The 57,671-nt window shown below is 46.2% G+C and carries 56 protein-coding genes (2 of these 56 only partly in view); 5 read left to right on the top strand and 51 right to left on the bottom strand.

Going from position 1 to position 57,671, the window contains the following annotated elements; translation table 11 throughout:
* On the bottom strand, nt 1-590 hold the beginning of the coding sequence (locus MKY44_RS18065) for an AraC family transcriptional regulator (RefSeq protein WP_341008065.1). It extends 1,372 nt beyond the left edge of the window; 590 of the gene's 1,962 nt are visible here — the first part of the coding sequence; its start codon is at nt 588-590; its stop codon lies off the left edge, out of view.
* Between the two features lie 206 nt (nt 591-796).
* On the opposite strand from MKY44_RS18065, the gene MKY44_RS18070 reads away from it, so the two are divergent.
* Nucleotides 797-1,609, top strand: a complete 813-nt coding sequence (locus tag MKY44_RS18070; RefSeq protein ID WP_341008066.1) for a hypothetical protein — start codon at nt 797-799, stop codon at nt 1,607-1,609.
* A gap of 265 nt (nt 1,610-1,874) precedes the next feature.
* On the opposite strand, the gene MKY44_RS18075 is transcribed toward MKY44_RS18070, so the two are convergent.
* The 26 genes from MKY44_RS18075 to spoIIIAA form a co-directional block, all read right to left on the bottom strand.
* Nucleotides 1,875-2,831 (bottom strand): GGDEF domain-containing protein, encoded by a 957-nt coding sequence (locus MKY44_RS18075; protein ID WP_341008067.1) that lies wholly within the window; start codon nt 2,829-2,831, stop codon nt 1,875-1,877.
* A gap of 425 nt (nt 2,832-3,256) precedes the next feature.
* Entirely contained in the window at nt 3,257-4,063 is an 807-nt protein-coding gene (gene spo0A, locus MKY44_RS18080) for a sporulation transcription factor Spo0A (RefSeq protein WP_091018123.1), read from the bottom strand.
* Between the two features lie 195 nt (nt 4,064-4,258).
* Nucleotides 4,259-5,587, bottom strand: a complete 1,329-nt coding sequence (gene spoIVB, locus MKY44_RS18085) for a SpoIVB peptidase (RefSeq protein ID WP_340017847.1) — start codon at nt 5,585-5,587, stop codon at nt 4,259-4,261.
* A gap of 120 nt (nt 5,588-5,707) precedes the next feature.
* Entirely contained in the window at nt 5,708-7,426 is a 1,719-nt protein-coding gene (gene recN / locus MKY44_RS18090) for a DNA repair protein RecN (RefSeq protein ID WP_341008068.1), read from the bottom strand.
* 55 nt (nt 7,427-7,481) lie between these two features.
* Nucleotides 7,482-7,931, bottom strand: a complete 450-nt coding sequence (gene ahrC / locus MKY44_RS18095) for a transcriptional regulator AhrC/ArgR (protein WP_017687604.1) — start codon at nt 7,929-7,931, stop codon at nt 7,482-7,484.
* 84 nt (nt 7,932-8,015) lie between these two features.
* Nucleotides 8,016-8,501: a hypothetical protein gene (locus MKY44_RS18100; protein ID WP_341008069.1), complete on the bottom strand. Its 486-nt coding sequence runs from the start codon at nt 8,499-8,501 to the stop codon at nt 8,016-8,018.
* Nucleotides 8,502-8,585: 84 nt separating this feature from the next.
* Nucleotides 8,586-9,431, bottom strand: coding sequence for a TlyA family RNA methyltransferase (locus MKY44_RS18105; protein WP_341008070.1), 846 nt, complete (start codon nt 9,429-9,431; stop codon nt 8,586-8,588).
* A 22-nt stretch (nt 9,432-9,453) separates the two neighbouring features.
* Nucleotides 9,454-11,361, bottom strand: coding sequence for a 1-deoxy-D-xylulose-5-phosphate synthase (dxs, locus tag MKY44_RS18110; RefSeq protein ID WP_133385416.1), 1,908 nt, complete (start codon nt 11,359-11,361; stop codon nt 9,454-9,456).
* Nucleotides 11,362-11,644: 283 nt separating this feature from the next.
* On the bottom strand, nt 11,645-12,550 hold the full coding sequence (locus tag MKY44_RS18115) for a polyprenyl synthetase family protein (protein WP_373865046.1): 906 nt from the start codon (nt 12,548-12,550) through the stop codon (nt 11,645-11,647).
* Nucleotides 12,543-12,800, bottom strand: a complete 258-nt coding sequence (gene xseB, locus MKY44_RS18120) for an exodeoxyribonuclease VII small subunit (protein ID WP_017687599.1) — start codon at nt 12,798-12,800, stop codon at nt 12,543-12,545. The genes MKY44_RS18115 and xseB overlap by 8 nt, the downstream gene beginning before the upstream one ends.
* Nucleotides 12,790-14,154, bottom strand: a complete 1,365-nt coding sequence (xseA, locus tag MKY44_RS18125) for an exodeoxyribonuclease VII large subunit (RefSeq protein ID WP_341008071.1) — start codon at nt 14,152-14,154, stop codon at nt 12,790-12,792. Before xseA ends, xseB begins: the two co-directional genes overlap by 11 nt.
* Nucleotides 14,155-14,164: 10 nt before the next feature.
* Nucleotides 14,165-15,022 (bottom strand): bifunctional methylenetetrahydrofolate dehydrogenase/methenyltetrahydrofolate cyclohydrolase FolD, encoded by an 858-nt coding sequence (folD, locus tag MKY44_RS18130; protein WP_341008072.1) that lies wholly within the window; start codon nt 15,020-15,022, stop codon nt 14,165-14,167.
* Nucleotides 15,023-15,139: 117 nt separating this feature from the next.
* Complete coding sequence (nusB, locus tag MKY44_RS18135) at nt 15,140-15,592, bottom strand: transcription antitermination factor NusB (RefSeq protein ID WP_341008073.1); 453 nt, start codon at nt 15,590-15,592, stop codon at nt 15,140-15,142.
* 221 nt (nt 15,593-15,813) lie between these two features.
* Nucleotides 15,814-16,047, bottom strand: a complete 234-nt coding sequence (locus MKY44_RS18140; protein WP_017687595.1) for a DUF2273 domain-containing protein — start codon at nt 16,045-16,047, stop codon at nt 15,814-15,816.
* A gap of 14 nt (nt 16,048-16,061) precedes the next feature.
* Nucleotides 16,062-16,601 (bottom strand): alkaline shock response membrane anchor protein AmaP, encoded by a 540-nt coding sequence (amaP, locus tag MKY44_RS18145; protein ID WP_017687594.1) that lies wholly within the window; start codon nt 16,599-16,601, stop codon nt 16,062-16,064.
* A 146-nt stretch (nt 16,602-16,747) separates the two neighbouring features.
* Nucleotides 16,748-17,158 carry an Asp23/Gls24 family envelope stress response protein gene (locus MKY44_RS18150; RefSeq protein ID WP_017687593.1) on the bottom strand — a complete coding sequence of 137 codons (411 nt, stop codon included), beginning with the start codon at nt 17,156-17,158 and terminating at the stop codon, nt 16,748-16,750.
* Between the two features lie 217 nt (nt 17,159-17,375).
* Nucleotides 17,376-18,719 carry an acetyl-CoA carboxylase biotin carboxylase subunit gene (gene accC / locus MKY44_RS18155; protein WP_036614375.1) on the bottom strand — a complete coding sequence of 448 codons (1,344 nt, stop codon included), beginning with the start codon at nt 18,717-18,719 and terminating at the stop codon, nt 17,376-17,378.
* Nucleotides 18,720-18,774: 55 nt separating this feature from the next.
* Nucleotides 18,775-19,239: an acetyl-CoA carboxylase biotin carboxyl carrier protein gene (gene accB, locus MKY44_RS18160; protein ID WP_036614903.1), complete on the bottom strand. Its 465-nt coding sequence runs from the start codon at nt 19,237-19,239 to the stop codon at nt 18,775-18,777.
* A 139-nt stretch (nt 19,240-19,378) separates the two neighbouring features.
* Nucleotides 19,379-20,197: a SpoIIIAH-like family protein gene (locus MKY44_RS18165; protein ID WP_341008074.1), complete on the bottom strand. Its 819-nt coding sequence runs from the start codon at nt 20,195-20,197 to the stop codon at nt 19,379-19,381.
* 66 nt (nt 20,198-20,263) lie between these two features.
* The gene (gene spoIIIAG, locus MKY44_RS18170) at nt 20,264-20,902 is read right to left on the bottom strand and encodes a stage III sporulation protein AG (RefSeq protein WP_036614381.1); all 639 of its coding nucleotides are present in this window, start codon (nt 20,900-20,902) and stop codon (nt 20,264-20,266) included.
* A gap of 15 nt (nt 20,903-20,917) precedes the next feature.
* Nucleotides 20,918-21,748 (bottom strand): stage III sporulation protein AF, encoded by an 831-nt coding sequence (spoIIIAF, locus tag MKY44_RS18175; protein ID WP_341008075.1) that lies wholly within the window; start codon nt 21,746-21,748, stop codon nt 20,918-20,920.
* Nucleotides 21,749-21,779: 31 nt separating this feature from the next.
* Complete coding sequence (spoIIIAE, locus tag MKY44_RS18180) at nt 21,780-22,922, bottom strand: stage III sporulation protein AE (RefSeq protein ID WP_397376270.1); 1,143 nt, start codon at nt 22,920-22,922, stop codon at nt 21,780-21,782.
* A 68-nt stretch (nt 22,923-22,990) separates the two neighbouring features.
* A complete protein-coding gene (gene spoIIIAD, locus MKY44_RS18185; protein WP_017687586.1) occupies nt 22,991-23,380 on the bottom strand; it encodes a stage III sporulation protein AD in 390 nt (129 codons plus the stop codon).
* A 32-nt stretch (nt 23,381-23,412) separates the two neighbouring features.
* Entirely contained in the window at nt 23,413-23,616 is a 204-nt protein-coding gene (gene spoIIIAC, locus MKY44_RS18190) for a stage III sporulation protein AC (RefSeq protein WP_017687585.1), read from the bottom strand.
* A gap of 29 nt (nt 23,617-23,645) precedes the next feature.
* Nucleotides 23,646-24,164 carry a stage III sporulation protein SpoIIIAB gene (gene spoIIIAB, locus MKY44_RS18195; RefSeq protein WP_036614389.1) on the bottom strand — a complete coding sequence of 173 codons (519 nt, stop codon included), beginning with the start codon at nt 24,162-24,164 and terminating at the stop codon, nt 23,646-23,648.
* Nucleotides 24,157-25,161: a stage III sporulation protein AA gene (gene spoIIIAA, locus MKY44_RS18200; RefSeq protein ID WP_036674989.1), complete on the bottom strand. Its 1,005-nt coding sequence runs from the start codon at nt 25,159-25,161 to the stop codon at nt 24,157-24,159. The genes spoIIIAB and spoIIIAA overlap by 8 nt, the downstream gene beginning before the upstream one ends.
* A 263-nt stretch (nt 25,162-25,424) precedes the next feature.
* On the opposite strand from spoIIIAA, the gene MKY44_RS18205 reads away from it, so the two are divergent.
* Nucleotides 25,425-26,174: a 2-phosphosulfolactate phosphatase gene (locus tag MKY44_RS18205; RefSeq protein WP_341008076.1), complete on the top strand. Its 750-nt coding sequence runs from the start codon at nt 25,425-25,427 to the stop codon at nt 26,172-26,174.
* 84 nt (nt 26,175-26,258) lie between these two features.
* Here the strand turns inward: MKY44_RS18205 and MKY44_RS18210 are convergent, their stop codons facing one another.
* The 5 genes from MKY44_RS18210 to MKY44_RS18230 all read right to left on the bottom strand — a co-directional run bounded on the left by MKY44_RS18210 (nt 26,259) and on the right by MKY44_RS18230 (nt 30,762).
* On the bottom strand, nt 26,259-27,512 hold the full coding sequence (locus tag MKY44_RS18210; protein WP_047843625.1) for an aspartate kinase: 1,254 nt from the start codon (nt 27,510-27,512) through the stop codon (nt 26,259-26,261).
* Between the two features lie 190 nt (nt 27,513-27,702).
* On the bottom strand, nt 27,703-28,260 hold the full coding sequence (gene efp / locus MKY44_RS18215) for an elongation factor P (protein ID WP_017687580.1): 558 nt from the start codon (nt 28,258-28,260) through the stop codon (nt 27,703-27,705).
* 290 nt (nt 28,261-28,550) lie between these two features.
* Nucleotides 28,551-29,624, bottom strand: coding sequence for a M24 family metallopeptidase (locus tag MKY44_RS18220; RefSeq protein ID WP_341008077.1), 1,074 nt, complete (start codon nt 29,622-29,624; stop codon nt 28,551-28,553).
* A 39-nt stretch (nt 29,625-29,663) separates the two neighbouring features.
* The gene (gene aroQ / locus MKY44_RS18225; protein ID WP_036614400.1) at nt 29,664-30,107 is read right to left on the bottom strand and encodes a type II 3-dehydroquinate dehydratase; all 444 of its coding nucleotides are present in this window, start codon (nt 30,105-30,107) and stop codon (nt 29,664-29,666) included.
* 76 nt (nt 30,108-30,183) lie between these two features.
* A complete protein-coding gene (locus MKY44_RS18230; RefSeq protein WP_017687577.1) occupies nt 30,184-30,762 on the bottom strand; it encodes a YqhR family membrane protein in 579 nt (192 codons plus the stop codon).
* A 213-nt stretch (nt 30,763-30,975) separates the two neighbouring features.
* Here MKY44_RS18230 and MKY44_RS18235 point away from each other — a divergent pair, with 213 nt between their 5' ends.
* On the top strand, nt 30,976-31,968 hold the full coding sequence (locus MKY44_RS18235) for a DUF1385 domain-containing protein (RefSeq protein WP_062835280.1): 993 nt from the start codon (nt 30,976-30,978) through the stop codon (nt 31,966-31,968).
* A gap of 5 nt (nt 31,969-31,973) precedes the next feature.
* Nucleotides 31,974-32,306 (top strand): hypothetical protein, encoded by a 333-nt coding sequence (locus tag MKY44_RS18240; RefSeq protein WP_017687575.1) that lies wholly within the window; start codon nt 31,974-31,976, stop codon nt 32,304-32,306.
* A gap of 61 nt (nt 32,307-32,367) precedes the next feature.
* On the opposite strand, the gene MKY44_RS18245 is transcribed toward MKY44_RS18240, so the two are convergent.
* From MKY44_RS18245 to mntR, 3 genes are all read right to left on the bottom strand, one after another.
* The gene (locus MKY44_RS18245) at nt 32,368-33,369 is read right to left on the bottom strand and encodes a patatin-like phospholipase family protein (RefSeq protein WP_074095701.1); all 1,002 of its coding nucleotides are present in this window, start codon (nt 33,367-33,369) and stop codon (nt 32,368-32,370) included.
* 91 nt (nt 33,370-33,460) lie between these two features.
* A complete protein-coding gene (locus MKY44_RS18250) occupies nt 33,461-35,071 on the bottom strand; it encodes a family 10 glycosylhydrolase (RefSeq protein WP_341008078.1) in 1,611 nt (536 codons plus the stop codon).
* Nucleotides 35,072-35,280: 209 nt separating this feature from the next.
* On the bottom strand, nt 35,281-35,709 hold the full coding sequence (gene mntR / locus MKY44_RS18255) for a transcriptional regulator MntR (RefSeq protein WP_036614415.1): 429 nt from the start codon (nt 35,707-35,709) through the stop codon (nt 35,281-35,283).
* Nucleotides 35,710-35,901: 192 nt separating this feature from the next.
* Between mntR and splB the strand changes: the two genes are divergently transcribed.
* Nucleotides 35,902-36,972, top strand: coding sequence for a spore photoproduct lyase (splB, locus tag MKY44_RS18260; protein ID WP_145148917.1), 1,071 nt, complete (start codon nt 35,902-35,904; stop codon nt 36,970-36,972).
* Between the two features lie 147 nt (nt 36,973-37,119).
* On the opposite strand, the gene MKY44_RS18265 is transcribed toward splB, so the two are convergent.
* The 16 genes from MKY44_RS18265 to pflB form a co-directional block, all read right to left on the bottom strand.
* Entirely contained in the window at nt 37,120-37,833 is a 714-nt protein-coding gene (locus MKY44_RS18265; protein WP_076251009.1) for a cytochrome c biogenesis CcdA family protein, read from the bottom strand.
* Between the two features lie 49 nt (nt 37,834-37,882).
* Nucleotides 37,883-38,686, bottom strand: coding sequence for a metal ABC transporter permease (locus tag MKY44_RS18270; RefSeq protein WP_017687569.1), 804 nt, complete (start codon nt 38,684-38,686; stop codon nt 37,883-37,885).
* 52 nt (nt 38,687-38,738) lie between these two features.
* Nucleotides 38,739-39,497, bottom strand: a complete 759-nt coding sequence (locus MKY44_RS18275; protein WP_074096964.1) for a metal ABC transporter ATP-binding protein — start codon at nt 39,495-39,497, stop codon at nt 38,739-38,741.
* A 99-nt stretch (nt 39,498-39,596) separates the two neighbouring features.
* The gene (locus tag MKY44_RS18280) at nt 39,597-40,655 is read right to left on the bottom strand and encodes a metal ABC transporter solute-binding protein, Zn/Mn family (protein ID WP_445670654.1); all 1,059 of its coding nucleotides are present in this window, start codon (nt 40,653-40,655) and stop codon (nt 39,597-39,599) included.
* A 237-nt stretch (nt 40,656-40,892) separates the two neighbouring features.
* Nucleotides 40,893-42,917 carry a methionine--tRNA ligase gene (metG, locus tag MKY44_RS18285; protein WP_445670655.1) on the bottom strand — a complete coding sequence of 675 codons (2,025 nt, stop codon included), beginning with the start codon at nt 42,915-42,917 and terminating at the stop codon, nt 40,893-40,895.
* Between the two features lie 637 nt (nt 42,918-43,554).
* Complete coding sequence (yidD, locus tag MKY44_RS18290) at nt 43,555-43,806, bottom strand: membrane protein insertion efficiency factor YidD (RefSeq protein ID WP_076215726.1); 252 nt, start codon at nt 43,804-43,806, stop codon at nt 43,555-43,557.
* 2 nt (nt 43,807-43,808) lie between these two features.
* Nucleotides 43,809-44,273 carry a Fur family transcriptional regulator gene (locus tag MKY44_RS18295; RefSeq protein ID WP_017687564.1) on the bottom strand — a complete coding sequence of 155 codons (465 nt, stop codon included), beginning with the start codon at nt 44,271-44,273 and terminating at the stop codon, nt 43,809-43,811.
* 338 nt (nt 44,274-44,611) lie between these two features.
* Entirely contained in the window at nt 44,612-46,864 is a 2,253-nt protein-coding gene (locus MKY44_RS18300; RefSeq protein ID WP_341008080.1) for a stalk domain-containing protein, read from the bottom strand.
* A gap of 275 nt (nt 46,865-47,139) precedes the next feature.
* A complete protein-coding gene (nagZ, locus tag MKY44_RS18305) occupies nt 47,140-48,795 on the bottom strand; it encodes a beta-N-acetylhexosaminidase (protein ID WP_341008081.1) in 1,656 nt (551 codons plus the stop codon).
* 28 nt (nt 48,796-48,823) lie between these two features.
* On the bottom strand, nt 48,824-50,455 hold the full coding sequence (locus tag MKY44_RS18310) for a response regulator transcription factor (protein ID WP_341008082.1): 1,632 nt from the start codon (nt 50,453-50,455) through the stop codon (nt 48,824-48,826).
* Nucleotides 50,452-52,287: a cache domain-containing sensor histidine kinase gene (locus tag MKY44_RS18315; RefSeq protein ID WP_341008083.1), complete on the bottom strand. Its 1,836-nt coding sequence runs from the start codon at nt 52,285-52,287 to the stop codon at nt 50,452-50,454. The genes MKY44_RS18310 and MKY44_RS18315 overlap by 4 nt, the downstream gene beginning before the upstream one ends.
* Before the next feature lie 32 nt (nt 52,288-52,319).
* Nucleotides 52,320-53,150 carry a carbohydrate ABC transporter permease gene (locus MKY44_RS18320; protein WP_341008084.1) on the bottom strand — a complete coding sequence of 277 codons (831 nt, stop codon included), beginning with the start codon at nt 53,148-53,150 and terminating at the stop codon, nt 52,320-52,322.
* The gene (locus MKY44_RS18325) at nt 53,150-54,034 is read right to left on the bottom strand and encodes a carbohydrate ABC transporter permease (protein ID WP_076250991.1); all 885 of its coding nucleotides are present in this window, start codon (nt 54,032-54,034) and stop codon (nt 53,150-53,152) included. The genes MKY44_RS18320 and MKY44_RS18325 overlap by 1 nt, the downstream gene beginning before the upstream one ends.
* A gap of 51 nt (nt 54,035-54,085) precedes the next feature.
* On the bottom strand, nt 54,086-55,453 hold the full coding sequence (locus MKY44_RS18330) for an ABC transporter substrate-binding protein (RefSeq protein ID WP_341008085.1): 1,368 nt from the start codon (nt 55,451-55,453) through the stop codon (nt 54,086-54,088).
* A gap of 412 nt (nt 55,454-55,865) precedes the next feature.
* Nucleotides 55,866-56,618, bottom strand: a complete 753-nt coding sequence (gene pflA, locus MKY44_RS18335; protein WP_076250986.1) for a pyruvate formate-lyase-activating protein — start codon at nt 56,616-56,618, stop codon at nt 55,866-55,868.
* 89 nt (nt 56,619-56,707) lie between these two features.
* Nucleotides 56,708-57,671: the end of a formate C-acetyltransferase gene (gene pflB / locus MKY44_RS18340; RefSeq protein WP_341008086.1), read on the bottom strand. 1,295 nt of this gene lie beyond the right edge of the window; only the last 964 of its 2,259 coding nucleotides appear in the window; its start codon lies beyond the right edge, outside the window; it ends in the stop codon at nt 56,708-56,710.

The raw sequence follows: 57,671 nt of genomic DNA on the forward strand, positions 1-57,671 counted from the left end.
TCTGCCAAAACATGAAGTGTAAGTGGCTGGGTGTACGAAGACTCTACAATTTCAATGACTTTGCTGACCTGATCCATAATACTTGGATAACGATTGGATATACGAGGAATCTGTGATGAGATCTGCTCCACAAATGCATAGAACAAACTCTTGGCCTGAAAGTGCTGAATAGGGTTCTTTTGATCCCACAAAAAGTGCATCTGTTTCAATTGCTCATATAGAATGGTTGGCATATCGGGAGTAAAGCCATAGTTCATTTGGAACGGATTGATACGCTCCATTAACCTTCCCAGATCGTTTCTCCCTCCACTAGGCAGGTTTGCTTTGTACATCAAGTAATATAGGCGCAATCCGGATTCGCCTGCTTGAATCACCAACTTACTCCCTTTTCCCCCATGGATAATATAAAAGCGACTCACTTCATATGTTTGATTGTCAATCGTCACTCCAGCATCACCTTGAATGGTGAGTACAAAGGTACTTGTCGGAAATTTGTATTTCATCTCTTCATATGCCTCTAATTCCATGTAACGGATATCTGTTATACTCACCGCAGCATAGTTCCAGAGGATATAATAATCATTCCACATTTTGCTAACCCATCTCCGTCTACATAGATTGTGTCTGAACTTCCACTCACTTATTGATAACCATTATCAATTATTATGATGAAGTACGCAATACAACCGATCTCAATGAATCCATTCAGAAGAAAAAAGAGCTATTCAAATCCTTCTCTTAACATCCGATATATGTAAATAGAACCATGATAAAGCGGAGAAGGAGAACAGAGGATATGAATTCAATCTCATCTGCAACCAAAAGCAGTTTCACTCCCGGGAATCAAGTCTCCAATCGGGATAAAGAAATTCAGGGACTCATGCAGCAGAAGATCCGGCTCAATGAAGAAATGCAAGGTGTAAAAACCAATGACGAGTTGGATACCAAAACCAAAGCTCAGCGAATTAAATCCCTAACAAGCTCCATTTCCCAGATCGACAGCCAGATTGCCCAAATTAAAGCTGAAGAATTGCAAGAAAAGAACAAATTAAGACAGCCCGAAAAGGCTCAACAGCAACAACCCAAACCAACCGACGAGGCACAAGCCCCTTCACTCGATCACCTGATCAAGCATAGTCAGACTTATGATCAATTGGGTAAGCTGGTCGGTTTGCGTGATCGCATGCAGGGCTCCATTCAGACCACCGAAGGAGAAACCCGCTTTGACCGACTTGTTCTGGAGATAAATCCTCCCGCAAATGATCTCGATCTTGGCAAATCAATGATGCTGGAAAATTCAGAACGCACCGTCTTTCAGGCAAAGCGAGAGACCGTCCAGGACATCAACTCCCAGTTAAATAAGGTCAATCAGAAGATTGGGGAACTGGTGGAAGAGATCCATCAGCCCACACCTAAAAATGGAGTACAACCACCTATCTCTGCAACATCTGGAGAAGAAGATCAGGAAGTAAACGAAGGAAAGAAAACGGGAAGTAAGGAGCACCCATCAGATGGCGGAACCACAGATCAGGAATCAGGAAATGGTCCGCAAACTACGGCTTCTACATCTCCTGCTGCTTCATATCCATCCGTCGATATTCGAATCTGAGTACGCATTGATCAAACATACTTATATGTATACATAATGGGTTTAAAGATTAAAGTGGCTCGTTTGCTACACAACCTTTGACTCGCATCCAATGATAGAACCGCTATTACAGGTGACTAACTCCTGATAAGTAGCGGTTTTTCTGTATTTTAACGTTATGGGTATAGAGGCGAAGCCTCAGCTTCCGAAGAAGCTTTCTTACAGAAAGCTTTTAGACAAACATCTTCAGGTCCTCTCTGTCCTCTACGTTCTCGAAATTTTATTTCTAGCACGGAGTAGTGGCGGTATCATTTGCACAGATGATACTTCCAGCAATCGCTTTACAACCTTTTTTGATGCGTGTGGCCTCATCAATTATCTGATCTATGTTTTCATATTTTCGCTTGCTATTGGTTACAACGGCGATGGATACCGACACAAGAGGAATGGGCCGATTTAGCCCGGAACGTCCTTCCCCCAGAACATATTGATGATGCCAATCATGTTCGTTGTAAAACGTCCTTTTCATTTCCTCAAAACCTGAGATGACTTCCTCACTAATATATTTGTAATCATGGTGATTCAGGATTGTAATAAAATCATCACCACCGATATGTCCAAGAAAGGCTTCAGGGGGAACAAATAGCTTGCGAAGCAAGTTAGCTGTCGCCTGAATAAGCTGATCCCCCATTTTGAAGCCGTAGCTATCATTGTAGGATTTGAATTGATCGAGATCAACGTACAGTACGCTAAATTGGTCAATCTGAAGAGCCTGAGACAGCCTTTCATCTATAATATGATTACCAGGAAGACCAGTCAGCGGGTTCATAAAAATCGCCATTTCAGCCCGTACATCAGCAACAGCGAGTAGCAAACGCCGAATACTCACAGCGCCAAAGAAACTTTCTCCTGACGTGACCAACACAAGATCATATATTTCCCCTTCATCTCGGTCCATGGCAAGAACACTGACATCTGTAATCTGTTCCGAATAATCCACAACTAGTGCCTGCGTGTTCATTACCAGTTCTACAGGACGTCCCATGTACAGATTATAGCCATACTGGGTACCAATCTGCTGAAAGAATCGGGGCCGCATCATTAATGACACACCCTTCTCCCCCATAACAGCTATACCTTCCAGACTAGGATTGGACTTGAAAAGATGATAGACGATATCACATTTTGTATCAGATTGTACTACAGGAATTGGTTCAGCAATCTCCCCTATTTGCGTAAACATACTATTCTACTCCTCTGTTCGTAGCATCTATCCGGACTTTTCAAATATATATGTAGGTCTTTGTCAATGGTCACATCGTACCACTTTCTACTTGAAAAAGCGTTAACTTAAAGTAAAAGTTTATGAAATATTTCCTTTATCTGAACTTTGCTATAGGGAGCTTACTTTAATACTTGATCTCAAAATTCAGAAACAATCATGCAATACTAAATTTCATCATCATGTTCTATGTTATTTCTTTATACAAAAATACCGTCATTTACTGGATATCTTTAATCCAATAAATGACGGTATTCGTTGGCATAATTCACAGAAGTTTATCGGCATGAAATGAACGAATTCAGATATAAACCGCCAAAAATCCATTTGACTAGAATCTAATCTGAATCCAAACTATACTTGCCAGCTCACTACTCCTGACCCTTTCAGCTTACCTTATGCTCAATTCTCAGCTTGTCAGCAACCATCGCGATGAATTCCGAATTTGTCGGCTTCGACTTGCTGATGTTGATTGTATAACCAAACAAGTGGCTGATGCTGTCGATGTTACCACGAGTCCATGCCACTTCAATGGCATGACGGATGGCACGTTCGACGCGGGACGGCGTGGTTTTGAATTTTTCGGCAATCGCCGGATACAGTGTTTTGGTGATGGCTCCCAAAATTTCGATATTGTTATACACCATCGTAATGGCTTCCCGCAAATACTGATATCCTTTAATATGCGCAGGAACACCGATTTCATGTATGATGGACGTAATGCTTGCATCGAGATTTTTGTGTTTGCCCATTGGCACAACATTGGATTTCATGAACATGGATGATCCGTTGCTCGTGGACATCGCGGTCTGTGTTCCCACCAGTTGACGCACACGATTCGCAAGCACTTCCATGTCAAACGGCTTGAGAATATAATAAGAAGCTCCGAGTTGCACGGCACGCTGTGTGATATTCTCTTGTCCGAATGCCGTAAGCATAATGACTTTAGGCTGTGGAGACAGGTTCAGGTTGCGCAAGCGCTCAAGCACACCCAGACCGTCCAGATGCGGCATGATAATATCCAGAATCAATACATCCGGCACATCCCGAGTTTGCTCCAGCAATTGCAGTACTTCTTCTCCATTGTATGCAATACCGGTTACTTCCATATCTTCCTGCTCAGATATATATTCGGCAAGCAAATTCGTAAATTCACGATTATCATCGGCCAGCAATACCTCAATTTTTTGCAAAACGGTATCCTCCTTTAAATTAAACATCGTTTCGTACATTTCCTTACAGGTTAAATTTTCGACACAGCAAGTTAAATTCCTCCTGTCGAAAATTATTTTTCTTTATTTTTTTTTCTTGATCCTATATAATAAATAATTTATTTCATTATCCGATATATTATGTTTGCTTTCGACAAAAAAGAACCTCAGGGCTGTTTAACCAGCCTTGAGGTTCTTTTCGTTTTCCTTTTTCATCATAACGCCAGCATCTTGTAACATCCATTCAATGAAGCAACCGTAACCCGATTTTGGATCATTCACGAATACATGAGTAACTGCACCGATCAACTTACCGTTTTGCACGATGGGACTGCCACTCATCCCTTGAACGATACCTCCGGTCTTATCCAGCAGTTTCGGGTCCGTAATTCGAAGTACCAGACCTTTTGTTGCTGGTTCAGTTTGATCTGCCACATGAACAATGTCAATCGAGAAGCGTTCAACTTGTTGACCGTCAACCACGGTAAGTATTTCGGCCGGTCCTTCTTTGACTTCATGAGAAAAAGCGACGGGAATACCTTTCGAATACAGACTGTGCTCAGGATTTCCGGACATTTTACCAAAGATGCCAAAAGCCGTATTACGTTCAATATTGCCCAAAATTTTGCTTTCCTTGAGGAAATGAGCACGTTTTTCACCCGGATCACCGGTCTCACTTTTAGAAATGGACGTCACATTAGACTGAACGATCTGACCACTACCCACAACAATAGATGTTTGTGTGTTCATATCTGTAATGACATGGCCCAGTGCGCCGTATACGCCCTGATCTGGAGCATAGAAGGTAAGTGTGCCAACACCAGCTGCAGAATCACGAATGTACAATCCAAGCCTCCACGCTTGATCCTCGGAGTCATACGCCGGAGTTAATCGTGTCTTCACCGTTTCCTTACCACGTTTTAACACAACATCAATACCTTTTTTACTTTTCCCTGCAAGTTCAACGGCTTCAGAGACACCTGCTACGCCATCCAGACGTTTTCCATCCATATGCGTAATCAGATCTCCCAGCTTAATGCCCGCTGTTTCTCCGGGCGATACACGCTCATCCTGACCGGAACGGACCAGATGATGTCCAACCACCAGAATGCCTGCCGATTTAACCTTAACGCCAATGGTTTGTCCCCCGGGTACAACACGCAAATCCGGTATCACATTCACATGGACTGTTTTGACCGGAATTTTACCCCACAACTTCAACGTTAATTTGGCATGTCCCGTCTGTTGAGGGTGAAGATGCAAAGGTTGTTGCCTGGTAACATGCATCGCTGCCTGATCATCCAAACCAACGATATCAGGACGATCTACAACGGCGCTTGAAACAGCAGGTACAGCGAGCCGGACATCCGCTTGCCTGCCAGCAAACACCTGCAATTCATCCGGCAGTGAAGCATAACTTTGCACAGGCTGAATGGCCTGGCTAATCACACAAAGAAAGAAGGCAAATAAAAGACCTAGCAATTTCTTCCTGAGGGGGGAATTCAATGGCTGTCACACTCCCTTTGCTTCTTTCGCTTGACGAAAGGTGGTCGCCAATTGCGTACCTATAAGATAACCTCGCCCCCAGGCTTTTATTACTGTCAATCATTACGCCAGCCGTCCGTTTCACCCTTTTTTGGCTTCCGCCAAATTCAGCATTTCCTGTGCGTGATGCAGCGTTTTTTCTGTAATTTCCACGCCGCCCAGCATACGTGCCAATTCCTTCACTCTGCCTTCGTCTGACAGCGATTCCACCTGCGTCATCGTCCGTCCATCGTAGACATGTTTCTCAATGAGATACTGATGATCTGCCATACAAGCCACTTGTGGTAAGTGAGTTATTGAGAAAACCTGGCAAGTCGAAGACAAGCGGAACAGTTTTTCCGCAATGGATTGAGCTGCTCTACCGCTAACTCCAGTATCAACTTCATCAAAAATCAACACAGGTATCCGGTCATGTCGCGCAAAGATACTCTTCATCGCCAGCATCATTCTCGACAACTCACCACCTGAAGCAATTTTGCCAAGTGGTCGTAATGGCTCACCCGGGTTCGGTGAGATCAGGAATTCCGCGTTGTCCGCACCATGACGATTCAGACGAATACGGCGTCCATTCCATTCAATGCCCTTCGGATCTTCAAAAGGAGTAATCTGAACACGCAGTGTAGTCCGCTCCATTTGCAGATCCTTGAGCTCGCTTTCCACCTGTGCAGCAAGTTCCTCGGCGCATTGTTTGCGAACCTTGCTGAGCTCTTCAGCAGACTCCATCACAAGGTTAAGCATTTTATCACGTTCAGTTCGCAATTTCTCCAGCCGTTCGTCCTTGTTCTCCAGTTGGTCGGTTTCATGGCTAATCTGATCATAATAGCTCAGAATAAGTTCAACACTGTCCCCGTATTTCCGTCTGAGGCCAGAAATCAGATTCAGCCTTTGCTCCACTTCTTCCAGCCTTGCCGGATTAAATTCAATCTTCTCACGGTAATCCCTTAACTGAAATGTTGCATCTTCCAATTGATAAAATGCGGATTGCAGCTGTTCTACGATTGGTTGCAGTCCTTTGTTATCATATCCAGAAATGTCTTCAATTCTCGAAAGAGCAATGCTCACAGCTTCAAGTCCACGTTGACCACTGAGGAGATCATATGCACCAGCAACACTGTCCATCATTTTCTCACTATGGGATAGTTTGACCCGTTCTTCCCCGAGTAATTCATCCTCGCCTTGTGTAAGGCTTGCTGCTGCGATCTCCTCAAGCTGAAAGCGATACATGTCCAAGAGTTGATATGCCCGCTGACTGGACTCCTGAAGCGCACGCAGTTCTTTTTCCGCCGTGATAAACTTGCTGTAACGCTCCTGGTACTTCGCTTTGATCGGTCCGATGACTTCCGATCCATAAGTATCGAGAAGCCCCAGATGGCTCTCTGCACGCAGCAAACTCTGATGTTCATGTTGTCCATGAATATTGATCAGCTTCTCGCCTACTTCCCGCAGCATGGTCAGATTGACCAATTGCCCATTAATGCGGGACGTACTTTTTCCCTGAGTATTCAACTCACGTCGAATGACCAAATGCTCTTCAGGCTCACAATGGATACCCAGCTTCTCTAATGTCTGCCATACCGGATGACTCTGCTCCATCTCGAACAAGGCTTCCATCTCTGCCTTCTCACATCCGTACCGGATCAGATCAGCTGAACTTCGTCCACCTGCAATTAAGCCAAGTGCATCTATAATAATCGACTTCCCTGCACCCGTTTCCCCTGAAAGTACATGGAATCCCGGGTGGAATACAACGTCCACTTCTTCCACCACAGCCAGATTACGAATCGATAACGTAACTAACATCTGCAAAAACACCTCCGGATGACTAACTCAGATATTATGTTTTTGAACCATTACTTTAAGCAATGTAACCCATGATCCGCTCAATAACGGTCACACTGTTACCTTCAGTCCGGCAGATAATCAGAATGGTATCATCTCCACAGATCGTGCCCATGACTTCATTCCACTCAATATTATCAAGCAAAGCTGCAATGGAGTTGGCTGTTCCTGGCAAACATTTCATCACAACCAGATTGTTTGTGTGATCAATGTGCAAGAAGTTGTCAACGAGTGCACGCTTCAACTTTTGAATCGGATTATATCGTTGATCTGTCGGTAAAGAGTACTTGTATCTTCCATCATCCATCGGAATCTTGATTAACAGAAGTTCCTTGATATCCCGGGATACCGTCGCTTGAGTCACCTGAAAACCTGATTTGCGCAGTGCTTCAACCAGATCATCCTGGGTCTCAATTTCATTTTGACTAATGATTTCACGAATCTTGATGTGCCTTTGTCCTTTCATACATGCCTCCAGTTAGATGTATTGCAATAAAGCAGCAATTGTAATTCGCCGCAGACTTTGCCCTGCAATGTTCATTCTTTTATATTAGTCCAGATCATCCCCATCATACACATCTTCCTGATAGTCCATGAGCCTGATTAACTTAATATCGGAATCCTCCACGTCAACATACAGCAATCCTTCACAGCCAGGATATAACAACAGATAATTGAGGAAGCGATCCCTTAGCGCAGGGCCGGTCATTTCAATTGGCTGTCTGCGACGAGACGTTTTCACGAGGTATCTGAGATCCTCACGTTCTGCAACATAATCAATGAATAATCTGCTGTAATAAACGGATTCATTGGCCTCAAAAGCCAGAGGGACTTTCATTTTGCCACCGATGACTTCGTAACCCTGTGCTTCAAGCAAATCCAAGGCCGGGGAATCTTGAATCTTCACGTTCAGTTGCATTCCAGACAAGCTTACCGGCATCGGTCGGTTCACCCAATTACGCAAGCCAAAGAACAGCCACAAGATCAAACAGAATGCAAGTACAACTATAACGATTGTGTCATATTGACCATCCATTATCGCTCACCTCGAAGACATATTCGAGGTTCAGTAACGATTTCCCTTTACATCAATCACCTTTCCAGCGAAAAGAAACCCATCTTATGATGAGTTTCCCGTAAATGTATGAGCTGCTTCCTTTGCAACTTGCTCCGCAAGTGCGTCAAGTGAAGCTGGATTGATCTCTGGTTGTGTTGCCTCTGGTGCTTCCAGACGCCAATGTGCAAGAAATTCTATATTACCTTCTCCACCGGTTATCGGTGAAAAAGTTAAACTCTGCAGATGCAAACCAAGTTGACTGGCAAAATGAAGCATCGTCTGCAATACATCCTTGTGTACCTTCGTATCACGTACCACACCGGACTTGCCTACTTTTTCACGCCCTGCCTCAAATTGAGGTTTAATCAATGCAACGATATCTGCAGGTTGTTTCAAAAGAGCCAGAAGTGGCGGCAATATGATTCGCAGTGAAATGAACGACACATCGATACTCGCAAAGTTCGGCACGGGTCCCGCCAGATCTTCGGGAGTCACATAGCGGAAATTAGTTCGTTCCATAACAGTAACCCGCTCATCATTACGCAAAGACCAGTCGAGCTGATTATAGCCCACATCAATAGCGTAGACGTGAGATGCGCCATGCTGAAGTGCACAATCCGTAAAACCGCCGGTGGATGAACCAATGTCGAGCATGACAAGTCCATTCATATCAAGACCGAAATGACGGATCGCTTTTTCGAGCTTCAATCCGCCTCTGCCGACATAGGGATGTACCGAGCCTTTAACTTTCAGCTCGGCTTCCCTTGGAATTTTCATGCCCGCCTTTTCGATCGGCTCATTATTGGCATATACCAGTCCAGCCATGATTGCAGCTTTTGCCTTCTCACGACTTTCATAATAGCCCTGCTCAACCAGCAGAACATCAATTCGTTCTTTCGGGAGTGACATGTCTGTCTCCTATCATGTAAATTTACGAAGGAAAACGTGTTTTGGGTATGCCGTAAGATGATTGAACAGCCATCTTGCGCAGTTCAGCACATACATTTTCAACGGTAAGACCCACTTCCTCACGTTGTTCCTTAATACTGCCATGCTCGATGAAGCGATCCGGAATCCCCATCAATTGTACATGAACATCATGCAGTCCCTGTTCTGCATAAAACTCCAGAACTGCGCTACCCATGCTGCCTGCTTGGGATGTTTCTTCAAGTACAATCAATTTGGTGCCTCGAACAGCTAAATCACGCAACATTTGCTCGTCAAGAGGTTTCAAGAAGCGAGCGTTGATTACGCCTGCTGTGATCCCTTCCCGCTTCACCATCTCTGCTGCTTCTTCTGCAAGCTGCACCATTGAACCTGAAGCGATGACAGCATATCCCTCTGATGGACGCAGTTGCTCCCATGATCCGATTGGAATCGGAACAAGTACATCATCCAGAGGTACACCCACCACATTGTTTCGTGGATAACGGTAAGCAATTGGACCTTCATTATAATCAAGCGCCGTTTTCATCATGTGACGCAATTCATTTTCGTCTTTTGGCATCATCAGAACGATATTTGGAATATGGCGCATAAATGCCACATCGTATACCCCTTGATGTGTTTCCCCATCCGGACCAACAAACCCGGCACGGTCAATAGCAAACATCACGTTAGCGTTATGACGGCAAATATCATGTACAATCTGATCATATGCACGTTGCATAAATGTGGAATACACTGCGAAGACCGGCTTCAAGCCTTCCATAGCCAGTGCAGCACACATGGTCGCCGCATGCTGTTCTGCGATCCCTACGTCAATCATGCGGTCAGGAAATTCCTTACTGAACGGAATAAGACCTGATCCTGTAGGCATTGCTGGCGTTACCGCTACGATCCGCTTATCCTGCTTCGCAAGATCAATTAACGTTTGACCAAACACTTCCGTGTACATCGGTTTTCCGACTGCCTTCAGCACTTGACCGGATTCAATTTTGTACGGAGAAATCCCGTGCCACTTGTGCGAATCGGCTTCTGCTGGCTGATAACCTTTGCCTTTGGTCGTGAGCACGTGAACGAGTACAGGACCATCAACGTTATCTGCCTGTTTGAAGGTTTCGATCAATTTGGGAATATCGTGCCCATCAATCGGTCCCAAATACGTGAAGCCCAGTTCTTCGAAAAGAACACCTGGTACCATCATATATTTGACACTATCTTTGATCCAGCTTGCCGATTTGGCCAAACGATCCCCAATAGCTGGAATTTTTTTAAGCATTCCCTCGACATCATCTTTTGCTTTCAGATAATGACGATCCGAACGAATCTTGCTCAAATATTTATGCATGGCCCCAACGTTTGGAGCAATGGACATTTCATTATCATTCAGAATAACCATCAGTTTTCTCTGCTCATGACCGATATGATTAAGGGCCTCAAAAGCCATACCACCTGTAAGGGCTCCATCACCAATCATCGCGATAACTTGGTTGTCCTCACCCTTCAGATCACGTGCAAGGGCCATCCCCATCGCAGCGGACAATGAAGTACTGCTGTGTCCAGCTTCCCATACATCATGTTCACTTTCGTTGCGTTTGACAAATCCGCACAGGCCGTTATGTTGACGCAATGTATCAAAGCGATCCATACGCCCTGTCAGGACTTTATGCACATAAGCCTGATGCCCTACATCAAAAATCATTTTGTCTGCTGGACTGTTATAGCAGTAATGCAGGGCTACCGTGAGCTCAACCACGCCTAAGTTGGGTGCGAGATGCCCACCTGTAACAGACAGTTTCTCAATCAGAAACTGCCGGATCTCTGCCGACAAAAGGGCAAGATCATCCTGAGACATCGACTTTAGATCACTGGGTTGTTTAATTTGTGGAAGCAGCACGAGAATCTCCCCGCTTTCCTAGATTGTTTAGTTATTGTTGTAAATCGATATATACATTATGAATCAAATGACATTAAATCATTATAACATAAAAGAACAAGAATCATAATTTACTGCACTATACTCCCGATAACGAGCATTCTCGCCAGCAAGTTATTTAAAATTCTTCTCCATATGTATTCACGCATCCACTCGGGACAGACTTTTTCCATCCACTCGGAAAAAGGACATTACATTCATTACACGGTTAAACAGGTTTTGAAACAGCGCGTTTTATTCAAATCTAATGGTCTCGACTCATCAGATAATCTGCAATTTCCAGCAATCTGGATGCATCAGGTAACTCCGCTCTTTCGAGTGCGTCTTTTGCAGATTGGGTAAGGGATTTCACTTCATCTACAGAAGCCTCCATGCCAATAAAATAAGGATATGTTACCTTCTGCTGATTCACATCGCTCTGTGTTTTCTTGCCCATCTTCTGCTCGTCACCCGTCAGGTCGAGAATATCATCCTGAATCTGGAACGCCAGCCCCAGATCACGGCCAAACACACGTAAGGCTTCCAATTGTCCTTCCGTTGCTCCACCAATTCGTGCTCCAGCAATGAGTGAGAAAACAATCAGGTCACCTGTTTTGTGCAAATGAATATATTGGAGCTGTGAAAGATCAGTCATGCCTTGTTCGCCTTCCATATCCGCAACTTGGCCGCCGACCATACCTCTTGCTCCAGCAAGTTCGGACATGTCCTCTACGATGGACAGCAACGCATCTGCCGCCACACCACTACGGCGTCCAGCTTGAACAATGCTATAAAAAGCATGGGTTAACAGCGCATCACCTGCCAATATGGCTGTTGCTTCACCATATACCTTATGATTCGTTAATTTTCCCCTGCGGTAATCATCATTATCCATAGCAGGCAGGTCGTCGTGGATCAGTGAATACGTATGAACCATCTCCACGGCGCAGGCTACCGGCATTGCAGCTGTACGCTGTGCACCGAAGGCTTCCGCCGCAGCAACGACCAGAAGAGGACGAAGGCGTTTGCCTCCGGCCATGAGTGAGTACTGCATCGCATCCGTCAACGATTGGGGTACATCCCAGTGATCGGGAAGCGTGTGTTTCAACGCTTCTGTCACCTCCGCTGTGACCTCTTCGAGGTATGCTTGAAACGAAGGACGATTACTCATGGACTTCACCGCTCTCATCGTCAGCAGTTCCGAAAGGCTTCTTGCGAAGCTCTCCATCTTCTTCTACGATCATCTCGATCTTGCGTTCCACTTGTTCCAGCTTCAGACCGCAAAGTTGCGAAAGTTTCATCCCGCGTTGAAACAGATCGATGGCCTGTTCCAACGGAACATCACCATGTTCCAGCTGACCTACGATGTCTTCCAATGCCGCCATTGCCTCTTCAAAATTCAATTCCGGTTCATTCGCCATGGGTATTGTCGTCCTCCTTCATTCCCCAAACCTGACAGTCCAGCTGTCCGTCTGTTAATTTAATCTTAATTGAATCTCCAGGCTGTACATCCTTCGTCGACTTGATCAATCGCTGTTCTTGCTCATCATAGACAAGGCTGTATCCCCGTGACATGACTTTAAGCGGGCTAAGCGCATCCAGATGCCGCACAGATGATTTCCACTGTTGCTGCTTCGATCTGGTTATAGACCTGATCGCAAGTTCCAGTTGTCTGCGTGCTGCCGCATTCTCACGGCGTGCTGCATTGACCTGCTCACGAGGATTGAATCGTTGCAGTGCTGCCCGCAGACGCTCCTGCTTCTCTCCTGTCCATTTCATACGCGTATCCACTGTTCTCAAAAGACGTTGGTGCATCATATCCAGTCGTTCCGTGTGCTGCATCAAGGTACGTCTTGGATGAACCAGCACTGGCGAACGCTGTAATCTTGCGAGCCGTTCACGATTATGTACAGCACGCTGACGTAAGCTGTGCTGTAACTGGCGCTGACGTTGTCCGATCTGATCAAGCAACTCAGCTCGATTAGGTACAGCTAATTCAGCAGCTGCTGTAGGTGTAGCCGCACGCAAATCGGCTGCAAAATCAGCAATAGTGAAGTCCGTTTCGTGCCCAACCGCAGAAATGACAGGAATATCCGAAGCGACTATTGCTCTTGCCACAATCTCCTCATTAAAGGCCCACAACTCCTCCAGTGAACCGCCTCCGCGTCCAACGATAAGTACATCGGCTTCTCCCATCCGGTTCAGGTTGCCAATCGCTTTGACAATGGAAGGTGCTGCACCCTTCCCTTGAACCAGAACCGGATATAAAACAACCTTGGCAGAAGGGTATCTGCGCTGGAGTGTGATCATAATGTCTCGCACCGCCGCTCCCGTCGGTGAAGTTACAACCCCGATGGTCTGTGGATAACGAGGGATCTGTCTTTTTTGCGAAGGTGAAAATAACCCTTCATCCTCAAGCTTTTTCTTCAGCTGTTCGTAAGCCAGATACAGACTTCCAATTCCGTCCGGTTGCATATGGGTAGCGTAGAATTGATACTGCCCATCCCGTTCATACACCGAGACATTACCACGGGCAATAACCCTTGCACCCTCCTTCGGTACAAAGGGTAATCGCTGGTTATGGGACGCAAACATAATGGACTTGATCCGGCTGTCCTTGTCCTTCAATGTAAAATACATATGGCCGCTGGAGTGATGTGTGAAATTCGAAATCTCCCCGCGCAGCCAGACGTCCGACAGGACCTGATCCGATTCCAGTTTCATCCGGATGTATCGGTTCAGGTCTTTGATGGAGTAGATCTTTTGATCTGCCACAGACAAAACCCTAGGCCAATCCGTGAGCGCGCTTGGCAGCGATCAATGTATTTTGCATTAGCATTGTGATTGTCATCGGACCAACACCACCTGGAACGGGTGTAATTGGACCAGAAACTTCTTTCACACTCTCGAAATCAACGTCTCCTGCCAGTTTGCCATTCTCCAAACGGTTCATGCCGACATCGATAACAACAGCACCTGGTTTCACAAAATCAGCATCCACAAAATTAGCACGGCCGATGGCTACAACTAAAATGTCAGCCTGACGTGTAATTTCTTTCATGTTGGCTGTGCGGGAATGACACATCGTTACCGTTGCATTCTCACGTTGCAGCAACAGCGATACCGGTTTACCAACGATGTTGCTTCGTCCAATGACTACCGCATGTTTACCGGACATTTCCAACCCAGTACGTTTGATCAGTTCAATTACACCCGCTGGGGTACATGGAAGCAGACTATCGTCTCCTATAACAAGATTACCAACATTGACTGGATGGAACCCGTCTACGTCTTTATCCACGGCAATTGCGTCAATGACCGCTTTCTCTTCGATATGCTTCGGTAGTGGAAGTTGAACCAAAATTCCGTTAATGGATTCTTGATTGTTCAGCTTGTCCACCAGCGCAAGCAGATCTTCTTGGGACGTATCTGCATCCAAGCGATGCACTTCGGAGTAGAAACCGAGGTCGTGACATGCTTTTTCTTTATTACGCACATAGACTTGGGATGCCGGATCTTCCCCGACGAGCACAACAGCCAGACCAGGTACTACCCCCTGTTCGCTAAGCTGTTTTACTTCTGTTGTCATGCTTGCGCGGATCTCTTGGGATACTTCTTTACCGTTAATAATAGATGCTGTCATTGTACTCTCTCTCCCTTATGTGAATATAAATTTAGAGGTTGTTCAAAAAGCCCGCTTTTGATTTCGAAGGATACTGAAAACCGGTCTTTTTGAACACACACTATAATTAATCATAACTTAAGATAATTTTGCTTTAATGGCGTCAACTTCCTGAATCATGCGTCCAAGTACACCATTGACGAACTTACCGGATTCTTCTGTACCAAAATATTTGGACAGTTCAATCGCTTCATTGACCGATACCTTTGCCGGAATGTCATCACGAAACACCATTTCATACGTGGACAGTCGTAGAATCTGGCGATCTACACGTGACAGACGGCTAATCTGCCAACCTTTCAAATAATCCACGAGCAGACCGTCAATGGCTTCCTTATTGTTCCAGGCTCCTTGTACAATGTCAGTAACATAAGTACGCATTACATCTTCATCGCGAATAACTACTTCGGTTTCATTATCTTCAGCAGCTTCATTGATTAACATGTTTACAGCTTCTGCTGCACCTACCTCATTCATTTCCATCTGATACAGACTTTGTACTGCAATTTCCCTTGCCAAACGTCTTTTCATGTCCTGCCTCCTGCAGCGCTCCGTCTGGAGCGTCATCATGCTTATTTTAAAATCATGCAACCATCACATCTTATCCAGTATCGGTTAGATCGATGGCTTACACGGTATTGTTATTGTTATCCCTTTTCACAAAAAAACCTGCAATACGTTTCCTCCAAAAAACGGGCAACCTAAACTACAGCTCTATTTTCGGAAGAAACATATTGCAGGGTTCAGGTAGGTCACTTAAACGGACGCCAGCGATCGCCCAGCCATTGTCCCCACTCCCTCCAGGGAATGGACGAACCCAGCTTCGAATCGCTTCGTCTGCCTAATGTATAACCGATGAACACCAAGAGTGCAAAGAACAACATATCCCAAAAACCGATCCATACATAAAGAAATCCAAAAAAGATGCCGCCGATAATACCGGTAATTCGGCCTCTGTGACTATCCCAAATCTCTTTCCACAGCATCAGTGAAACTCACCTCATTCCACTCGACTCTTGTAGTTAGGCGACTGGGTTACATTAGCGATATACACCGTGACAAAAGAAACCGGGATGCCCGTAATCTCTTGTACATGATCATGTATCGCCTTTTGCAGATCAGAAGTCAGCGCAGGAATAGGTGTCTCACCATCCACTACCGCACGGATCATAATCTCCAGTCCTGACTCAACCACACGTATGCGTGCCTTGACATCACGTACTCCCCGGAAACGGGAAGTTGCCTTCAAACAGAGATTCTCAATCGTCTCCATCGAAATCTGTACATCACCAAACTCAGTACGTTGATCTACAGACGGCAACGATGCACGCTCACGCCGAACCGAGATGTAGAAAAATCGCAAACTCAGGATAAACAAAATCGCTGCTGCAATAACCGACGCAACAATAACGTTTTGTTCCTGCTGGTAATTCAATTCGTAAGGCAGCACACCGCTAATCAGAAGAATGACGGCTGCCGATATTGCTCCAACGCTTATGCTGTATATAAACAACAGAAGCCGATCCAGTATTTTAGCCACGAACTGCACAGCCTCCCTTGCTCACTAACATGACTTAACCTGTTCACTAGCAAAAAATCAGATCCTCATCTAGCTTTCGCTATAATGAAGACCTGTCCAAGACGGGATAACCCCCGGCAGATGATGCCGGGGGAACCTGTCTTCTTTTATTTTACGCGCTGACTGTTCAGGTCGATCTCTTCCACTTTTTCGGTGCTCTTGAACTGAACGTCATGAATGTGCACATTCACTTCATTCACATTCAATCCTGTCATGTTCTCGATGGAACGTTTCACGTTCTGTTGAATCTCCGTAGCTACTTGTGGCAGACGGTATCCGTACTCGATAATTACGGAAACATCAACTGCAGCTTCACGTTGGCCCACTTCAACTTTAACGCCTTTGGAAAGGTTTTTGCGACCAAGCAATTCAGCAAATCCGCCAGCGAATCCGCCACTCATGCCTGCAACACCTTTCACTTCAAGGGTCGCCAATCCAGCAATCACTTCAATAACTTCAGGTGCGATCTGGATTTCACCGATATCCGTTCGTTCAAATTCAGTCGGTAGTGTACTCATAACTGTTCAACACACCTTTCGCGAGATAAGTTTGCGGCCATCCGTCAGGGCGCTGGACTCAGGTTAATCAACCTTCAGAACCCTTCCGGTCCGGCTTTACCGGAACTCCTGCAAACATCCGCGAGGTGCGGGCTTATCCTTTGCAGGAGACATGCGCTCTTATTATTCATACTATATCATTTGGGCTACATTATGACAAACAAGCCCAATATACCTTTTAAATCTCGTTTTCCTCAAGAAATTTGATATCAAAGTCACCACGAATGAACGTTGGGTGCTCCAGCAATTTCTGATGGAAAGGAATAGTTGTAGATATGCCTTCAATTGCAAATTCCCCAAGCGCACGTTTCATCTTGGCAATCGCCTCTTCACGATTCGCTCCCCACACAATCAATTTTGCAATCATGGAGTCATAGAAAGGTGAAATGGTATAACCCGGATAAGCAGCACTATCTACACGAACGCCAGGTCCTCCCGGTGCAAGGTAGAATCCGATTTTGCCTGGTGATGGCATAAAGTTACGGTCAGGATCTTCTGCATTAATACGACATTCAATGGACCAGCCATTGATAACCACGTCTTCCTGACGGAATGAGAGTGGGTTGCCTTCAGCTACCGAGATCATCTCACGGATCAGATCCACGCCAGTAACCATCTCAGTTACCGGGTGCTCTACCTGAATACGCGTATTCATCTCCATGAAATAGAACTCGCCATTCGGGCTGAGCAGGAACTCCAATGTACCCGCTCCCGAGTAATCTACAGCAAGGGCAGCCCGTACCGCAGCTTCACCCATCAGTGTACGCACATCTTCGGAGAGAATCGGACACGGAGCTTCTTCTACCAATTTCTGGCGACGACGCTGAACCGAACAATCACGCTCTCCCAAATGTGCTGCATTTCCGTGTTTATCCGCAATGATCTGAATTTCCACGTGTTTCATACCTGTCAGGAATTTCTCCAGATATACACCTGCATTGCCAAATGCCTTTTGTGCTTCCTGCTGAGCAGCGGTAATCTGCTTAATCAGCGTTTCTTCATCTTCGGCAATACGAATTCCCTTACCTCCGCCACCAGCAGTAGCTTTGATAATGATAGGATATCCGATATCTCTAGCAATCATGATGGCTTCATCCATATTTTCAACAAGGCCGTCTGATCCAGGAATAACAGGTACTCCTGCATCTTTCATCGTCTGTTTGGCAACAGCCTTGTCACCCATTTTGGTGATGGCTTCAGGAGAAGGTCCAATAAACGTAATATTGCAAGACTCACAAATTTCCGCAAAATCAGCATTCTCCGCCAGAAAACCATAACCAGGGTGGATTGCATCACATTCCGTCAGTGTGGCTACACTCATCAGGTTTGTGAAGTTGAGGTAACTGTCCTTAGACAGTGTCGGTCCGATACAATAAGCCTCATCTGCAAGACGAACATGCAGAGAATCCTTGTCCGCTTCCGAATAGACGGCTACCGTTGAGATGCCGATTTCACGGCAGGCACGAATAATACGTACCGCAATCTCTCCACGGTTCGCAATCAGTATTTTTTGAAATTTCATTTCGTTTTGTCCTCCTTCGAAGCTCATGCGGTTAGCTGTTTACCAGCTATAACGGTTATTCCGGTTTCACCAGGAAAAGGGGCTGCCCATACTCGACCAGCTGTCCGTTCTCAACCAGCACTTCAACGATTTCTCCCTTGATGTCCGCATCAAGCTCGTTCATCAGCTTCATAGCTTCGATGATACAAACCGTTGTTTTCTCAACAACTTTATCACCAGCGCTCACAAAAGGACCCGCTTCCGGCGAGGAAGCTCTGTAAAAAGTACCTACCATCGGAGATACAATTTTATGTAAATGACTTGTAGTATCGACCTGCGGTGCAGCTTCACTTACCACTGCTGCCGGCTGTACTTGCGGAGCAGCAATCATTTGCGGTTGCACAGCAGCTGCTTGAACATACTCCGTTTTGCCCGGTTTGCGGATTGATAACCGTGATCCTTCATTTTCAATTTCCAACTCTTGAACGGAACTTTCATCTACCAGTTTAATCAGTTCTTTGATTTCACTCAATTTAAACATTTCCATTATTCACTCCTTCGGCATCATGCCAGTCTCACTAGGACGGTCATATGGCTTTATGTATTATATCATAATCATTAAAAATGGAAAGAGCCCGAGAGTACAACCAGCTCCCGGGACTGTATTTCCATGATTTGGATTACTGTTCTGTGACGTATTGCACGCTGATTTTGTTCTGTGAAACCGCCAATTCTTTCATAACCAGATCCACAATGGATACCGCCTGTTTTACATCCAGTTTGTCACTGAGAACCACAACTTTATACTTGTCGGCATCTTCTTCAACGATCGCATTAGCGAACTGTTGAGAGAGCGTCTCCTCAATGCCAGTGATTTTAGCTTCTTTTTCTTCCAGTGTACGGAGTTGCTCCGTTGCTTTGGCATTCTCCTCTGGCGTTTTGCTCAGATCACCTGCCACGGTCATCAGTTCCTCATACTTACGATTGTTGCTTTCCTCACGTTGCCACTGGTAGTTCTGGAACTGGCTGCTCGCAGATGCTGTCGTATTCTGCTCTTCCATTTCCTTGAGGACTTCCTCATCTGTCTTGGTTGCAGTGCCGTCTGTCTCCGGTGTAGTTGTTGTCCCTTTGTCGGTCTCTTTGTTGGTTTCTTTGCCTGCCTCACCCTTATTCTCGCCTGGTTCGACAGCAGGTGTTTTCTCTGTATTTCCAGCTTCTTTACCTTCCGTAGCCGCCGGTTCTTCCACAGCGCCAGCCGCACTTGGATCACTTTCAACTTCGCCGCTATTCACCACTTCATTCACAACCAAACCTTCTGTAGGATCAAGAATGCCTGCCGTCTCCTTTGCTTCCCCTTGCTTGATTCCATCCACTTGCTGACTGTCAGCCACCGGCGCGTTGACTGGACCGGAATCCTCAGTGAACAGATAATACGCGGACAAAATGACCATCAGACTCAGCATGGAAACGAGCCATACCGTTTGACGTTTGTTATTCATTAGAACTTCCTCCTCAAATTGGCTTCAATCTTATGAGAATTGAATCTTGTGATTCAACACATCAGATTAGTCTTGTTTGCGCGGTACAACCGAGATCCGGTAGGCTGCCACATTCAGTCCTTTTTCCACAGCATCGGTTATCAGGTCCTTCACAACCTTGTTCTCTGCACCCCTCGCAACCACAAGCACCCCACGGATCTGCGGTTTGAGCTTTTTGGTCACTATAGGTGTCTGATCCCCTGCTATTTCGTAAGTAATAATCTCGCCATCACGGGTATATTGCGTCATATGCCGTTTGCCCCCGCTAGCATCGGTTTCTTCGGTAAGTTGCTGAGAATCCTTCACGTTCCGCTGAACGACCAATTCTTCTGTGGAATCCACGGTAACCATCACATCAACCGTTCCCACACCAACAATGTTTTCCAGCACACCTTTGATTTTGTCTTCAAACGCAATTTCGATCGCCTGAAAAGGATTCTGTTCCGACGGATCACTCTGTATGGATGCCATGGATGTTGCCGGGTCCGGTGGTTCCCGACCGATATTTTCGGAATCAATTTTTTTGACATTGACGAAGGAATTGAACAGCATGATTCCCACCCCGATCAAACCCAGGATAATCAGCCAGCGGAAGGTTTGACTTCGCCTTGCCCCACCCTCTCCGCCACCCATCCAGGTTTCCATCTTTTTGAACCATTGTTTCATCGGACACCCTCCTTCTCAGAGCACTTCAGCACTTTTTGGTTCTGTCACTTGAACGTTGTTTGCATCAACATCCCACTTTTCAGTCAACAATGTAATAATCTGTACTGCATGTTCAGACCTTGTGGACGTCTCACCTTGCTGCTTCGTCTCATCTGCTTGATCACGTATAACAGGCTCGGAAGACGCTTCATTTCCATCATGTTGCCCTCTACTCACATCAATCTGTACATCAGGCACTTCAATCTGACCGATCTGGATGGGCTGTTGTATTTGATGTGATTTATCCTTCTCGACTTCTGTGTCTGTTCCAAATATGGGTTGTGTGTTAGCAGCGACTTCTTGCTGCCCTGCCTTCACTTCTCCTTCTGCACCCTCTCCGGCCATCTCGACCAACACACGCTGGATCACAGGCAGTTCGACTGATGAGGCAGCTTCCATCTCGGTTTCATATTTACTCATGGTCAGCTGTACCTCTACGGACCGCACCCTCGCTCCTGTTGTTTCTTCAATCTGACCTTTCATGACATTAGCCAGTTCTTTGGCTGTCCATTGTAAGGATTGTTCCTGTTCACCCGCTTGCAGCCGTTTGCCCTGAGCTAATATCTGTTCGAGTGTCGCATTCCCATCCGATGGAGCATCCATTGCCGACATGGCCCGTTTCAGTTCGCCAACCGGATCACTTTTGAGCAGCTTGGTTATGGGTGATAAAAGGGTCAGCAGGATGAGAAGGCTCAGCACAAGCTTGACATAACGTTCCATGGATCGATTGGGCAACAACATATCCACAAAAGTCGCCAGCAGGACGATCATAATCAATTCCTGGAGCCAGTTGCTCAGCCACCCCATCCTTTCCACCCCCTTTTTTGCCAACATACATTCAGCGCATCATGACAGTCAGATTGCCCGCGGTCAGCAAGATGGTAATGGCCAGGAAAAACATCAGCCCGACGGCTGCGAGCGCCGCAAATACGTAGATCATGCTCTTGCCGATGGCCTGGAGGCATCCTACAATCGGGGTGTCTCCTAGTGGTTGCATAATGGCACCAGTTACGTTGTATATCAAGGCAAGAGCCAGGATCTTGAGTGCCGGAAAGGCACAGAGAAACAAAATGATGATCACTCCGGTGAGTCCAATTGCATTTTTGACAAGTAAAGAAGCTGTAATTACCGTATCCGTTGCATCCGCAAATGTTCTGCCCACAACAGGGACAAAGTTGCCTGCGATGTATTTGGCGGCCTTCAGGCTAACTCCATCCGCTACGGAGCCCGATGCTCCCTGAACCGAGATTACACCCAAAAACATCGTCAGCAGGATACCCAGCAGTGCCACACTAATATTGCGCAGGAGGTCTGCCAGCTGTGTCAGCTTGTACTTGTCAGACAATGAACTGACGAGATGCAGAACAGCTGAGAAGAAGAGTAACGGGAATACCAGCAAGTGAATCAATGTACTCACCAGATGAATCATGAAAATGATGAGTGGATGTGTCACCGAGACGGTGATGACATTACCCATGGACGCAAGCAGTGTGAATAACAAGGGAACCATGGCCATCATGAAGTTGATCATGCCAGTTATGGCATCCTTGGCGTATCCAATCGCCACACTGAAGCTGTTGATTGCAATAATGATGATGACCATATAACAGATGGAATAGGCGATTTTGCTAATATTATTTTTCTCAAATGCGGTCTGAAGCGTCTCCAGAATCATGCTGAGTACACTTAACATCACAATCGTGACCAGAAGTTTGCCATTATATAAAATTTCATGCAGCATGAAGGTTCCTATCGCTACAAACACCGATTTCAGGCTGAACCCTTCATTGCCGGGGATTAACATATCCATGAAGGAAGGGGTCTTCCCATCCGGGAAGAAACCACCGTATTGTTGCATCAGTTGATCCCAGTATTTCTCCACCTGATCCTTGGGAAGCTGATCGGCCTGCTGCTCCATCCACTCACCGGAAGGCGAGGTTGCAGTAACCTGTCCCAGGATACCAAACAGAAAACAGAGCATCAGCACAACCGTAAGGCGCCACTGCGGCTTATGATGCATTGATTTCATATGAAGTCCGCACGCCCTTTCTACACCGGCATCAGCTTCATGACGGTTTCGATAATAATGCTGATGATCGGTATAGCAAGTACAAGGATCAGTACCTTACCAGCCAATTCGATCTTGGACGCAATGCTCTCCTGACCTGCATCCCTGACAATCTGTGCGCCAAATTCAGCGATGTACGCTATGCCAATAATTTTCAGCACCGTTTTCAGATAAATACTTTCCATGCCTGAATTCTCGGCAAGCCGCTTCAACACTTCGATGACTGCTCCGATTTTGCCAATCAACAACATGAAGATGACAATGCCGGTCGCGGCAGCAATCAGAAAGGCAAACATCGGTTTCTGTTCCTTAATGACCAGAATGAGCACTGTTGCGATAAGCGCCAAACCTACAACTTGGATAATTTCCACAGGTCACCACCATCCGGCTTCATGACCGTTTTTCATTGAAAAAGAAATATCGATTTGATCTCTTGTAGCAGGCTGTCCAGCATACGGACCACCATGAACAATACAACGACAAATCCGATTACGGTCACCCAGTGAGCCATATCTTCCTTTCCCATTTGTTTCAGTACCGTGTGAATCATGGCAATAATGATTCCGATACCCGCAATTTGAAAGATTGCGTTCACTTCTAGATTCATGACCTTGGCACCTCACTATCCCGGCTATTTCAGAAGATCAGAATGACGATTAACGCTCCGACAAGCATCCCGAGGCTTCGGCTCATTCGTTCATATTTCATTTGATCGGCCTGGGCGCGGGATTCCTCATGCATTAGTTGTTGAATGGCTAACGATATATGTTTGGTCTGATCCTGACGGTCACTTGTGCCAAGGCTGAAGCTTAATTGCAGCATCACTTCCTTCTCGTCAGCCTTCATGGCCGATCTTCCCCACGCCAGATCCACGCCTGACTGCAGACTTTCCCGGGCAGTGAGTCCATGAGGAGGTTCCATCTGTGTAGCTGCATGAAGGAACAGCGTCTTTACAGGTTCTTTGGTCTGTGCTCCCATCTTGCCCATGGCATCGGGAAGTGGAGTGAGCCCATAGTTAATCTCCGTCATTAGTCGCTGGAGGGCTGCAATGAGTTCTCGCAACTGTCTCGGTCTTAATGCATACTGTCTGGCCTTGTAAAATCCGGCGAGGGTGCTGGCTAACAGAATGATTACCGCACCAAACATGTTAACCAAAGGCTTCACCTCCTGCCCCGGTCTGCTGCAACCCACGCATTTTGCCATCAGCCAGCCGAAAGGTCATGCCCCGGCTCGTCCGTTGCAGCTGGACATAACGTTGAAACATCTGCTCCGTAATTAAGGTTCTGAGGGCGGGTCTGGCCGACAGCTCCGATAGGTCACGGCCATGCGCAGTCGCAATTACTGAGACGCCTGCATGCAGGGCTTCCATCACCGCCTCGGCATCCTCCGGACGACCGATCTCGTCCACAATCAGGACATCGGGCGACATGGAGCGAAGCATCATCATCATGCCCTCAGCCTTCGGACAACCGTCCATCACATCTGTTCGGGGACCTACGTCGAAGCCAGGTACTCCTTTGTAGCTACCAGCGATTTCGGACCTTTCATCCACAATGCCCACTTTCAGACGTGGACGTATTCCCTGAACCAGTTCAGTTCCCCCTGTAAGCTTTGTACCACTGCTAATTTGTCTCGCCAGATCTCGCAGCAACGTCGTTTTCCCTTGTTGTGGTGGTGATAGGATCAACGTGTGCAGGACCTGTCCGCTCTTCATATCGAGAAGATAAGGAAGAATACGATCAGCTACTCCATGTACTTCACGGGCTACCCGAACGTTAAACCCGTTGATGTCACGCAGGTATTCGACACGCCCACCGCTTAGTACCGTTCGTCCAGCAAGCCCGATTCGATGTCCCCCAGGTATGGTGATGAACCCTTTGCGCAGTTCCTCTTCCAATGTATAAAGTGAATGGTTACTGATCAGGTCCAGCAACCTGTGCGTCACTTCTTTCTGAGGAACATACGCTTCTTCAGGATTCCCGGTCGGACAACCTTGAGGTGTCAGGAAGTGGTATGTGTTGCCTGCATTAATCTCCAGGGGTCTGCCTTCTCGAATACGTACTTCCTCCACTTGTTCCAATAGAGCGGGTGGCATTCTTCCGAGAATGGTTCGGATCGGTTCCGGAAAAAGTTCCCTCCAGTTCACCTTCATGAGTAGGCTCCTCCAACCTTGAGATCATTTGGTTCACACTTCTGGCGCTTGTTCATATCTCAAGTTTATGCCTGTACATTTAATTTATGACGCTGAAATCTATCAATTCTTCAGAATACGGTTGAGAGTTGAAACCATAGATCCACCTTCGTTTCTAGGCACCCGTCTAGATGTGCATGCATATAGTAATTGCAGATAGGTAAGTTCCATTCCGGTTCAAAACAGAACTACCGATCCCCAGATACAGAAAGGAGTTGTGGGGAGTGCGAGTTGATGTCGTTGGCAATGTGAATGAAGTACGTACCATTGATATTGCGGGGCGAAGTGCAGTTGTCATTGATGTATTGTGTACGACCAGTACGATTGTTACGGCTCTGGCGTATGACGCTTCGGCTGTGATTGCCGTAGAGACCGTTCCACAAGCCAAACAAATGGAAGTGAAAGATTGCATTCGAGGCGGGGAGCGTTTTGACAAAAAAATCACCGGATTCGAAGTGGGGAATTCCCCCTATGAATATATGACTGCAGGCATTGCAGATAAAACAATCATTCTAACCACAACCGATGGAACCCGAGCGTTGATCAAGGCTTCCAAGGGGAAACATGTATTCGCTGGTTCATTTCTCAATGTGCAGGCTGTTGCAGCAGTTCTATGTGAACTTCAACGAGATGTATTGCTGTTATGTGCGGGGAACCAGGATGAATTTGCTCTTGAGGACGGCTTGTGTGCTGGATGTATCATCGATGAACTGCACCGTCAATCCTGTTCTCCCCTCCAACTTAACGATCTCGGCATCGTTCTTCATCAGGCGGTATCCCAATGTCAGGAGAGCATCCCGGATCTGGTGCAGAGATCTGTTAGCGGGCGGAGGCTTGAAAAGTTAGGCAGAGTTCATGATATTTCGTATTGTTCTCAATTAAACCTGCTGGATTGTGTTCCCGAGATGGGGGAGGGGAACCGCATGCAGCCTTATAGAGGCATACGCGGGGGAAAGATGTTCAAGTTGATGTGATAATTACCATGACAAAACAAAAAAGGTGTACTGCTGCCCGTTGGCAACAGTACACCTTTGCTAATTTATATACATAGCGAATACTTATCTGCGATCTTGAGGTCCACCGATAACGGCTTGCTCGGCAGTGTCGAGATCATATGCTGTATGCAATGCCTTAATGACATCATGCAGCTTATCTCCGTCAATAACACAAGATACTTTGATCTCGGAAGTGCTCACCATCTTGATACTCACGCCTTCAGCGGAAATGACTTTGAACATCTTCGCAGCTACACCAGGATGACTGACCATGCCTGCGCCAACAATGGAGATTTTAACGAGGTTCTCCTCTGATGTGACTTCACGGTAAGGCAAACGGCTGTGAAGGCCTTCAATGACACGTAATGCGTTCTCACGATCAGACAGCGCCACAGAGAACGAGAAGTCCGCTTTGCCATCCATCACACCGCTCTGAACGATAATGTCCACATCCAGCTGATTGGATGCAAGCGCACCAAATACTTCGGCCAGAACTCCTGGTACATCCGGCACACCCAGAATACTGATGCGAGCCACGTTTTTGTCATAGGCAATACCACTAACCACTACGCCTTGTTCCATTGCTGCTTCCTCCTTCACAACCGTTCCTTCATTATGGTTAAAGCTGGATCTTACAATTAAAGGTACACCGGAATGCTTCGCGTACTCTACTGCACGCGGATGCAGCACCGCTGCTCCCAAATTAGCGAGCTCCAGCATTTCGTCATACGATATTTCCTTCAGCTTGCGCGCAACCTTAACGATCCGCGGGTCCGTAGAGTATATTCCGTCTACATCCGTATAGATCTCACACGCATCAGCCTTAATTGCTGCCGCCAGCGCTACAGCTGTTGTATCTGAACCACCACGACCCAGCGTTGTGATCTCGCCGTCTTCCGTCATGCCCTGGAAGCCTGCAACAATAACAATGTTGCCCTCGGCAAGTGCTGCATTCACTCGGTCAGGTTGAATATCATGAATACGTGCTTTTCCGTGAACCGGCTCTGTGCGGAATCCCGCTTGCCAGCCCGTAAACGATACTGCCTTACGTCCAAGCGCTTGAATAGCCATCGACAACAAAGAGATCGAAATCTGTTCTCCTGTCGTTAAGAGCATATCCATCTCACGAGCAGGCAGATCACTATTCAGTTGTTTTGCCTGATCAATCAAATCATCTGTTGTATCCCCCATGGCCGAAACCACAACTACACACCGATGTCCTTCATCAGCTTTTTCTACAACACGTCCGGCTACACGCTTCATGCGTTCTGTATCTCCGACCGAGCTGCCCCCAAATTTCATGACGTACAATGACAACGCAAATCCACTCCCTACCTTGTGCAGTATGCATAATTAATGTCCATCGTCATTATTCTCTACGAGAAATGACTTTAACCCAGTATATTACGAAAGCGTCTGATAGGCTAATCTTTTTTCGAAAAAACCCTCTGCCAAAGGAATGGCAAAGGGTTGTTAATAACCTTTTTTAGCTTACAAGCTGTGAAAGTTACGCACGGGAAGAGTATTTACCTTCACGTGTGTCAATCAGGAGAACGTCACCTTCGTTAATGAACAAAGGAACCTGTACGTTCAAGCCTGTTTCCACTTTTGCATTTTTGGTAGCGCCTTGTGCAGTGTTACCTTTAACACTTGGCTCAGTCTCGATGACTTTCAACTCAACGCTTGTTGGCAAGTCAATTCCGAGAATTTCACCTTGGTAGCTAACGATCTTAACGACCATGTTTTCTTTCAGGAAGTTCAATTCCCATTCCAGTTGATCACTAGTCAATGTGAACTGATCATATGTTTCGTTATCCATGAACGTGTGCTCTGTACCGCTTGCATACAGGTAGGATACGCCACGGTTTTCGATGATGGCACGACCAATCGTTTCGCCTGCACGGAATGTTTTTTCAACGGTGTTACCGTTACGCAGGTTTTTCAATTTGGAACGTACAAAGGCAGCGCCTTTACCTGGTTTAACGTGTTGGAAATCAAGCACGGTATAGATATCGTTATCTACTTGCACGGTCAAGCCTGTTTTAAAATCGTTTACTGAAATCACAAAAAATCCCTCCTGATATGGTTAAAAAGTAGGTGATATAAGACGATGGGTTAATGTTATATGTAAAATGAGCCCAAGAAAGGCCACCTCGTTCACTTCGATTGCAGTACCATCCTCCGATCGCTGTTATCCCCAGATTTTTTTAATCCCATTATCAATGGGAAAATCCGGTGATAAAGGCGAACGCTTCGCTTCTTCAGATTGGTTCTGCACTCTCCGTTATGGTGAAATTTCTTATTTTCAATTTAAATAACACATTAAAAATCGTCTTATATCCCTGTGGCTGTAAATTAGCCGATTACGGTGAACTTCTTGTCCGACTTCGTGAGAATATGAATACCCGTCTCGGTAATCACTACGTCATCCTCGATACGCACGCCGCCAAGCCCGTCAATATATATACCCGGTTCAACGGTAACAACCATACCCGGTTTCAATACATCGTCGCTAAGCTTGGACAAGCGAGGAGCTTCGTGAACTTCCATACCCAGACCGTGGCCTGTGCTGTGTCCGAATTGATCTCCATATCCGTGACCTGCAATAATATCACGAGCCAATGCATCTGCTTCCCGTCCGGTCATGCCCGGTTTCAGGTTCTCCAGCGTATGTAACTGAGCTTCCAGTACAATGTCATAAATTTTGCGCAGTTCAGGTACAGGTGTACCCGTTGCAATGGTACGTGTCAGATCTGAACAGTATCCGTCCAAAAGTGCACCAAAGTCAAATGTAATTAACTCATTCTGTCCGATGACCTTGCTGCTCGCTACACCGTGAGGCATAGCAGAACGTTCACCCGATGCTACAATGGTGTCAAACGAAGAGGACGTTGCTCCATGCTTGCGCATGAAAAACTCCATCTCCAGATCCACTTCACGCTCCGTCATACCTGGTTTTGCAAACTGCAAAACGTGGCTGAACGTGGCATCCGCCAGATCTGCTGCTCTCTGCATGACCGCGATCTCTTCTTCATCCTTGAACATACGAAGTTGTTCCACGATCCCGGATACAGCTTTCAGTTCAATAGATTGAAGTGCTTCAGCATAAGCGGAATGCGTGCCAAATGTGACACTATCCTGCTCGAAGCCCACTTCTTTGATATTTGCGGATGCCAGTAGTTCACGCACCGTATCCATCGGCTTGGCTCCATGCTCCACAACGGTAAATCCTTTGGCTTGCTGAGGCGCTTGTGACATATAACGGAAATCAGTCAGCAGATATGCGTCCTGTTCCGTAATCAGCACATATCCCGCCGAGCCTGTAAAACCCGTCATATAACGACGGTTAATCGGGTTTGTAATCAGCATTGCTGTGAGTTCATGCTCACGCATGGCTTCACGCAACTTATTTACTCGTTTGTTTTCCATCGGTAACCCTTCTTTCTCTCACATTCCCGGGTTCCCGGCTCAGGTTTGTTTGTCCAGATGACGCACAAGAGCCAGCAATCCCAGTTCATAGCTTACTTCGCCAAATCCGGCAATCTGCCCGATTGTTTCCGCTGCAATCACTGAATGATGTCTGAACGCTTCGCGTGCATGAATGTTGGATAGATGTACTTCAACCGTAGGGACTTTAACAGCATTGATTGCATCACGTATAGCATAGCTATAATGGGTAAATGCTCCGGCATTCAGTATTATTCCGTCTGCCTCACCCATCGCTGCATGAATGCGGTCAATGATGTCCCCTTCATGGTTCGATTGATAAAAAGCGATGGAGACGCCAATTTCATCAGCCTGTCTGCGAATTTTGTCCTCAATATCCTTCAGACTAAGCGTTCCATAGATGCCCGGTTCGCGTACACCAAGCATGTTCAGGTTCGGACCATTGATCACAATAATTCGTTTCATCGCTGCTCCACCCTCTCTGCAAATAACCATCTGCTATTTTAACACAGGCATTGCCGGATTGAGAAGCTTTTTTGCGCTATGCCCCCGCTTGCTCCGGCTCGCGTTTGCGTTCGTCCGTGTACTCCATGGCTACCGTGTAACCAATGAACAGCCCCCATAACAAAAAGAAACAGAGTTCCGTGATGATTGAATCCCACGTTAAACCGTTCAAAGGTTTCATCATCCCCAGTTTTGGTCCGACCAGTATAAAGAGAATCAGCCACCAGACGATTCCATACACCATGCCGGGTAACGGCCCTTTCAGTTTTCTAATCGTGAACGTGTAGAGTAAGGATGCCAAGATGGAAAAGACGATAAAAAACAGCCAGCCTGTCAAATGTCCTGCTGCGGTATATATATATTCATGTTTGAAAAAAGGCTCGGCCAGAAATCCGACAGGTACAATCGTAAAATGCAACAGATAGAATAGCCAATGCAGTCCACCCCAGATAAAACCGGCAAAAAAGCCAAGCTCTAACGCAAAGGAAAATGGCTTGGTGTAGTAGTGTGCTTGACCTTGCCTCTGGGTAGGTCGCCTGCCCTTGTCTTTTTGCTGCCGCTCATTGGGACGTTGACCTTCATCTTGTGATGTATTTTCATGCTTACGTTCTGTCATCGATATTCTCCTTCATTCAGTTGATAATCCCGCATTATGCCTCTAATTTCCGCTCCGATTCTAAGAGGTAGTATGTTCAAAACAGGACAATCTTAACAACATCCTTCAAGGTTTGACTCACAAACTAGAAATTGGTCTCAAAATTCGATACAATAGGGTTATTAAACTGCCTTTGATCGCGAAGGCCTAGAACAGAATAGGAAGGTGAATAATTTGCCTCAACAATCCAAGCCTGTCAGCTATGGGGGGCAAGCTGTCATTGAAGGCGTAATGTTCGGTGGGAAACATGTCAACGTTACAGCTGTTCGTAGAAAAGACGGCGAAATTACGTATCTGGAAGTTCCCAAGCAAGACAAGTCCTGGGTCACGAAATTGCGGCGGATTCCTTTATTACGCGGAATTGTCAGCATTATAGATTCAAGTGTCAAAGGTAGCAGACATCTCAATTATTCTGCTGACGCCTATGCTGATGATGAACTGGAACCGGAAGAGAAAGCCAAGCAAAAAGAGAAAGAAGGTTCGGGCTGGAGCCTAAGCATGATCATTGGTGTGACCGCCGTCGCCATCCTTTCATTCCTTTTTGGTAAAGTTGTGCTCACATTGCTTCCTGTTGTTATCGAGAATTTTCTATTCAAAAATGCATTCGACAATCAGTTTTTGCATAATTTACTGGAAGGCGGCATTAAGCTGATCCTGTTACTCGCTTATCTGTGGTTAATCTCACAGACGCCGATGATTAAACGTCTCTTCCAGTATCATGGAGCGGAACACAAAGTAATCAGCGCACATGAAGCTGGTGAAGAACTGACACCGGAGAACGTGCAAAAGTACAGCCGACTGCACTACCGCTGCGGAAGCAGTTTCATTATGTTGACTGTCATTATTGGAGTGTTTCTATACTCCCTCTTCACGTACGATAACCTCTGGGAACGGATGGGTCAGCGTCTGTTGTTATTGCCAGTTGTGCTAGGCATTTCTTTTGAACTGTTAAAGCTCACGAATTCAGTACGTGATATTCCTGTACTGCGTTATCTCGGATACCCGGGATTGTGGCTGCAATTGCTGACAACAAAAGAACCGACCAACGAGCAGGTAGAAGTATCCATTGCTTCGTTTAACCGTATGCGTGAGTTGGATGCCAAGCTTGCCAATGTCTCTGCTACGTCAGAAGTACCTGTTGCAACACTCGATCCTGTGAAAGGGTGAATGATATGAACAAGCAGGCAATCTTATTTTGGACGTTCATCGCACTAGCTGCTGTTGGAGTCTTGACTTGGCTGGGGAACGCTAGTCCATCCAGGATCATTATTCCTCTGGTCGTGTTCGGAGCCGTATTCCTGCTGTACAAATATCCGCCTCGTCGCTGGGCACAAAAAGCCAAATCACCAAAGATTAAGCCATCTGCACGAACCATGGCGAAAGTCAATGCACAGTCCAGTGCCAGAAAGAGCAGCGGCTCTTCAAAGAAACGCAAGGATTATCCTTTCCAAGTGATTCAGGGACAAAAAGGGAAAAGCGATGAAGATATACCGAAATTTCACTAAAAGGCACTGAACATACAAAAAAGCAGTTCTCCCAACATGCGGAGAATTGCTTTTTTCGCGTTTATACAGGAATCAGAGGTGGAGCTTCTGCCTGTTTCTTGCGCAATTCTTTTCGTTGTTTGTCCAGCTGTTCACCATACACTTTCATATTCCACCCGTTGAAAAATTCACTCCCTGCGGTAGCGCCTGATCGATATAAAGCTGTGCTGTCCTGTAACGATAAATGAAATTGCGTCGGTTTAATCCCAAGCGTTGGTATCTTCACTGTCCGAAACCGGTTAATCTGTTCGATGTAACGTTCATCATGTGCTGTGAGCATCGTCTCTACAAGGGCCTGAAGCATGCTTAGCGGTCCTTTAATCCGGGCAGGTTCCACTTCCGTCTTCCCCACCATTTTGAATCCGACAACCGGAATAACGTCTCCTCCTCGTTCCGAGCGATCACCATCGAAGAGCCACAACGGAAAATTGCTAAGCAATCCACCATCCACGACATACACAAACTGATCTTGAAAAGGAAGTCCTTTGGAGAATACTGGCGATTTTCGTATGACTACCGGATCGAAAAAATACGGGATACTGCAACTCATACGTACCGCTTTTGCAACATCCAGCTTGGCAGGATCAATGCCGAACCGCCGAATATCGTCCGGCAGCACCAGAATTGTCCCATTGGATATATCGGACGCCGTAATAAGCAACTTGCCTTGTGGCAAGTCAGCGAATGTGCGAATCCCTTTCTGCTCCAGCATCTTGCGAATCCATGATTCCAATGCCTCCCCCGAATACAAACCTTTCTTCAAGAACAGCCTCGCGGCGGGTCCGATCCATCGGGTATTAAATATGGGGGAACGACGCAGCAATGAAACAAAGGGGGTATTCTCAATAATGACTTTCATCTCCTCGGCCCTGTAACCGGCCGCTAGCAGAGCAGCAACAATGGAACCGGATGATGTGCCTGCCACTCGATTAAACTGAATGCCGCAGTCTTGAGCACCCTGCACAGCACCTGCAAGCGAGATCCCTTTGACGCCTCCACCTTCAAACACCGCGTTAATTAACATAACAAAAAACCCCCGTTCTCCAGGCAGCCACGTTTCTACTGCCACTCTATGAGAACAAGGGTTTGTCTTATCACTGTATTGTTAAAATGTTTTATAGACCATAGTAGGCTTTTAATTTGGCAATCAAGCCTAGAGGGTTCTTCGTCAAGTACTGTGAACTAAAGAAAATATCCCCTTTGACCGAACCATACTTCTTGTTGTAGTTCAGCTGATCGATGATCTCCTGTGAAGTCTGCCAGCCAATTTCCGGCGTACCTAACTTATAAGGAGAGTGACCGATATACAATTTTACATTTGTGTTAGCCACTTCATTCGCCCACCAGTCGACAACTTTGTCGTATCGGGCTACGTTCAATGTCATACTCCAATACACCTGCGGAGCGACATAGTCGATCCACTCTTGGTTAATCCATGTCCGCACATCTGCATTCATGCTGTCATATGCGGTTACTCCTGCTTTGGTATCAGAACCTGTCAGATCAACAGATTTGTTACGCCACACACCAAATGGACTAATTCCATATTCAACGTTAGCTTTCGCTCTGTGAATGCTCTGCCCGAGCTGCTTGACGAACTGATTGATATTGTCCCGACGCCATTCAGCACGGTCTTTGGTATTCAATGTGTTATAAGTTTTGAAAGCTGCATCATCATTAAAAGTCACATTGGATGGATAGAAATAATCATCCAGATGTACACCATCAATATCATACTGATTGACCACTTCCATGATCGTATCGATAATATGCTGTCTGGCTTCCGGGATACCCGGGTTAATGTACATTTTGCCGGATGCATTCACAATCCAATCGGGATGAAGCTTCGAGATATGGTTTGCAGCCAAGTTTGATGTACTTGCTGAGTTCGTTGCTCTAAACGGATTAAACCAGGCGTGGAACTCCAGGCCCCGTTTATGTGCTTCCTCGACCATAAACGCGAGGGGATCATAACCTGGATCTTTACCTTGTGTTCCTGTCAATACGCTGTTCCAAGGTACCAGACCTGAAGGATAGATGGCATCCCCATTGGCTCTCACTTGGACAAATAGGGCATTAATGCCCATACCTTGCAACGTATCTAGCTGTTTTGTATACTCCTGTTTTTGCTTCTCTACATTTCCCTTGGCACCGGATGTAGGCCAGTCTCCATTCACAGTGGAAATCCAGGCTCCCCGCATCTCTTCAGAAGCTGGTATAGTGCCCGTGCCTCCAGGCTCCGCTGGGGTTGCCGGGGTTGGTTCAGGAGTTGGGACTGATTCGTCTCCTGTGTACAGATCAATGGTCTGGGCTGACTGATTCCAGTTCACTCGAATGCCCAGGTTTTCACTGACGAAACGAATGGGTACCATGACCCGACCTTGTTTCAATTCGACCGATGCATCCAGACCAACTACAGCGTTATCCACAGTTGCCTGCTGGCGTCCGCTTGTCATAGAGATGACCGAATCGGATTTCTGAATGGTCACGGTACGAGTAGCTTGAGACCATAGAACAGACGCACCCAATCCTTCGCTAATAACACGCAGAGGCACCATCGTTACATTTACTTTGGGCAAGATGTAGGGTGATACATCCGATTCCAAACGGTTGCCGTCTAGAAAAATAGCGATTTCCTTCTGCCCGGCCGCTTGTGCCGTCATGCCTGCTGTCTGTAATCCAAGTACAAAAATGAGCAGCAGCATCAATCCTTTACGAACGTTCATTAGTGCAGTCCTCCAAAATCATTATAAATTTGCGGTAAATTCTACTAGTTTAATAGACGCTCCTACCGTTCGTTTAGTTGCGAAAATCACCAAATTATGGTGTGATTGCACACAAAAAAATGCTTCCTGCCATTGAAACGGCAAAAAGCATCCTTTGATCACGGGATACAATTCATTGTATATCACCATGTGTATTCCACTGCTGAAACTTAAGACTCCGTATTACTCATGACGTCCTGAAGGTTTTTGAGGTCACGCAACCGGCTCTCATCCTGACGGAAGTATTCAACCAAGGACTCGATGCATGTAATGGAGTCCCAGCTCAGATGATGTTCAATGCCTTCAACATCATTGTAGATATTTTGTTCCTGAACACCAATCGTTGTCAAAAATTGTTCAAGCAGATGATGGCGCTCCATCAAACGTTTGCCCATCTTTTTGCCTTTTGGCGTAAGCACCAGTCCGCGGTACTTTTCATAGATCAGGTACTCGTCTTTGTCCAGCTTTTGGATCATCTTCGTCACCGATGAAGGATGTACTTCCAGTCCTTCAGCTATATCAGACACACGAGCATAGCCCTTTTCATCAATTAATTTGTATATACGCTCCAAATAATCTTCCATACTGGGCGTTGGCATCTGCTTCCCTCTTTTCTCTCTGACCGGCCCCTATTCGTGCCTGGTCCCTATCTTATAATGATACATGTTATCAATACGCATTGGCAAGTCCTGCACAGTTCGGAGCGCGCTGTTACACAAGTAATTGGCAGGCGTGACTTCTCCCCAAACGAGGCAAACTAAGCAAAGTTCCGCATCGAAAGGAGTGATTTCGTGAGTACAAGTGTAGCCTCACCGCCAGTTCGTAAAGCAAAAGGTACTAAACCCTTTATTCCCGATTTGGTGTATTTTGAACCCGGTGCGTTGGAATATGATAAAGGCAAACGGATTATGGAGTGGGTGACATCCAAAAACATACCTTATCAGATGACCACATCCCATAACCGAATCACAAACTTGCCGGGTGAAACCGAACAAGAAAAGTACCGGATGGCAAAGCGCACTCTGGTCGTTGGTGTGCGCAAAACACTCAAGTTTGACCAGTCGAAACCTTCAGCGGAATATGCCATTCCCATCTCTACCGGCTGTATGGGGCACTGCCATTATTGTTATCTTCAAACTACCCTTGGTGCGAAACCTTATGTCCGTGTCTATGTTAATACCGAGGAGATCATTCAGGCTGCAAAAGGATACATTGAAGAACGCGCGCCTGAAATCACGCGATTTGAAGCCGCCTGTACGTCTGATCCCGTAGGACTCGAGCATATCACGGAGAATTTAAGTGACCTGATTCGTTTTATGGCGGAAGAAGAATATGGACGCTTGCGATTCGTAACCAAATATCATCACGTTGATCCGTTGCTGAACATTAAACATAACGGCCACACCCGGATCCGGTTTAGTGTCAATTCGGATTATGTCATCAAAAACTTTGAACCGGCTACTTCCAGATTTGAAGAACGCATTGAAGCTGCTGGTAAAATTGCACACGCCGGTTATCCCCTGGGCTTCATTATAGCTCCGATTATGTGGTATGAAGGATGGGAAGAAGGATACTCGGAGCTGTTGCAGAAGCTGGCAGATACGCTTCCAGAGGAAGCAACCAAGGATCTTACCTTTGAGATGATCCAGCACCGTTTCACCAAAACGGCTAAAGCAACCATTGAGAAACGTTATCCAAAAACCAAGCTGGAGATGGATATCGAGAAACGCAAGATGAAATGGGGCCGCTGGGGTCAGTACAAGTATGTGTATAAGGATGACCAGCAAGATGCGCTGCGCGAATTCATTACGGAACGGATCTTTGAACATTTTCCACTAGCCAATATTGATTACTTCACCTAAATAAAAAACGGGACTGCCCATAACGATATGCTGGTATAAGGGGTTCCTAACAAACGATTAAAAAGCAGGTTACATGACCCAGAGTGACTCTGGTAACATGTAGCCTGCTTTGTCATGCATTTTTTAATTCAAATTCAGTTCATCCGTTTAAATGATCATCCAGTCTGGTGTAATCTGCTGCAACCAGATCGTAATCTTCGTCATCTGATCTGTAAAAAGCAATACCCCAAGGAACAACATTAATGCTCCCCCGACTTTCATCATGACATTGGAATACCGTAAGATCCAGCGTGTCGAACCGATGAAAAAGGCCAAAATAAAGAACGGGATTGCAAACCCTGCCGTATAACCTGTAATCAGCGCCAACCAGGTTGTGGGCTCACTTGCTGCCATAGCAATGATCGCTGTTAGAATGGGACCAATACAAGGCGACCAACCTGCTGAGAAACCAATACCAAATATAAAAGAGCCCAGATAACCTGCTGGTTTCCATTTCATATCCATCTTGCGTTCCTTCATCAGAAACTGTGGCTTGAACACACCAAGCAAAAATAAGCCCATAAGCATAATCAAAATCGCAGACAATTGCCGAATCAGTTCACGGTTATCATTGAAAAATTGGCCAAACAGTCCGGCACCAAGGCCAAGCGAATAAAATACAGCCGAGAAGCCTAAAATAAACGCCAGCGTGTGCGTCATCGTCTTAAAACGGACTTCTCGCTGATTGCGGTCATCCTTCAATTGTTGCACCGTCATACCTGTAATGTAGGAGAGGTATGATGGATACAGCGGAAGACAACATGGTGATATAAATGAGACCAAGCCTGCTACAAAAGCCATCCATACATTAACATCAGGCATGAAGCGGATGTCTCCCTTCCCCGGGCTCTCGTGCTTGTTCGTTTAGCCGTCAGGCTCGGAACCCTTTTTTTCCAATCATCGTCAGAATTAGCATCATGATCAGCAATAATACAATCGTTGCTCCAGGTGCGAGGTTCCAGATACCTGCTACGACCAGTCCAAGGACTACGGCAATTTCGCCAATCACCACGGACAAAATAATGGCGGATTTGAAACTTCGGGCCATTAACAGGCTGACCGCTACCGGAATGGTCAATAACGCTGACACCAGAAGCGCACCAACAATCTTGATCGCCGTGCTAATGACAAGTGCTGTCATCACAGTGATTAACATGTTCAGAATTCTCACAGGCAACCCTGTAACCGCTGCCGCATCTTCCTCAAAGCTGAGCAGGAAAAATTCCTTATGTAACAATGCCACTACAATCACCACGATCAGCGTAACCACACCTACAAGCTTCAGATCCGTAGCGTCTAATGTATATATACTGCCGAACAAATAACTCATGACATCTGCATTATATCCTTTGCCCAGCGTGAAGAACAAGGAAGCAAGAGCCACGCCACCGGACATGATAATGGCAATCGATAATTCGGCGTAACTCTTGTACGCTTTGCGCAATTTCTCTATCGCAAATGAAGCAAGCACGGCAAATATCAAGCCCACTGCAATGGGATACACTTCAATCAGGAATCCAAGTGCAACACCGGCAATGGTCACATGAGACAAGGTGTCTCCGATCATGGATAACCGCCGCAAGACCAGGAACAGTCCGATTAACGGAGCGGTAATGCCAATTAACAACCCACCCGCCAGGGCACGCTGAAAAAAATCACTCATTAATATTTCCAAAACAAACACGACTCCTTCGGCCTTACTCTAATCTAATGGGCCATAAATACGGCTAGCGTACCTGTGCAGTGGTATGTTGCAGATTGGTCTCAGCACAATCCTGTACCTCATGCGAATGACGGACATGAAAATTAATTTTGCCATTCGTTACCACAGCTTCAGAACCCAGATAACTCTCCATCCGATCCATATCATGAGACACCATTAGAAAAGTCATTCGATGATGTTCATGCATATGGGTAATCAGTTCAAAGAAACTGGCCTGTGATTCAGCATCAATACCTACGGTAGGTTCATCCAGAATCAACAGATCCGGGTGATTAATAAGCGCTCGTGCCAAAAATACACGCTGCTGCTGTCCGCCGGACAATTGACCAATACGTTTGTTCGCCAGATCCTCGATCCGCATGACTTGCAGAGCATCCGTGCACTGCTGCTGACATTTACGAGACATACGACGGAACATGTTTTTGTTATTATACAAGCCTGACATGACCACTTCACGAACGGTCGCAGGGAACAACGGGTTAAATGCATTCTTTTGCGGCACATACCCGATTCGGTCCCAGTCCTTGAACCTGCGGATCGACTGTCCGAATAGTTTGATATCTCCCTGCGCAGGAGGAAGAAGTCCTACCAGCATGCGCAGCAATGTCGTTTTACCCGCCCCATTGGAACCGATAATCCCGACAAAGTCCCGTTCCTGGGCCATAAAATCGAGATTCTCAATCACTCGCTGGTCCCCGTAGGAAAATGATAGTTTCTCGATCTCTATAATTGGATCATGACATAGTGGCATGATTTGCTGCATGGCAAAGCCGCCCTTCATTATATATAAGAATCCCATAGCGTCCTAAGAGCCTTCACCGTGAACGGTAAAGACTCTTCGATCTGAATTCTTCATTCTATCTTATTTTAATGCGATCAGCAGATTTTGCAAATTTTTCTCCATGAGGGTGAAATAATCATCCCCGTTTGTTGCCTGCTCCTTGGTCAATCCCTCAACCGGATTAAGGACCATGGTCTCCACTCCTGCTTCACTTGCCAGTGTTTTCGCCAATTTGTCAGATACCAGCTCTTCGAAGAAAATGTATTTAATGCCCTCATCTTTAACCAGTTTCGCAAGCTTCACAATATCCTGTCCTGTCGGTTCAGCATCCGGGGAAAGTCCCATAATGGCATGCTGGGTTAATCCATAATCACGTGCAAGGTAGCCAAACGCTTGGTGCGAGACAACAATCTCGTTGTTTGGTACGTTAGCCAATTCATCTGTAAAACGCTGATCCAGCGTCTCAAGCTTCGTACGAAGCTCTTCATAACGTTGTTCGTAACCTGCTTTGTGATCAGGGTCTGCCTCGACCAGACTATTTTTGATGTTTTCAGCCATGATCATGGCTGATTTCGGACTAACCCACGTATGTGGATCAATATGATGATCAGCGACATGTTCACTGGTAGCCTCATCTGTATGTTCATCTGCATGCTCGTCTTCGTGCTCTTCACCGTGACCGTGCCCATCATCACCCTCAGCAGTTAACAGTTTAACCCCTTCGCTAACGGCAACAGACTTCACCTGTGTATCGCTATTCAGCGACTTCAGGAAATTTGGCACCCATCCTTCCAGTCCAGCTCCATTATAGAGAAACAGCTGTGCCTTGGACGTATTAACAATATCCTGACTCTTCGGAGTCCAGTCATGTGGCTCTACTCCCGTTGGCAGCAGGTTAATAACATTGGCATCCTCACCACCGATTGCAGTCGTAAAAGCATATACAGGATAAAATGTCGTCACAACGTTTACCTTGCCTTCCACAATCTTCGCACTATTGGAACTATCCTGCCCACAAGCTGACAATACCAGCAAAGTGAGAATAAGCAAACCCGTCCAGAGTAACTTCATGTTGCCTCTTTTGCTCGTCTTCCCTATCCGGTTATCCTGAGCTTGATGTTGCACTTTATAAAATGTCATTATGATTCACTCCGCATCTCTTAATCGTAAACATTACTGAAAGAATTATAGGTAACCTGAACCTACTTGTCAAGCTATCCCGTCCTATTCATTCTTTCCTGAAGTACGGAGTTCATAACAGTATATGCTTGTTCTCTTCCCTTAAGTTGCGATTTATATCAACAAAAAAAGGGACCCGAATTACATCGGGCCACCTTGAGTCATAGTTACGACAGTATTTATATATTCATTTATATTTTATTTTACTTGTGCGCCATTAGGCATGTTGTCTGGTACTGTAGCAAGGGTAAGCTGGTCGCCATGGGACGCTGCAAGGATCATACCCTGAGACAGTTCACCACGAAGTTTCACCGGTTTGAGGTTGGTCACACAGATGACTTTGCGTCCAACCATCTCTTCTGGCGAATAGAACTTCGCAATTCCAGATACGACCTGGCGCTGCTCATAACCCAGATCGAGCTGCAATTTCAGCAACTTATCCGCTTTTTTGACCGGTTCGCAGGCAATGACTTGCGCGACACGCAGTTCAACTTTGGCAAAATCGTCAATCCCGATCTCTTCCGTGCCCTCAGGTGCAGTTACCGGTTCAACAGATGCTGAAGCTCCAGCATCTGCTTGACTTGTTTCAGGCTGTGCCGCTTTTTGGCCACCAGTCATTGCTTCGGAGATATAAGCAATTTCCTGTTCGGAATCCAAACGCGGGAAGATTGGATCACCTTTTTGCAAGGCGTTTCCAGTTGGAACCAGCCCCCATTGCTTGGATGAATCCCAAGCCGTAAGTTCACCTTCCTGAATGCCGAGCTGTGCCCAGATTTTATGAGGAGCACGTGTCAGGAACGGTTGCAACAGAATCGAAGCAATTCGCAAGCTTTCGATCAGGTGAGCCATAACGGATGCCAATTCATCGCGTTTTGCTTCATCACGAGCCAGCGCCCATGGCTGCGTCTCATCAATATATTTGTTGGTGCGGCTGACAAACTGGCTGATCGCTGTCAGTGCTACGGAAAACTGCAGGTTTTCCATCGCCTGTTCCGCTTTTTCCACTGTAGCATGGCCTGCTTCTTCCAGCGAAGCATCAAATTCCGTTACATTTGAAGCAAACGCAGGGGCTTTGCCTTCAAAATATTTGTCTACCATGGCAACGGTACGGTTCAACAGGTTACCCAGATCGTTCGCGAGGTCGGAGTTGACACGCTCTACGAAGCTCTCTGGTGTAAATGTACCATCGGAACCAAACGGTACTTCGCGCAGCAGGTAATAACGCAGTGCATCGAGACCGTAACGGTCAATCAGGGTAACCGGATCAACGACATTACCTTTTGATTTGGACATCTTGCCATCTTTCATCAACAACCAGCCATGTGCAAACACTTTCTTCGGCAAAGGCAAGTCCAGCGCCATCAACATAATTGGCCAGTAGATCGTATGGAAACGAACAATTTCTTTACCTACCAAATGTACATCCGCAGGCCAGAACTTGTTATACAGGGATGCATCGGATGAACCGTAGCCCAGTGCTGTAATATAGTTGGACAACGCATCAATCCACACGTAAACCACGTGTTTTGGATCGCCTTTAACTTTGACGCCCCATTCAAATGTAGTCCGCGATACGGCCAAATCTTCAAGACCTGGCTTGATGAAGTTGTTGATCATCTCGTTCTTACGGGATTCCGGCTGAATAAAGCCCGGGTTCTCTTCATAATATTTCAACAAACGATCTGCATATTTGCTCATACGGAAGAAGTAAGATTCTTCTTTGACCAATTCAACCGGGTGTCCGCTATCCGGGCTCTTGGCCGAGATAATCTCACCCTTCTCATTCTTCTCTACATCCACCAGTTGAGTCTCCGTGTAATACGTCTCATCCGGAATGCTGTACCAGCCTTCGTACTCACCTTTGTAGATATCTCCCTGTTTCAGCAAACGGTCAAAGATATCCTGAACAATGGTTTTGTGACGTTCTTCGGTTGTACGGATAAAGTCGTCATTGGAAATGTCCAACTTGTTCCACAGTTCCTTGATCCCCACAACGATATCGTCGATAAAAGCTTGCGGTGTCTGTCCTTTCTCTTGTGCCTTGCGCTCAATCTTCTGGCCATGTTCGTCGGTTCCTGTCAGATAATGAGCATCATAACCGCGTAGGCGCTTGTAACGAACCATCGCATCTCCTGCCACCGTTGTATACGCATGCCCAATATGCAATTTGTCACTCGGATAATAAATCGGGGTTGTCAGATAAAATGTTTTTTGGTCAGCCATGAATGACTTCTCCTCCTTCAAATGTTCCTGCTTCATGTGATCCCTTCGTCCAAAACAACTAAAAAAGAACACAAAAAACTCCCGCCCCTATGGGACGAGAGTTGCTCTCACGTGTTACCACCCAAATTCCCCATGTTTTTCGCAAAACACAGGCTCTGTCGGTCCTTCGACCGCCCATTAACGCTGGATCACGCCTCAGCCTTACGACAGCAGCTCTGAAATCACTGTCTGCACGCTCGAAAGAGGTTCCTCCGGGACCATATTCCATCCTCCTCCCAGACCGGTTCTCAGCTCATCCGGCTCTCTGCACTGGGGGTGTGTCTGTACTTATCCCTTCACTGGAAATCATATAGAAGTTGCTCAAAAAGTCTACTTTTGATTACGAATCATGCCTACCGGCATCATCAGCATCGAAGTTGAAATTCAGCCGAAATGTCCGTTGCTCACGTAGGTTTCCTACGCTCCGCTACTCCATTTCTAACTTCATCCCATCTTCTCGGTACTGAAAACCAGACTTTTTGAACTTGCACATATAGGAAAAATATACTGAAATGCGGACCCCTTTGTCAAGTGGACAGCATACTCAAGTTCAATCCTGGCCTGCTTCCAGACCACCCGAATACTTCAAGCTACATCGTTACTCTGATACCATCATGGATTTCTCCGCCTTTGGTGGCACCAGATCTACACCGCCTGGATGAAACGGGTGACATTTGGCAATACGTTTCGCTGATAACAACGAACCTTTGAGCGCACCGTGCACTTCAATCGCCTCCATGGCATAAGCCGAACAGCTCGGATAGAACCGACATGTTGGCGGTGTTAATGGAGAGATATAGTTGCGGTACACCCGAATGGGTGCCTGAGCAATTCTGCGCGATAACTTCATGGTCAGTGCTTCCCATGAGCGTGTGTATGTCCCGACGCCGCTTTGGCCGGAGCATGCTCTGCACAGTCCTTACAATATCCAAATACCTCGAACTTGTGGTCTACAACCTGAAATTGCTCAGGCGCATCCGCAAGCTGCATCGGGCAAAAAATAATAGGATATGTCTTCTGACACTTCAGACAGATCATATGATGGTGATGATGATCTTCACTACAGTGCGCTTTGAATTTAACGCCATCTTCGAAGATGACCTGTTCCAGTACACCCAGTTCCTGCATCACCCGCAAATTACGATATACTGTGTCAAAACTCAGTCCGCTGTAAGTCTTACCCATATATTCATAGACGTCCTTGGGTGTAAGATACCCGGGAGACTCGGCAAATAACCGGGCCAGTGTTTTCCGCTGATCGGTAATGCGAAGCCCCTGTGAGGACATGGTCGAAATAATCTGTTCTGTCGACAGCATGATCTAAAGCACCTCCTGTCATACGAGCATTTTGCATCATTCATAGAGCGACAGTTTATTCGGCAAAAACGAAAACTTTTGCTTTCTTGTATACCTCTAATAATGCATCAAATTACGATTAGAGTCAACGAAGACACCGGGTTAGGTCATTCCAACATCACATAAAAAGGACTCCATGCACATGCATTGCCATTAGTCTAGCTTGAGCTAATGACATTACATTTTGATGGAGTCCCTTCCTGACGGTTCAGATGATCAATCGTTCGGGCGACTTTTGGGGTGAACGGGTATATATGATATAAGCTTTCACTCCAAACCGTCCGTGCATGTTCATGATATTACTTTTCAGCCGGAAGCGGTGTAAACAGCAGGTTAACAGGCAAGTTACTTCCTGGTGCTGCCGAGAAGAGAATGGTTACACTCTCGCCGTACGAACCTGTGCGATACATTACACTTTGCTCATTAGGTGCAGTTACAGATTTACCTGTGGAAATCTGAACGACCTGTCCATTCACAAGTGCCACACCTGAGTATCTGCCACCACGAGGGTTGAATGAAATCAACGTGCGCGGAGCAACATTATTCAATGTAATTTTGTACAATACACCGAAGTTACCTGCGTTGGAAGCTTCCGTGTAAGCCATAGGGTCCGTTCCCACAAGGTTTGGATCACTTGCATTGTCTCCAAGTGGCAGACGTGCAGGCTTCGACCCTACTTCTTGATCATACGTAATGATCCGTGTTGCATTTGGATAGGTACCACGGTTGTGAACTCCATCACGATCCAGAACCGGCAGGCTCGACAACACTTCCATCGGGTCCTTATTTTCTTCGATCATGATAATGTTGTAATCCAGTTCATAGTCACTGAATACATCCGAATACAAGGAAATGACTTGTCCCTGTTTCATCGGAAGAACGCTCAGATCATTGAGAATCAGCTTGCTTTCTCCTGGCTGGATGTACACTTTCTTTTGTCCGGTACCATTCTGCATGGATTGGAACCAACGGTCAATGGACAGCTTTCCAGCTACCGTTGCAAAAGGAGACGGTCCTGCAAAACCCATGTTTTGCTGGTCAATGGACGCCGTGTATGCATTGTTGTTTGTCGCTACAACATACATTTTTACGTTTTTGCCCGTGTTGTTCACATGGTGAATCATGAAGCGTGTCTGTCCAAAGGAAGATTCCTTGTACACAATACCTTCTGTATTCACGGTTTCCGGGCTGTTACTGCGGATCAACAGACTTGGTTCATCATAATAAGTGAAAGGTACTTTCTCCAATGCCGGTACTCCACCACCGTCAAAAGTGAACTTCTCACCGACTGGTGTGAACAATTGATTGAAGTCAGTCACACTATAAAGTGTTTCTCCCGTAATATTGATCATCTTGGTATAGCTATTGCTAGCACCATGTTTATCGGTAACTGTAATCGTTACGGTCTTCGGTCCTGGAACAAAGAATGCAAGTGCATTGTTATCCCATTCTGTTTCTACAATTGCGTTCTCATCATCTGTACTTTGATCAATATAAGTGATTTTCTCACCCATTTTGTATTCTTCTTTATCTGTCGTAAACATCGCAACAGGAGGCAGATTTGGTCTTTCAACCTTAATCGTAACCGAATACGGATCACTCCATTGACCACTTGAATCCTGGACCGCATAGGTTACTGTGTATACACCTGGTTGGTCGAATGAATCCTGACGGCCTGTCCAACGCTCATCTACAATGCTGAGTCCCTTGGGAGAGCTGGATCTGGTTGTGTAGGTTACCTGGTCTCCGGCAAAAACCTCTTTTTGTACCGTGAAGCTTGCCACCGGTTTGGTACTCAGATTCAATACAACCGTTTTGGCAGATTGATTTACTTTATACGTAATGTCCAGAGCCTGTGTAATTGAAGTCAACGGCACCATGAACGTATTTTTTTGTTGATAAGCCGTGCCCTTCATCGTTCTGGACACACCATTAACGGTATAGATCTTGCTGTTTGTTTTGAAACGCAACTCATCTTCGCCACTAATAATGATCGTTTCTTTAGTTGTGTTATCATATTTGACATCATAGCCAACCCGATCAACGAGAGCACGGATCGCTACATAGGATACTCCATTTTTAACAGCCATCGGCTGTCCAGCAAGATACGTTTTGCCATCTTGCATCATTTTATTACTGTTCATATAAAGAGTGAGGTCTCCACCCCCGCCTCCAGCAACAGATGAACTGCCTGTAGATGGTTGCTCCACTTCGACTGGTGCAGGTGCTGGTGTTTCCTCAGCTGTACCTTCTTCGTCTGTAGGTTCAATTACCGGCTCAACAGGAGTCGCGTCTGTTCCTGTAGGAACATCTGTCTCAGGGTTCACTTCTTCAGTTGTTTCATTATTTGATGTTGGAGTGTTTGTTCCGGATTTCACTTCGGATTCCGCGATGGTTTGTTCTTTCTTCACAACCTCCACGGATTTAACTTTGGCTGTATTCACTGATGTAGTATCGCTCTGATCTGCTGATTGTGCATTGGCAGGAATCACTGCAAACGCCTGAAACACAGCAAAAGCGGTAAGTATGGACAATTTCTTCTTCAAATTCATTCTTTGTCTTTGGCTCCTTCTGCTCCCATTTTATAAATATCCCCCTCAAAAAGTCATATTATTAGACGCTTGGAACCGGGAAAAGTTGCTAAAAAGTTAAGAGGAGAATTGTAAACTTTTAATAGAAGGAAAATACTATGAAAATAGTTATCTATCAATTATCTTTTTAGCATTCATATCCCAAAATTAACCAATAGAAAATTCCAAAAAAAAAATCTCTCCAGGAGATGGTCAATCAGCACCATATCGCAGAGAGATGTAAGGATTGAATAGGCCTAGCGCAAACGGACAGGCAGACTTCCTGTTGGCTGCAGTCCACCGGTTAACACATGGGACAGTACCCGAACAACTGCAGGTGTATTCTCATACGTACACACATAACTTCCCGGCCTCGAAATTTCCAGCAGATCATATGGATTGCGCAGAGCAATGACAATCAGCGAATGATTCTTACTAAGCTTTTCAACCAAATACTGTTGCCCTTTCGGAAGATGACCTGCCGATGTGTACGTACATACGATAACTTGTTCACTCTCCGACACATCAGCCAATATCCGATCTGCTTCATCATAAGTGGGCTGAGTAGTAATTTTGTGCTCACGAACTGTGCCTCGCAGCTGCGATAACGCCATACCCAGCGATTCTGTATGGGACCATGGTTCATCCACCTCTGTCCGCTGCACAACCTCAGGCCAGATGACATACACGTCCTTCTCTGGGTCCAACGGCAGCAGCCCATCATTATGAACGATGGTAATACTGCTTGATGCAATCTTGAACAATGTCGATTCGTTTAATTCACTGGGATCACTGGGTTCAGTGGATTCAATGGATTCATTGTTTTTAACAGGTTCAACATCTGCTCCTTCGAACGTTTCACTCGCTTTCAGCGAAACAAGATGATCATTTTGCTGCCCACAGCGCTTTCTTTTCCATGTCATAATGCGTTCCAACGCCTGATGAATAACCTCTTCCGATACTCGGCCCGTTCGAACTGCTTCCACAATGGCTTCCAGCGCAGCAACCTGATCTTGCAAGGTATGACTCACCAGAATCAGATCTGCTCCTGCCTCCACAGCACGAATCGCAGCTTCAGCTACACCATATGGCTTGGATATTGCATGCATTTCAAGACAGTCTGTAATAATAATGCCTTCAAAACCCATTTCCTCACGTAGCAGACCCGTTAACACCTTATGTGACAACGTTGCCGGAATGGGCTCGGGCTCAATCGAAGGGAACATCACATGAGCTGTCATAATAGCATCAACGCCGGCCTCAATCGCCCGGCGGAACGGTAGTAGCTCCATCTGTTCCAGCCTGTTTCGATCATGAGGTACTGTAACGATACCAAGATGAGAATCTACGGCGGTATCTCCATGTCCCGGAAAATGTTTGGCAGTAGCAGCTATGCCCTGTGATTGATATCCGGTGATGGCTGCTACGCCATGAGCGGCCACACTTTCAGCATGTTCACCATACGATCGTACACCGATGACCGGGTTAAGCGGGTTGTTATTCACGTCGACCACTGGCGCAAGGTTCATATCAATACCGATGTTTTTTAACTCACGACCCAGAATTTGAGCACACTCCAGGGTATATTCCGGATTGCCTGTTGCACCAAGTGCCATATTACCCGGCACTTGGGTCATTCCCTCTTTATCAATCCGTGCAACCATGCCACCTTCCTGATCCACCGAAATCATGAGTGGTAGGGCCCCCGCTTCAGCAGCCATATCTTGCAGTTCGGCGGACAGCCGTGTCAATTGATCTATACTTTCGACATTCCGCCGGAAATAAATGACGCCGCCAATATGATAGTCACGGATTAAGCGAGTAATCTGTTCATCTGCGTGCTGACCGTGAAATCCACACATCAACAATTGGCCTACCTTTTGCTCCAATGTCAGATCATTCAAGGGTTTCATTCGACCTCTCCTCCCGTTTCCCTTGCTACTACGAACCCGATTGTTTACTCTGTCTGTACTCGGAGGGTTTCATGTGGAAGTGTTTATGAAACACCTTGGAGAAGTAACGGCGCTCCTTGAACCCTGTCGCTTCCCCAATCGCTGTAATGCTCCATTCGGTTGTACTCAACAATAAAGCGGCACTTTCCATCCGTTTCTGCGTCATATATTCCACAAAAGTAACACCCATTTGGGTTTTAAATAGCTGGCAGAAGTATCCCGGGCTGATTCCAAGCCAATCGGAGACTTCATCTATTCCCAAGTCCTGTTGCAGCCGTGCATCCATATACTCACATGCAGACAAGATCAGTTCCGATACAGAAGGACGTGGCTGCGTTTGTTTGCCCTGATAGGCATGGGTAACAACCTCTGCAAGTTCAAGGAGTTCCCTCATGGATACGGCCCCTTGCAGTGCATTCCAAAAATTCACTTCGTGCTCTTCAGCGAGGGCCTGCACTTCCCGCAGTTCACGAAGCATGTGCACAAGCATAAACCGAAGATTGGTTTCATCTACCTTGCTGAAGGATTGTCCTGAATTCCCCATTTGCTGTTTAAGCCGGTCCAATACATCACGTAACCCCTGCTTGTTCCCTTGACGAATCCACCGAGTAACAAGCTCCAGATCTTCTCTTGTAATCCATGTGTTAGCCCCTTTGGAAGCCGTATGATCATACGATAAGGCGGTTTTGGGACAACTCGCCTTCAGCACCTTGTCTTCACTCTCCGAATGGGACATCAGTATTTTTTGACAATGCCGGTATCGCTCCAGAATTTGACTTTCCAGGTTCACGGGCACAGCATCCTGAACAACCCTAACCTTCACACTTGAATCCAAGGACAATATCCCATTTAATTCGAGACACAGTTGATGGGCCAGTTCCTCTGAGCGACGTTTCCACTCCCCCGATGCCTCCAGCAGGATGCACCACTCACCTTTGCGGGTCGAAAGAATCTGACAGTCATCTATAATTCTCTCTGCCACTTCCCTAAGTCTGGAACTTACGATCTCATGCCATCGTTGATGCTGAAGCTCGGACCAGCCGATAGAATGGCGAAAATAACCGACTGCATCCACCAGCAGCAACGTATAAGGTGCAGTAGTTGTTATGAATTCAGGAACAGAGGCAGGATAGGCAATCTTCAAAGGTGCTTCTCCTCGCAACAGGTCAATCAACTGTTTATGTCTGATCCAGCTTTCCATCTCTTGGCTGCGATAACGTTCCGATTCGTTTGCCAGACGTTTCTTCTGGATCTGCCCGGCAAGTTCACGCAGTTTATGTTCAAGATTCAAATAATCAATTGGCTTACATATGTATTCATGTACGTTATACTTGATAGCGGTTCGAGCATATTCAAACTGCTGATAGCCGGTCAGTAAAATAATCTCACACGTTTCACCCTGCTCTCGCAGCAAACGAATAAGTTCCAATCCATCCATAGACGGCATCCGAATATCACACAAGAGAATGTCTGGATGACTTTCTGTTACTTTCCCCAGCGCTTCTAAACCACTTCTCGCTGTACCTGTGATTTCAATCCCCATCTCTTCCCAGGGTAAAATGTAGTTCAGATTCTCCAGAATCGGCAGCTCATCGTCAACCAGCATTGCAGTCAGACTCATCCGGCTTCCTCCTGCTCATATAATGGAATGATGCATCGAATAACTGTGCCATACCCCGGTGCTGAACATATAAATATGCCATACCCGGCCCCGTATTGAATACGAATTCGATCTGCTACACTTCGTAACCCCAATCCCCTGCGTTCCGTTATGGATGATAATGATTCCGCCCCTTCCGCGAGCATATCTTCCGGCGGATCTTCTGCCATATACTCAAATCGTGCGAGCATTTCCTGGGGAATACCGATCCCATTATCCTCAACACATAACACCAGATGATCCCGTTCTGCATATGCGCTTATCCGCAGTACACCTGCATAGGTGATCCCCTCAAACCCATGTTGAATACTATTTTCCACCAGAGGCTGGAGGGTAAGCTTAAGCAGAATTGAGCTGTATAAATGGGGTGGGATGTCAAGCTCATAGGTGAACAAATCACTGAACCTGTACTGTTGAATCTCCAGATAACTCTGCAAATGCCTTATTTCCTCACCCAACGGAATCTCCTCCTGATCCTGAATGCTGATACGAAGCATATTGCCAAGTCGGGTTACCATCTCGCTTACTTTGCGGCCCTCCCCTCGTAGCGCTAATCCATTAATGGACTCCAATGTGTTAAACAGAAAATGAGGTTTGATCTGGGCCTGTAGTACACGCAGTTCCGCTTGGGCCTTCTGCTCTTGCTCTGCCCGAACACGACGGAATAATCCCCCGATCCGATCCAATAGTTCATTGAATCCTTGCGCAAGCAGCTGCATTTCATCGAATCCTTTTCCTTCCACCCTCGCATTAAAATCACCATCATCCACACGACGCATAAACCTTACAAGTACAGCAATGTTACCCGTAATGCGATTCATGAAAAAAAGATTAAAGATCATCGCTGCGAGCAGGCATAACAGAATAATAATGACAGACCAACCGGCAAAGGCATTGGTTTCCGCAGATAAGGCTTCCCATGAAGTCACACTGACGAGACTCCAGTTATAGTTCTTCAGATGATATTGCGAAATGATACTCTCCTTGCCGTCAAAGACCGTTCTGACGCTACTAAAGCCAGGACCGTAACGGCTGGATTCAGCACCAAGGTTTTGCATGTTCTCACCGTTATATATACCTGCAGGATCATAGACGATCAGCCCTTCTTCATTAATTAACAGGAATGATGTATCCTGTGCCGAATCGCTGATTTGCAGGTGACGGAAGATCCGGTCGATCTCTCCTTTTTTGATCTGAACAACAAGCACGCCGATATTTTGAAAATAACTGAGTTCTTTGACCAGTCTGATCTGGGTGAAGACAGGCTCTACCCCGGTTAATTCGGGATATTCCAGAGGTGCGAGCCATTTGGGCACGCCATTGAGTTGCTGAATTTCGTTAAATAAGGGATGCACTTTGAATTGCTGAAAAGGAAGGGCTTGAAAATTTTCTTTGGTGAAAATGGATACAATCTGGTTGTTCTCGGACGAACGCAAATCATATAAAAAGGCATAACTGATGAACGGATAGTTATATAGAAGGGAACGGAAATTGCGCTGGCTGGCATTCAGGGATAACTGATTACCGGTTCCCAGATCCTGCTTGGTCGGATCTTTGGCGTTCAACGCCATTTGAAAAACCGATGTGGCTATCCCGTTGTCGGTCACATTGTTAATCTGCTGAAATACATTCTCGATATTGTAACTAATGGCCTGAAGCGCATATTCGGCCTGTTGATTGTATTTTTTCTCAATCGTATGTGATGTGACCAGAAACATGCCAATGCCCAGCGCACACATCGGTACAATAATCAGCAGCAGAAATGCCAAGGCCAGCTTCATTCGCAAGTTCATATCCCGTTCTCCCTATCAACTGGTTCATGGTATTAACCTTTGACACCACCTGCAGTTACTCCTTCTATAATTTTCTCTTGGAGTATAGCGTAGATCACAAGTACAGGTACAACGCTGTATACAATACCTGCCGACATCTGGGCATAGTTCATCTGATATTGATCCCGAAACTGGACCATGCCCACTGGCAGCGTACGCAATTTATCGGTGGATAAGAAATAGTTGGCGAGTAAAAATTCGTTCCAGTTGCCGAGGAAATTAACGATAAAAACGGTAACAATAGCCGGAACCGTAAGAGGTATCACTATTTTAGCAAAGATACCCGGGGCCCTCAAGCCGTCCATGACCGCCGCTTCCTCAATTTCTCCAGGTAGAGAACGCATAAAAGCCGCCAGTATAATAATTGTAAACGGAATCGCATTGGCCACATAGGGCACGATCAATGCCAGATGTGTATCCAATATGCCCATTTTGCGTACAAGCAGATAAATCGGCAGCATAAGTGCATTGTTGGGAATAAGCATACCGGCCAGAATCAGGCTGTACAGAAACAGGCTCCATCTCCGGTGTCTCATCCGGGTTACGGCAAAAGCAAACATGGCACCGAGCACAATCGTACACGCCGATGATAAAACCGAAATGTACAGGCTGTTCCAGAAATACGTGCCAATCTTGGCATTCACCCAAGCCTCCACGTAATTGTTAAACTCCCATGTTATAGGCAGACCGAATGGATTCAGGGCGATTTCATTGTTATCCTGCTTAAATGAAGAAAAAATTACAAATAAAAAGGGAAACAAAATCGCGATCAAGTACAACATTAACAACACATGAGGTATACTGCTTTTTAAGCTTTTTGCCATCAATATTCCACCTTCTCGCTCCGCCTCGCCACCAGCAGTTGATACACCGCAGTGAGCACAAGCGTCAGAGCAAAGATCAGCACTGCAATGGTATTGCCATAGCCATATTTGAAGTTGGTAATCGCGTATTTGATCATGTATGTCGCCAGAACCTCGGTGGACCCGGCGGGCCCACCTTTGGTCATGACAATCACGATGTCGGCTGCTTTCATGGCACCTGCGATGGACAACATGATCACTACTGAAATGATCGGCCGGATCAGCGGCAACGTAATTCGCATTGCACGTTGTACTGCTGTTGCCCCATCAATTGCAGCTGCTTCATCCAGATCACGAGGAATCGCCAGTATGGCCGCCAACACCATGACAATGTAAAATCCCGTCCACTGCCAGGCATTGGTCACCAAGATGGACAACATGGCAAATCGGTTATCGGATAACCAGTAGATGGGATCGATGCCCAGCACATGAAGCATTTTGTTTAATAGCCCGATATTCGGTTCATAGATGAATCCCCATAAAATACCGATAACGGCTGTCGACATAATGGATGGTAAAAAAACAGCTGTTTTATACAGACCTTTCAGTCTTTTCACATTGGCAATAAGAAGCGAAAACAGGACGATCAGGGGTACTTGAATCAGTACCGAAAATCCGATGAAAAAGCCGTTATTCCGTGTGGAAATCCAAAAACGTTCATCGGTCAGTGCCTTCACATAATTGGATAAACCCACAAAACGTGGCTCAGCCGATACCCCATTCCAACTCGTCAGACTGTAATACAGGGAGCTACCAATAGGGTATAGAAAGAACATTACAAACAGAATTAGGGCTGGCATTACAAACAACGTATAGATTAACGGGCTGCGGAGTGAAGTATTCATGGTCAGCCTCCTTCAGTCACTTCAACGAACGCAGTTTCAACTTGGATTGATTTATTCCACGGAAGCGTTTGCTTCCTCCTGCACCTTTTGCAACTCTTCTGCCATTTTCTCTGGCGTGGTCTGCCCACCAATCAACTTCTGAATCTGCAGATTGCCGATCTCAGTCGTCACATCGGCCTGAACGAGTGCATCAAATGCCGGGAACGACGTCTTGGACGCATTAAGCACGGCCACAATTTCTTTCATCAGATCATCGGTAATACTGTCGGTCAGCACTTTCTCATCCAGCTTCATCGCAGGCAACACACCATCTTCCACAAGGCCACGGACCTGCATATCTTCATTGTAGAAATTTTTGATAAAAGCTTTCACTGCTTCCAGCTTCTGCGGGTCATCCGCCACTGCTGCCGAGAATCCGTATCCATTGTTCACATCCCGCATCAAAGACGTCTGATCCCCTGCTCCGTTCTCTACCGGAGGCATATTGAAGAATCCAACCTTGCCAATGAGCGATTCACCGCTCTGACCTTCCTTGAATACAGATGATTTCCACGTTCCGTCATACATTAACACCGCTTCTCCGCTTGTAAATTGCGTGGTATATTCGGCATACTCGAAGCCTAGCTCGCCTTTTTTGAAATAACCCTTATCCACCCATTCCTTATGTTTGGCAAAACCTTGCACAACACCCGGATCGGTCCACTTCGCTTCACCTGTTGCAAACTTTGCGGTAATCTCCGGCCCGGCATATCGGGACCACAGGTGGTTGGTTAACATAAGCGGTACCCAGCCTGCCTTAGATGCGGAAGCAAGCGGCACTTTACCATCGGCCTTGATCTCGGCCAGTATATTGTCCAGTTCAGCCATGGTAGTTGGGGCTTTCCATCCTTTTTGTTCAAAGTACTCTTTATTATAGAAAAAACCTTCTCCCGAACCGCCAATTGGCAGTCCATATACTTTTCCTTCGTACGTAAACGGTTCAAGGGATGTAAACTGGTCTTGAATGCCCAGCTCTTGCAGGATTGGGGTCAGATCAAGCAACATACCTTCCTTGGCATAAACTTTGGAATCCGGGCTACCGAACAATTCAAATATATCCGGCGGGTTGCCTGCCGCCATCTCTCCGCGAAGCTTTTCCTTACGATTCACATCGGATTCGACGCCATCCAGCGTAAAGGTCAGATTGGGTACCTCTCCCTCAACTTTGTCCACAACATCCTGCAGAATGGCCAGTCTTTTCTGTTTGTCGGCTCCCACCTGTGTGTGGCGGAGAAGCATTTCAACCGGTTCCTTACTTGTTTCCTCCACAGGTGTGTTGCCTGCGCCTTGCTGTGGCTCGTTACTTGAGCTTGCACATCCCGCCAAAGTCCATGAAGTGATAAGCAATAATGAAAGTAGTAATGTCATTCTTTTTTTCATCTGATTGACCCTCCTCAAGATATTGAGCATTTGGCTTTACACTCTGATTATAAAAAGCCGGAGCTTACATCGTAAGGATGACAATTCATCAATGGAGGGATAAAATCCTTCACTGGACCCATAATCTTGCATTTACAATGGATAACAGCAAAAAAAACAGCCCCAGTGAAACATGTTCGCAAGGACTGCTTGGTTGGTATATACGTTGAACTCAAGAATATTTACACTTGCTACTCCGATGACAGAACAACCTTCTGATCGCTGTTATCCCCCGATTTTTTTTAATCCACTTTTACAAAGGTGAAAATCTGGGGATAAAGGCGAACGCTCCGCTTCTTCAGCTTATTTCTGTCCTCTTCGTTCTCGTGTAAATAGTTAGTTCAAATTATATACATCCTGCATATAAAGGTAGTTAATTACCGGAACAAGCCACGCCAGCTGTTTCCTGGCGACCTTGTTCGATCAGACGGTACGCCCGCTCCACTTCTTCTTCACTTGGTGAAGGAACACCATCCAGTGGATATACTTTGCCAAGCGCCTCCCATTTGTAGATCCCCATCTGATGGTATGGAAGAATTTCGAATTTCTCGACGCCATTTAATGTTCCAATAAACCGTCCGAGGTTAAGCAAATCCTCTTCCTCGTTATGAATGCCAGGAACATACACGTGGCGTATCCACATTTTCCGACCTTGCTCCGATAACCACTTGGCCGTTTTCAACGTTCTCTCGTTGGATTTGCCTGTCAACTTGATATGTTTCTCGTCATCAATATGCTTGAGGTCCAGCAGAACCAGGTCTGTATGATCCAGCAGATCGTGAATCCGATCCGGTTCGTTAAATCCGTTGCTATCCAGTGTCGTATGCAATCCCCAGCGCCGCTTCACTTCCTTGAAGATTTCGGCTACAAAGTGGGCCTGTAACGTTGGTTCTCCCCCAGATATCGTGAGTCCGCCTCCAGAGCTGCGGTAGTAGGATAGATACGGCTCAATTTCAGCCAGTACCTCCTCAAGCGTCATTTCTTTTCCACCATCCAGCGCCCATGTATCAGGGTTATGGCAATACTGACACTTCAGTAGACATCCTTGCATAAAAAGCACAAAGCGGATGCCTGGGCCGTCAACCGTCCCGAAAGTTTCGAGTGAATGAATATGTCCGTTAACCATGCTGCCTCTTCCTTTCTGTATCCGCATCCGCTGTGCGTTTAATATGATTTGGAATATCTTGCTCTAGTGGTCTTCTACTTGCAAATCAATTACATCGAGCCATGGAACGTACGGTTGATGACATCCAACTGTTGTTCACGAGTCAGTTTAATGAAGTTAACCGCATATCCGGATACCCGTACAGTCAGTTGCGGATAGTTTTCCGGGTGATCCATCGCATCAATCAATTGCTGACGATCAAATACGTTAACGTTCAGGTGATGAGCGTTTTGACCGAAGTAACCATCCATCATCGCAGTCAGATTGGATTTACGTGTAGTCTCCTCTTTACCCAATGCTTTTGGCACGATAGAGAAGGTATTGGAAATCCCGTCAAGACTGTGTTCATAAGGCAATTTGGCTACAGAGCCAAGGGATGCCAGTGCACCTTTTTTATCACGACCATGCATTGGGTTTGCACCTGGAGCAAACGGTTCACCTGCTTTACGACCGTCTGGTGTAGTTCCTGTTTTCTTACCATATACCACGTTGGAAGTGATCGTCAGAACGGATTGCGTTGGCACTGCGTTACGGTATGCTTTGTGTTTGCGAATCATGCCCATGAAGTTCTCGACCAGTTCAACAGCAATGCTGTCTACGCTGTCTTCATTGTTACCGTAACAAGGGAAGTCTCCTTCGATTTCGAAATCAACAGCGATGCCTTGTTCGTTACGAATTGGTTTTACTTTGGCATATTTGATTGCACTCAGTGAATCTGCTGTAACCGATAGACCGGCGATACCACAAGCCATCGTACGTACAATGTCACGGTCATGCAATGCCATTTCGATACGCTCATAGCTGTATTTATCGTGCATGTAGTGAATGACGTTGAGGGTGTTCATATACAGCTTCGCGAGCCACTCCATCATTGGTTTGAAGCGTTTCATAACCTCATTGTAATCCAACACTTCGCTAGTGATGGCAGGATACTCAGGTCCAACTTGTGCTCCGGATTTCTCGTCACGACCACCGTTGATCGCATACAGGAGAGCTTTTGCCAGGTTAGCACGA

Source organism: Paenibacillus sp. FSL R7-0026 (genome assembly GCF_038004485.1).
GTDB classification, from domain to species: Bacteria; Bacillota; Bacilli; order Paenibacillales; family Paenibacillaceae; genus Paenibacillus; species Paenibacillus xylanexedens_A.

Bases quoted from the DNA above. Each gene is read 5' to 3' on its own strand.
- MKY44_RS18070 (WP_341008066.1), top strand. From the start codon at position 797: ATGAATTCAATCTCATCTGCAACCAAAAGCAGTTTCACTCCCGGGAAT.
- MKY44_RS18075 (WP_341008067.1), bottom strand. From the start codon at position 2,831: ATGTTTACGCAAATAGGGGAGATTGCTGAACCAATTCCTGTAGTACAA.
- recN (WP_341008068.1), bottom strand. From the start codon at position 7,426: ATGTTAGTTACGTTATCGATTCGTAATCTGGCTGTGGTGGAAGAAGTG.
- ahrC (WP_017687604.1), bottom strand. From the start codon at position 7,931: ATGAAAGGACAAAGGCACATCAAGATTCGTGAAATCATTAGTCAAAAT.
- MKY44_RS18100 (WP_341008069.1), bottom strand. From the start codon at position 8,501: ATGGATGGTCAATATGACACAATCGTTATAGTTGTACTTGCATTCTGT.
- MKY44_RS18105 (WP_341008070.1), bottom strand. From the start codon at position 9,431: ATGTCACTCCCGAAAGAACGAATTGATGTTCTGCTGGTTGAGCAGGGC.
- MKY44_RS18115 (WP_373865046.1), bottom strand. From the start codon at position 12,550: ATGAGTAATCGTCCTTCGTTTCAAGCATACCTCGAAGAGGTCACAGCG.
- xseB (WP_017687599.1), bottom strand. From the start codon at position 12,800: ATGGCGAATGAACCGGAATTGAATTTTGAAGAGGCAATGGCGGCATTG.
- folD (WP_341008072.1), bottom strand. From the start codon at position 15,022: ATGACAGCATCTATTATTAACGGTAAAGAAGTATCCCAAGAGATCCGC.
- nusB (WP_341008073.1), bottom strand. From the start codon at position 15,592: ATGAAAAGACGTTTGGCAAGGGAAATTGCAGTACAAAGTCTGTATCAG.
- MKY44_RS18140 (WP_017687595.1), bottom strand. From the start codon at position 16,047: ATGCTGTGGAAAGAGATTTGGGATAGTCACAGAGGCCGAATTACCGGT.
- MKY44_RS18150 (WP_017687593.1), bottom strand. From the start codon at position 17,158: ATGAGTACACTACCGACTGAATTTGAACGAACGGATATCGGTGAAATC.
- accC (WP_036614375.1), bottom strand. From the start codon at position 18,719: ATGAAATTTCAAAAAATACTGATTGCGAACCGTGGAGAGATTGCGGTA.
- accB (WP_036614903.1), bottom strand. From the start codon at position 19,239: ATGTTTAAATTGAGTGAAATCAAAGAACTGATTAAACTGGTAGATGAA.
- MKY44_RS18165 (WP_341008074.1), bottom strand. From the start codon at position 20,197: ATGAATAACAAACGTCAAACGGTATGGCTCGTTTCCATGCTGAGTCTG.
- spoIIIAG (WP_036614381.1), bottom strand. From the start codon at position 20,902: ATGAAACAATGGTTCAAAAAGATGGAAACCTGGATGGGTGGCGGAGAG.
- spoIIIAF (WP_341008075.1), bottom strand. From the start codon at position 21,748: ATGGGGTGGCTGAGCAACTGGCTCCAGGAATTGATTATGATCGTCCTG.
- spoIIIAE (WP_397376270.1), bottom strand. From the start codon at position 22,922: ATGCTCTGTTTTCTGTTTGGTATCCTGGGACAGGTTACTGCAACCTCG.
- spoIIIAC (WP_017687585.1), bottom strand. From the start codon at position 23,616: ATGAATCTAGAAGTGAACGCAATCTTTCAAATTGCGGGTATCGGAATC.
- spoIIIAA (WP_036674989.1), bottom strand. From the start codon at position 25,161: ATGAAGGTGAACTGGAGGGAACTTTTTCCGGAACCGATCCGAACCATT.
- MKY44_RS18220 (WP_341008077.1), bottom strand. From the start codon at position 29,624: ATGGAAAACAAACGAGTAAATAAGTTGCGTGAAGCCATGCGTGAGCAT.
- aroQ (WP_036614400.1), bottom strand. From the start codon at position 30,107: ATGAAACGAATTATTGTGATCAATGGTCCGAACCTGAACATGCTTGGT.
- MKY44_RS18230 (WP_017687577.1), bottom strand. From the start codon at position 30,762: ATGACAGAACGTAAGCATGAAAATACATCACAAGATGAAGGTCAACGT.
- MKY44_RS18240 (WP_017687575.1), top strand. From the start codon at position 31,974: ATGAACAAGCAGGCAATCTTATTTTGGACGTTCATCGCACTAGCTGCT.
- MKY44_RS18245 (WP_074095701.1), bottom strand. From the start codon at position 33,369: ATGTTAATTAACGCGGTGTTTGAAGGTGGAGGCGTCAAAGGGATCTCG.
- MKY44_RS18250 (WP_341008078.1), bottom strand. From the start codon at position 35,071: ATGAACGTTCGTAAAGGATTGATGCTGCTGCTCATTTTTGTACTTGGA.
- mntR (WP_036614415.1), bottom strand. From the start codon at position 35,709: ATGCCAACGCCCAGTATGGAAGATTATTTGGAGCGTATATACAAATTA.
- MKY44_RS18265 (WP_076251009.1), bottom strand. From the start codon at position 37,833: ATGCCTGATGTTAATGTATGGATGGCTTTTGTAGCAGGCTTGGTCTCA.
- MKY44_RS18275 (WP_074096964.1), bottom strand. From the start codon at position 39,497: ATGCAGCAAATCATGCCACTATGTCATGATCCAATTATAGAGATCGAG.
- MKY44_RS18280 (WP_445670654.1), bottom strand. From the start codon at position 40,655: ATGACATTTTATAAAGTGCAACATCAAGCTCAGGATAACCGGATAGGG.
- metG (WP_445670655.1), bottom strand. From the start codon at position 42,917: ATGGCTGACCAAAAAACATTTTATCTGACAACCCCGATTTATTATCCG.
- yidD (WP_076215726.1), bottom strand. From the start codon at position 43,806: ATGAAGTTATCGCGCAGAATTGCTCAGGCACCCATTCGGGTGTACCGC.
- MKY44_RS18295 (WP_017687564.1), bottom strand. From the start codon at position 44,273: ATGCTGTCGACAGAACAGATTATTTCGACCATGTCCTCACAGGGGCTT.
- MKY44_RS18300 (WP_341008080.1), bottom strand. From the start codon at position 46,864: ATGAATTTGAAGAAGAAATTGTCCATACTTACCGCTTTTGCTGTGTTT.
- nagZ (WP_341008081.1), bottom strand. From the start codon at position 48,795: ATGAAACCCTTGAATGATCTGACATTGGAGCAAAAGGTAGGCCAATTG.
- MKY44_RS18310 (WP_341008082.1), bottom strand. From the start codon at position 50,455: ATGAGTCTGACTGCAATGCTGGTTGACGATGAGCTGCCGATTCTGGAG.
- MKY44_RS18315 (WP_341008083.1), bottom strand. From the start codon at position 52,287: ATGAACTTGCGAATGAAGCTGGCCTTGGCATTTCTGCTGCTGATTATT.
- MKY44_RS18320 (WP_341008084.1), bottom strand. From the start codon at position 53,150: ATGGCAAAAAGCTTAAAAAGCAGTATACCTCATGTGTTGTTAATGTTG.
- MKY44_RS18325 (WP_076250991.1), bottom strand. From the start codon at position 54,034: ATGAATACTTCACTCCGCAGCCCGTTAATCTATACGTTGTTTGTAATG.
- MKY44_RS18330 (WP_341008085.1), bottom strand. From the start codon at position 55,453: ATGAAAAAAAGAATGACATTACTACTTTCATTATTGCTTATCACTTCA.
- pflA (WP_076250986.1), bottom strand. From the start codon at position 56,618: ATGGTTAACGGACATATTCATTCACTCGAAACTTTCGGGACGGTTGAC.